This is a genomic window from Thermoplasmata archaeon (assembly GCA_035532555.1).
Classification (GTDB): Archaea; Thermoplasmatota; Thermoplasmata; order Lutacidiplasmatales; family UBA184; genus Lutacidiplasma.
Genome location: DATKQS010000019.1, coordinates 1 through 56034, shown reverse-complemented (window position 1 = coordinate 56034; position 56034 = coordinate 1). Strand labels below are relative to the sequence as shown.

Annotated in this window: 54 protein-coding genes; 33 read left to right on the top strand and 21 right to left on the bottom strand. The window is 66.8% G+C overall.

What is annotated here, in order from left to right:
* The first annotated feature begins 213 nt into the window (after positions 1–213).
* Both VMV28_05135 and VMV28_05130 read left to right on the top strand, forming a co-directional pair.
* Positions 214–1293 (top strand): GTPase, encoded by a 1080-nt coding sequence (locus VMV28_05135; protein HUZ79982.1) that lies wholly within the window; start codon positions 214–216, stop codon positions 1291–1293.
* Positions 1294–1315: 22 nt separating this feature from the next.
* On the top strand, positions 1316–1651 hold the full coding sequence (locus VMV28_05130) for a Rieske 2Fe-2S domain-containing protein (protein HUZ79981.1): 336 nt from the start codon (positions 1316–1318) through the stop codon (positions 1649–1651).
* A gap of 11 nt (positions 1652–1662) precedes the next feature.
* Here VMV28_05130 and VMV28_05125 read toward each other — a convergent pair whose 3' ends face one another.
* Positions 1663–2895, bottom strand: coding sequence for an MBL fold metallo-hydrolase (locus tag VMV28_05125; protein HUZ79980.1), 1233 nt, complete (start codon positions 2893–2895; stop codon positions 1663–1665).
* Positions 2896–3070: 175 nt separating this feature from the next.
* Here VMV28_05125 and VMV28_05120 point away from each other — a divergent pair, with 175 nt between their 5' ends.
* The 4 genes from VMV28_05120 to VMV28_05105 are packed head-to-tail and all read left to right on the top strand — an operon-like array spanning position 3071 to position 5804.
* The gene (locus tag VMV28_05120) at positions 3071–3595 is read left to right on the top strand and encodes an OsmC family protein (protein HUZ79979.1); all 525 of its coding nucleotides are present in this window, start codon (positions 3071–3073) and stop codon (positions 3593–3595) included.
* A gap of 22 nt (positions 3596–3617) precedes the next feature.
* A complete protein-coding gene (locus VMV28_05115) occupies positions 3618–4430 on the top strand; it encodes an inositol monophosphatase family protein (protein ID HUZ79978.1) in 813 nt (270 codons plus the stop codon).
* Positions 4427–5311: an NAD(+)/NADH kinase gene (locus tag VMV28_05110; GenBank protein HUZ79977.1), complete on the top strand. Its 885-nt coding sequence runs from the start codon at positions 4427–4429 to the stop codon at positions 5309–5311. The genes VMV28_05115 and VMV28_05110 overlap by 4 nt, the downstream gene beginning before the upstream one ends.
* Positions 5292–5804, top strand: a complete 513-nt coding sequence (locus tag VMV28_05105; GenBank protein ID HUZ79976.1) for a Mov34/MPN/PAD-1 family protein — start codon at positions 5292–5294, stop codon at positions 5802–5804. Before VMV28_05110 ends, VMV28_05105 begins: the two co-directional genes overlap by 20 nt.
* Positions 5805–5809: 5 nt before the next feature.
* Here the strand turns inward: VMV28_05105 and VMV28_05100 are convergent, their stop codons facing one another.
* The gene (locus VMV28_05100; GenBank protein HUZ79975.1) at positions 5810–7402 is read right to left on the bottom strand and encodes a radical SAM protein; all 1593 of its coding nucleotides are present in this window, start codon (positions 7400–7402) and stop codon (positions 5810–5812) included.
* Positions 7403–7519: 117 nt separating this feature from the next.
* Positions 7520–7780 carry a hypothetical protein gene (locus VMV28_05095; protein ID HUZ79974.1) on the bottom strand — a complete coding sequence of 87 codons (261 nt, stop codon included), beginning with the start codon at positions 7778–7780 and terminating at the stop codon, positions 7520–7522.
* Between the two features lie 53 nt (positions 7781–7833).
* On the opposite strand from VMV28_05095, the gene VMV28_05090 reads away from it, so the two are divergent.
* Positions 7834–8517, top strand: a complete 684-nt coding sequence (locus tag VMV28_05090) for a CBS domain-containing protein (GenBank protein HUZ79973.1) — start codon at positions 7834–7836, stop codon at positions 8515–8517.
* Here VMV28_05090 and VMV28_05085 read toward each other — a convergent pair.
* Complete coding sequence (locus VMV28_05085) at positions 8514–9458, bottom strand: P1 family peptidase (GenBank protein ID HUZ79972.1); 945 nt, start codon at positions 9456–9458, stop codon at positions 8514–8516. The two genes, VMV28_05090 and VMV28_05085, sit on opposite strands and share 4 nt — an antisense overlap.
* Positions 9459–9574: 116 nt before the next feature.
* On the opposite strand from VMV28_05085, the gene VMV28_05080 reads away from it, so the two are divergent.
* The 5 genes from VMV28_05080 to VMV28_05060 all read left to right on the top strand — a co-directional run bounded on the left by VMV28_05080 (position 9575) and on the right by VMV28_05060 (position 14798).
* The gene (locus VMV28_05080) at positions 9575–10156 is read left to right on the top strand and encodes a hypothetical protein (protein ID HUZ79971.1); all 582 of its coding nucleotides are present in this window, start codon (positions 9575–9577) and stop codon (positions 10154–10156) included.
* Positions 10157–10262: 106 nt separating this feature from the next.
* Positions 10263–11816: an MFS transporter gene (locus VMV28_05075; GenBank protein ID HUZ79970.1), complete on the top strand. Its 1554-nt coding sequence runs from the start codon at positions 10263–10265 to the stop codon at positions 11814–11816.
* Positions 11785–13098, top strand: coding sequence for a tRNA pseudouridine(13) synthase TruD (truD, locus tag VMV28_05070; GenBank protein ID HUZ79969.1), 1314 nt, complete (start codon positions 11785–11787; stop codon positions 13096–13098). The genes VMV28_05075 and truD overlap by 32 nt, the downstream gene beginning before the upstream one ends.
* A 70-nt stretch (positions 13099–13168) precedes the next feature.
* Positions 13169–14083, top strand: a complete 915-nt coding sequence (locus VMV28_05065) for a hypothetical protein (protein ID HUZ79968.1) — start codon at positions 13169–13171, stop codon at positions 14081–14083.
* Positions 14070–14798: an ATPase domain-containing protein gene (locus VMV28_05060; protein HUZ79967.1), complete on the top strand. Its 729-nt coding sequence runs from the start codon at positions 14070–14072 to the stop codon at positions 14796–14798. The genes VMV28_05065 and VMV28_05060 overlap by 14 nt, the downstream gene beginning before the upstream one ends.
* An 18-nt stretch (positions 14799–14816) precedes the next feature.
* Here the strand turns inward: VMV28_05060 and VMV28_05055 are convergent, their stop codons facing one another.
* Positions 14817–15371 carry a GrpB family protein gene (locus VMV28_05055; protein ID HUZ79966.1) on the bottom strand — a complete coding sequence of 185 codons (555 nt, stop codon included), beginning with the start codon at positions 15369–15371 and terminating at the stop codon, positions 14817–14819.
* 412 nt (positions 15372–15783) lie between these two features.
* Entirely contained in the window at positions 15784–16914 is a 1131-nt protein-coding gene (locus VMV28_05050) for an RNA-guided endonuclease TnpB family protein (protein HUZ79965.1), read from the bottom strand.
* A gap of 49 nt (positions 16915–16963) precedes the next feature.
* On the opposite strand from VMV28_05050, the gene tnpA reads away from it, so the two are divergent.
* The 5 genes from tnpA to infB all read left to right on the top strand — a co-directional run bounded on the left by tnpA (position 16964) and on the right by infB (position 23172).
* Positions 16964–17425: an IS200/IS605 family transposase gene (gene tnpA, locus VMV28_05045; GenBank protein HUZ79964.1), complete on the top strand. Its 462-nt coding sequence runs from the start codon at positions 16964–16966 to the stop codon at positions 17423–17425.
* A 4-nt stretch (positions 17426–17429) separates the two neighbouring features.
* The gene (locus tag VMV28_05040) at positions 17430–19061 is read left to right on the top strand and encodes a formate--tetrahydrofolate ligase (GenBank protein ID HUZ79963.1); all 1632 of its coding nucleotides are present in this window, start codon (positions 17430–17432) and stop codon (positions 19059–19061) included.
* 76 nt (positions 19062–19137) lie between these two features.
* Positions 19138–20316, top strand: coding sequence for a DNA polymerase IV (locus tag VMV28_05035; GenBank protein HUZ79962.1), 1179 nt, complete (start codon positions 19138–19140; stop codon positions 20314–20316).
* Positions 20317–20327: 11 nt separating this feature from the next.
* A complete protein-coding gene (locus tag VMV28_05030; GenBank protein HUZ79961.1) occupies positions 20328–21383 on the top strand; it encodes a DUF4931 domain-containing protein in 1056 nt (351 codons plus the stop codon).
* A gap of 25 nt (positions 21384–21408) precedes the next feature.
* Entirely contained in the window at positions 21409–23172 is a 1764-nt protein-coding gene (gene infB / locus VMV28_05025; protein ID HUZ79960.1) for a translation initiation factor IF-2, read from the top strand.
* A 4-nt stretch (positions 23173–23176) separates the two neighbouring features.
* On the opposite strand, the gene VMV28_05020 is transcribed toward infB, so the two are convergent.
* A complete protein-coding gene (locus tag VMV28_05020; GenBank protein HUZ79959.1) occupies positions 23177–23836 on the bottom strand; it encodes a hypothetical protein in 660 nt (219 codons plus the stop codon).
* Between the two features lie 56 nt (positions 23837–23892).
* A complete protein-coding gene (locus VMV28_05015) occupies positions 23893–24384 on the bottom strand; it encodes a hypothetical protein (protein HUZ79958.1) in 492 nt (163 codons plus the stop codon).
* A gap of 128 nt (positions 24385–24512) precedes the next feature.
* Here VMV28_05015 and VMV28_05010 point away from each other — a divergent pair, with 128 nt between their 5' ends.
* On the top strand, positions 24513–25430 hold the full coding sequence (locus VMV28_05010) for a hypothetical protein (GenBank protein HUZ79957.1): 918 nt from the start codon (positions 24513–24515) through the stop codon (positions 25428–25430).
* Here VMV28_05010 and VMV28_05005 read toward each other — a convergent pair.
* Entirely contained in the window at positions 25423–25650 is a 228-nt protein-coding gene (locus VMV28_05005; protein HUZ79956.1) for a transcriptional regulator, read from the bottom strand. The genes VMV28_05010 and VMV28_05005 overlap by 8 nt on opposite strands.
* 103 nt (positions 25651–25753) lie before the next feature.
* On the opposite strand from VMV28_05005, the gene VMV28_05000 reads away from it, so the two are divergent.
* Positions 25754–26470 carry a TMEM175 family protein gene (locus tag VMV28_05000; protein ID HUZ79955.1) on the top strand — a complete coding sequence of 239 codons (717 nt, stop codon included), beginning with the start codon at positions 25754–25756 and terminating at the stop codon, positions 26468–26470.
* A 25-nt stretch (positions 26471–26495) separates the two neighbouring features.
* Complete coding sequence (locus tag VMV28_04995) at positions 26496–27653, top strand: acetoin utilization protein AcuC (GenBank protein ID HUZ79954.1); 1158 nt, start codon at positions 26496–26498, stop codon at positions 27651–27653.
* Here VMV28_04995 and VMV28_04990 read toward each other — a convergent pair.
* On the bottom strand, positions 27644–28795 hold the full coding sequence (locus VMV28_04990) for a YkgJ family cysteine cluster protein (protein HUZ79953.1): 1152 nt from the start codon (positions 28793–28795) through the stop codon (positions 27644–27646). The two genes, VMV28_04995 and VMV28_04990, sit on opposite strands and share 10 nt — an antisense overlap.
* Positions 28796–28943: 148 nt before the next feature.
* On the opposite strand from VMV28_04990, the gene VMV28_04985 reads away from it, so the two are divergent.
* Together VMV28_04985 and VMV28_04980 are read left to right on the top strand one after the other, a co-directional pair.
* Entirely contained in the window at positions 28944–29810 is an 867-nt protein-coding gene (locus tag VMV28_04985; protein HUZ79952.1) for a proline iminopeptidase-family hydrolase, read from the top strand.
* 336 nt (positions 29811–30146) lie between these two features.
* A complete protein-coding gene (locus VMV28_04980; protein ID HUZ79951.1) occupies positions 30147–31520 on the top strand; it encodes a cation:proton antiporter in 1374 nt (457 codons plus the stop codon).
* A gap of 302 nt (positions 31521–31822) precedes the next feature.
* On the opposite strand, the gene VMV28_04975 is transcribed toward VMV28_04980, so the two are convergent.
* A complete protein-coding gene (locus tag VMV28_04975; GenBank protein HUZ79950.1) occupies positions 31823–32614 on the bottom strand; it encodes an enoyl-CoA hydratase/isomerase family protein in 792 nt (263 codons plus the stop codon).
* Positions 32615–32792: 178 nt separating this feature from the next.
* Between VMV28_04975 and VMV28_04970 the strand changes: the two genes are divergently transcribed.
* The 8 genes from VMV28_04970 to VMV28_04935 all read left to right on the top strand — a co-directional run bounded on the left by VMV28_04970 (position 32793) and on the right by VMV28_04935 (position 40554).
* Positions 32793–33350 (top strand): hemerythrin domain-containing protein, encoded by a 558-nt coding sequence (locus VMV28_04970; GenBank protein HUZ79949.1) that lies wholly within the window; start codon positions 32793–32795, stop codon positions 33348–33350.
* Positions 33351–33503: 153 nt separating this feature from the next.
* On the top strand, positions 33504–34580 hold the full coding sequence (locus VMV28_04965) for an enoyl-CoA hydratase-related protein (GenBank protein ID HUZ79948.1): 1077 nt from the start codon (positions 33504–33506) through the stop codon (positions 34578–34580).
* A gap of 4 nt (positions 34581–34584) precedes the next feature.
* Positions 34585–35889: a 2-hydroxyacyl-CoA dehydratase family protein gene (locus VMV28_04960; protein ID HUZ79947.1), complete on the top strand. Its 1305-nt coding sequence runs from the start codon at positions 34585–34587 to the stop codon at positions 35887–35889.
* Positions 35886–36680, top strand: a complete 795-nt coding sequence (locus VMV28_04955; GenBank protein ID HUZ79946.1) for an acyl-CoA dehydratase activase — start codon at positions 35886–35888, stop codon at positions 36678–36680. Before VMV28_04960 ends, VMV28_04955 begins: the two co-directional genes overlap by 4 nt.
* Positions 36677–37486: an acyl-CoA dehydratase activase gene (locus VMV28_04950; protein ID HUZ79945.1), complete on the top strand. Its 810-nt coding sequence runs from the start codon at positions 36677–36679 to the stop codon at positions 37484–37486. Before VMV28_04955 ends, VMV28_04950 begins: the two co-directional genes overlap by 4 nt.
* Positions 37487–37488: 2 nt before the next feature.
* Complete coding sequence (locus tag VMV28_04945) at positions 37489–38736, top strand: 2-hydroxyacyl-CoA dehydratase (GenBank protein ID HUZ79944.1); 1248 nt, start codon at positions 37489–37491, stop codon at positions 38734–38736.
* Between the two features lie 12 nt (positions 38737–38748).
* Positions 38749–39519, top strand: coding sequence for an enoyl-CoA hydratase/isomerase family protein (locus VMV28_04940; GenBank protein ID HUZ79943.1), 771 nt, complete (start codon positions 38749–38751; stop codon positions 39517–39519).
* A gap of 12 nt (positions 39520–39531) precedes the next feature.
* Positions 39532–40554, top strand: coding sequence for a zinc-binding dehydrogenase (locus VMV28_04935; protein ID HUZ79942.1), 1023 nt, complete (start codon positions 39532–39534; stop codon positions 40552–40554).
* Here the strand turns inward: VMV28_04935 and VMV28_04930 are convergent.
* The 3 genes from VMV28_04930 to VMV28_04920 form a co-directional block, all read right to left on the bottom strand.
* Entirely contained in the window at positions 40541–41308 is a 768-nt protein-coding gene (locus tag VMV28_04930) for a helix-turn-helix domain-containing protein (GenBank protein HUZ79941.1), read from the bottom strand. The two genes, VMV28_04935 and VMV28_04930, sit on opposite strands and share 14 nt — an antisense overlap.
* A 996-nt stretch (positions 41309–42304) precedes the next feature.
* Positions 42305–45901 carry a hypothetical protein gene (locus tag VMV28_04925; protein ID HUZ79940.1) on the bottom strand — a complete coding sequence of 1199 codons (3597 nt, stop codon included), beginning with the start codon at positions 45899–45901 and terminating at the stop codon, positions 42305–42307.
* A gap of 1139 nt (positions 45902–47040) precedes the next feature.
* Positions 47041–47712, bottom strand: a complete 672-nt coding sequence (locus VMV28_04920) for a hypothetical protein (protein ID HUZ79939.1) — start codon at positions 47710–47712, stop codon at positions 47041–47043.
* A 318-nt stretch (positions 47713–48030) separates the two neighbouring features.
* Here VMV28_04920 and VMV28_04915 point away from each other — a divergent pair, with 318 nt between their 5' ends.
* From VMV28_04915 to VMV28_04905, 3 genes are read left to right on the top strand one after another with little or no spacing between them, the layout of a single operon-like run.
* Positions 48031–48345, top strand: a complete 315-nt coding sequence (locus tag VMV28_04915; GenBank protein HUZ79938.1) for a hypothetical protein — start codon at positions 48031–48033, stop codon at positions 48343–48345.
* Positions 48345–48659: a hypothetical protein gene (locus VMV28_04910; GenBank protein ID HUZ79937.1), complete on the top strand. Its 315-nt coding sequence runs from the start codon at positions 48345–48347 to the stop codon at positions 48657–48659. The genes VMV28_04915 and VMV28_04910 overlap by 1 nt, the downstream gene beginning before the upstream one ends.
* Positions 48660–48716: 57 nt before the next feature.
* A complete protein-coding gene (locus VMV28_04905) occupies positions 48717–48854 on the top strand; it encodes a hypothetical protein (protein HUZ79936.1) in 138 nt (45 codons plus the stop codon).
* Positions 48855–49282: 428 nt separating this feature from the next.
* On the opposite strand, the gene VMV28_04900 is transcribed toward VMV28_04905, so the two are convergent.
* The 7 genes from VMV28_04900 to VMV28_04870 all read right to left on the bottom strand — a co-directional run bounded on the left by VMV28_04900 (position 49283) and on the right by VMV28_04870 (position 55016).
* Positions 49283–49765: a hypothetical protein gene (locus VMV28_04900; GenBank protein ID HUZ79935.1), complete on the bottom strand. Its 483-nt coding sequence runs from the start codon at positions 49763–49765 to the stop codon at positions 49283–49285.
* A 156-nt stretch (positions 49766–49921) separates the two neighbouring features.
* Positions 49922–50689, bottom strand: coding sequence for a DUF3800 domain-containing protein (locus VMV28_04895; GenBank protein ID HUZ79934.1), 768 nt, complete (start codon positions 50687–50689; stop codon positions 49922–49924).
* Positions 50690–51042: 353 nt separating this feature from the next.
* Positions 51043–51429 carry a hypothetical protein gene (locus VMV28_04890; protein HUZ79933.1) on the bottom strand — a complete coding sequence of 129 codons (387 nt, stop codon included), beginning with the start codon at positions 51427–51429 and terminating at the stop codon, positions 51043–51045.
* On the bottom strand, positions 51426–52598 hold the full coding sequence (locus tag VMV28_04885) for an IS630 family transposase (GenBank protein ID HUZ79932.1): 1173 nt from the start codon (positions 52596–52598) through the stop codon (positions 51426–51428). Before VMV28_04885 ends, VMV28_04890 begins: the two co-directional genes overlap by 4 nt.
* Before the next feature lie 618 nt (positions 52599–53216).
* On the bottom strand, positions 53217–53657 hold the full coding sequence (locus VMV28_04880) for a hypothetical protein (protein ID HUZ79931.1): 441 nt from the start codon (positions 53655–53657) through the stop codon (positions 53217–53219).
* 323 nt (positions 53658–53980) lie between these two features.
* Positions 53981–54451, bottom strand: a complete 471-nt coding sequence (locus VMV28_04875) for a hypothetical protein (protein ID HUZ79930.1) — start codon at positions 54449–54451, stop codon at positions 53981–53983.
* 67 nt (positions 54452–54518) lie between these two features.
* On the bottom strand, positions 54519–55016 hold the full coding sequence (locus VMV28_04870) for a hypothetical protein (protein HUZ79929.1): 498 nt from the start codon (positions 55014–55016) through the stop codon (positions 54519–54521).
* Positions 55017–56034 lie beyond the last annotated feature (1018 nt).

Here is a 56034-nt window from a genome sequence, read left to right as displayed (position 1 = left end):
CGTAGGCACGATAAGCGGCGCGGCGATCCTCGGGCATCTCGAGAGAGAAATCCGGCCATTTAGACCCCTCTCCCCTCCACTGGAAGCGGGTCCTCCCCCTCGAGGGAACTACTCGCTCACCGAATTATGGGACGCAGCCTGTCGGGATTCGCACCTGTCCGCTCGATAGGACAAGCCTATGCGCCCGGTCCGGTGACACGCGGAGAGGGACCCATGGCGCAAACCGCACCCGCACGGCGTCCGTCCCGCTCCGGGGCTGAACGACCCTCCCCGGCGTCGGTCGAGATTCTCGACATCGCCTTCCACCGCGCGGACCTCTCCAACCCGAAGGGGCGCACGAAGGCCGAGCGCGACCGCCACCGGGCCGAGCTCAAGGTCGTCCGGAGCGCGGCCACCGTCATCCGGCTCCTTCAGGCGGAAACGCGCCGGTTCCGGCGCCCCCCGCTGACCGACTTCGAACGGGCCCTGATCGCCCGACGGTTCGGCGAGGGGACCCTCGATCGATCGCTCACCCGAGTCGGACGTGCCGTGGACCGCATCCGCGGTCTGCAACGGGACTCCGAACGGGCCGTCCATCACGCGGCGGGGGCCGACGAGCTCGGGGTCGAAGTTCGCCGGTTCTATGGTCGCATGGCGAGCCATGTTCGCGAGATTGACGCCGACCTCGCCCGGCTCAAGCAGATCGATCGTTTCCGAGATGACCGGCCCCGGCTCGACCCGAACGCCCCCACGCTCGTCGTCGCGGGGTTCCCGAACGTCGGGAAGTCCTCTCTGGTCGCGCGCCTATCTTCGGCGCACCCGAAGGTCGCCGACTATCCGTTCACCACGCTCGCGATCGCCGTGGGGCACGCCGACCTGGGCTTCGACCGCTGGCAGGTGCTCGATACCCCGGGAGTCCTCGGCCGCTCCCACCGAGCGAACCCGGCCGAGGCGGAGGCCCGGACCGCCGTCGAGCGGGCCGCCAGCGTCGTTCTCTTCGTGCTCGATCCGACCCCCGCGGCCGATCCGCCGCTCGAGGAACAGGAAGAGCTCCTCACGCGCTGGAAGCGGGAACTGCCGGGCCGCCCGATCCTCGAGGTCGAGACGAAGGCCGACCTGTTCCGACGTCCGGGGAGCAAGCGCCTCCAAGTCTCTTCGGCCACCGGCGAGGGTCTCGACGAGCTCTGGGAGAGGATCCGAGGGATCTGGAGCTCGATGCCGCGACCCGAGCCCATCCCCGAGGAAGAGGGCGCGCTGGATGACGAGGAGCGGCCGCGCGCCATCGCCTATCGAGGGCGCCACACGGCCCATTAGCCAAAGGATCGGTGCAAGCCCCGTGGTGTGGAAGGATACGGGGATCCCCGCATCGAAGGTCCCGCCGGGGGAGATCGTCGGGGCGGACGTGGAGGGAGTCCCGATCGTGCTGGTGAACTTTGGGGAGTCGATTCGCGCCCTGCAGGGAGAGTGCCCTCATCTCGGAGCCTCGCTCGCGGACGGAACGCTCGTCGGTCGGCGACTGACGTGTATCCTGCACGAGGCTGCCTTCGACGCAGGCACCGGGGCGGTCCAGGCCGATCCGTTTGGGATCGAACCGCCCGCAGGGGGGGTCCCTGCGGCCCTCACCTATCGGGTCCGCGTCGACGACGACCGCGTCTGGGTCGATCTTCCGTAGACCCCGGGCGCTCAGATCGTGAAGGACTTCCCGTTCTCGGGGAGCACGACCTCGAACTCGGCCGCGAGGGCGTCGCGCAGCGGCTCGCGCTGATCGCCGTGCATGAGCACGACCTTGCGCGCGTGGGTCCGACGAGCGAGCTCCACTAGTTCCGAATGTCCGGCGTGAGCCGAGAAGTCGTACTTCTGGACCTCGCACACGGGCCGGATCGTCGTCTCGTCGATCGTCAAGGTCCCCTCGTCCATGAGCTGGCGGCCGTTCGATCCTTCGACCTGGAAGCCGGTGAGAAGGATCGAGGAGTTCGCGTCTCGATACAGCTCCCCGACGTAGAACAGCACCGGACCTCCGTCCATCATGCCGCCGGTCGTGACGATCACGTCGGCCTCCCGGACGGCGTGCCGCCGTTCGCCTTGGTGCTCGATGACGTGCACGGAGTCCATGGCCCGGCGGAATCGCTTCGGGTCGGACAGGTACTCCGGAGCAGCAGCGTAAATCGAGTTCACCGCGCGGGCCATCCCGTCGAGGTACACCTCAAGCCCCGTTCCTGCGAGCGTCATCAGGACCTCCTGCGCTCGTCCGACGGCGAACGCCGGCACGATGACCTTGCCGCCCCGTTCGACCGTCTCGCGGATCTTGTCGAGGAACTGGTGCTCGGTCTGCTTGCGGTCCGGGTGCTCCTTTCCGGAGTAGGTCGACTCGAGGACGAGGATGTCGCACTCGAGCGGCTCGGCCCCCTTCACGAGATGCGTGGGGATGGTCTGCACGTCGCCGGAGAACAGCACATCCTTCTCTCCTCGGTAGCGGAACATCGTCGCGCCGGGGATATGCCCGGCCGGCGTGAGCTCGACCTCGATCCCGTGGTCGCGGAACGTCTCGTGGCGGCCCATGGCGGTCGCGTGCGCATGCAGCGAGCCGATGTCCTGGGACTGGTACGGAGGCAGATATCCCTCGAGACGAGCGATCTTGAGCGCGTCGCGCGCGAGGAGGTTGGACACCGCGAGCGTGACGGGGGTCGCGATCACTCGGGCCTTGGGCAGCCGCGAGAGGATCGGAGTCATCCCCGAGTGGTCGAGGTGGGCGTGCGTGAGAAAGGCGACGTCCACGTTGTTCGGCACGCGCAGCGGATACGAGGGCGGGTCGGTCGGCGTCATCCCGTAGTCGAAGAGCAGCGTGCGGCCCGCGTCGCGGACGACGAGGCCGAGGGAGCCGACCTCCGACGCTCCCCCCAGGAATTGGAACTCCATTGGCGGCGCGAGCCGGGTCCGTGATTTAAAGTAACGTGCGCTCACGAGAGGAGGCCGATCGCGAGAGGAACCTGCGGTCCTCTCCGTGCGTAGGGTGCCCGCCCCTCCCCGCGTCCCGGCGGCCGGCTCGTAATGGTCAATACGGGATCCCAGGTACGTCGTCGATTCCCGACGCATGACGCACTACTATCGCGCGAGCGTACGTTGGACCGGGAACCGCGGGACCGGCACGAGCGCTTACCGGGCGTACGATCGCGACCATCTCATCGCCTTCGAGGGAAAGCCCGAACTCCCGGGATCCTCGGACCCGATCTTTCGCGGTGACCGTAGCCGGTACAATCCCGAAGAACTTCTGGTCGCCTCCCTGTCGGCGTGTCACATGCTCTGGTATCTGCATCTGTGCGCAGAGTCGGATATCGTCGTGGAGACGTATTCGGACGAGGCAAACGGTACGATGGAAACGGCCCCCGATGGATCGGGTCGGTTCGTCCTCGTGACCCTTCACCCGGCCGTTACGATCCGCAGCGGATCGCCCGATCGAGCGAGGGAGCTCCACACGCGGGCCGACGAGATGTGCTTCATCGCGAACTCGGTGAACTTCCCGGTCCGGTGCGAGCCTACCGTTCGTCCCCTTTCCCAAGGGGACGGGGAAGGGACGCACGCGGAGGGCCCGGAGCCCGCGGGGCCAAAGGGGTCTTGAGCCCTCCTCTCGTCCCTCCTCCGTGCCCGGCCTGACCTCGCCCGACCTCGAGATCCTCTTTCGCATCACGGCCGCTGCCCACGCGGCGGTCATCCAGGCCTCGAGCTCGCCCCACCGGGCGGACGTGGTCGCGATGGGGGCGGACGGATCCCCCACCGAGGAGCTCGACCGCGTGGCCGAGGCCGAGATCCTCTCCGTGCTCGATCGCGAGGCCGTGGACTGGGATTTCCTGAGCGAGGAGATCGGTCACCTGCGACGCGGCGGAGACCGTACGCTCGTCGTCGATCCGATCGACGGGACTACGAACGCCTTGCGTGGCCTCCCGTTCGCGGCGATCTCCCTCGCGCTCGGCCGCGACCACCTCGACGGCATCGAGACCGGGGTCGTCTACGATTTCTACCGGGGGACCACGTACTGGGCGACCCGCGGAGGCGGCGCGTTCTGCGACGGCCGGCAAATCCACGTGCGCCCCTGGAACGCGAAGACCGAGCTCCTGTTCGCGAACCTCGGTCGGTACGCGAGCGATCGAACGGTCGAGATGTCCCGGCAGGCGCGCCGGATCCGCGCGCTCGGCTGCGCGTCGCTCGAGATCGCCAAGGTCGCCCAGGGCACCGCCGACGGCTACATCTTCGAGAACGTCCCGGCGAGCCGCAACCTCCGAGCCACGGACATCGCTGCCGGTTATCGCATCCTGGTCGAGGCGGGAGGAGGCATCTCCGACTTCGAGGGCCATCCGATCGGCACCTTCCCGCTCACCGTCCAGGAACGGACGAGCGTCCTCGCCTGGGGCGATGTCGAGTTCTTGAAGGCGCGTGCGCCTCGGGGTCCCCCGTGAAGATCGCAATCACGGCGAACGCGGAGAAGCCGAGCGCTCTCGATCTCGTCCGCCGCGCGATCGATCTGATCGGGGATCGGGCGGAGGTCGTCCTCGCGGATGGGGCCCATCTCCCCATCGAAACCCCGCTCCCGCGCGCACCGCTCGCGGACCTGACGGCCGACGCGATCGTCGCCATCGGCGGCGACGGGACGTATCTATCGACCCTCCAGCGGACCAACGTCCCGCTCCTCGCCGTGAACGCCGGGACGGTCGGCGTCCTGGCCGAGGTCGACGGACGGGACGCGACCGAGTTCGAGTCCGCGATCGGGAGGCTCCTGCGGGGGTACTACTTCGTCGAGGAACGGATGAAGCTCGCCGTCCAGGCGGCCGGCGTCGCGATGCCGGATGCGACGAACGAGGTGGTCATCCATTCCGGCCGCCCGGCGAAGATGGGACGCTTCGACATCATCCTGGACGGCCGCCACATCGGCCGGCTCCAGGCGGATGGCGTCATCATCGCGACCCCCACGGGTTCGACCGGGTACTCCCTGAGCGCGCTGGGCCCGATCGTCGAGACGGGAGTCGAGGGGATCGTCATCGTCGCGATCGCTCCGTTCCGCGCGGTCGCCCGCGCCATCGTGGTCGAACCGCTCCACACGATCACGATCCGCCCCGCGAGCGGCGAGATCCATTCCCTCGCGGTCATCGACGGTCAAGTCGAGACCCGGGTCGCGCCCGGTGGCTCGGTCCTCGCGTACCGTTCGCCGCGGCGTGCTCGGTTCATCCGCTTCGGAGCGACCAACCTCTCGCGCCTGCGGGGCAAGGGGATCCTGCCGTGGGCCGAGGCCCCCGAGGAGAAGGAGGGACCGAACGGTGCCGATGTTCCGCCCCCAGCGTAAGCCCGCGCCGGGAGCCACCGCTCGTCTCGGTGACACACCCACCGTGATCACGCGCAATGCGCTCGACAGCGCGCTCGCGGCCGCCGGTTCTTCCTACCCCAACGAGTTCGGGGGGATGCTGCGCGCCGATCCTCCCGGGGTGATCTCCGAGCTCTTGCTTCTCCCGGGAACGACGGCGGGTCGCCGGCACGCGAACTTCCAGTTCTGGATGCTCCCGGTGGATCTCGCGATCGTCGGGACCGTCCACTCGCACCCCTCCGGGGCCCTGCACCCGTCGGACGCCGACCTCAACCTGTTTCGGAACTGGGGGCGCCGGCACATCATCCTCGGCTTCCCGTACGATGGCGGGTGCTGGAGAGCGTACGACAGCAACGGTCGGGAGACCAAGCTCACGGTCCAGGGCCACGACACGATCGGGATGCGGCCGCGCCCCATCAAGCCGATCCACCGGCCCGTGGCGCAGGACGACCCCGATCGGTGGCTGCCGCCCTAGCCGGCCTACTCGCGTACGGGGATCGTGGGGATCGGGAGCCGGTCCGGGTAGCGGTTCGGGTCCTCGATCGAACGGCCTGGCCGGTTCGCCGGGCTGTACAGGCCGTGCATCTTGGCGATGAGCTCGAGGAACCCGATAAACCCGCGGAACGCCGACCGATACGCCGTGGTGTGCGCCCCTTCCCAATCGAAGAACTCGGTGAGGAGGCCCTTCGATTGGCGGATGCCGTGGGTGAGCGCGCGCTTGAGCAGCTCCTCCTGGACGTCGGAGAGCATGTCGCGCTGGAACCAGTCCCGGGACTTCAGGTGGCCGAGGGGTACGAAGAACATCGGCACCAGGAGCGCCTTGAAATCCCAGAGGTCGTCGATCAGGTCGATCGTCTTCAGGACGTCGTCTTCGGTCTCCTGAGGGAGCCCGACGATGAACGTGCACGCCGGATAGACGTGGTTGTCGTTCAGCAGGCCCGCCGCTTGGACCACGAGCTCGGGCCACTGGGAGGCCTTGAACGGAGCGACTTTGCCGGGCATGGCGGCGGTGACCATATGCGGAGAGCCGGTCTCGACCCCGATCTCGACGCCCCACCACTTCTGCTTGTCGTCGATGAGCACTTCCGCGCACTTCGACAGGAGCTTCGGCTTGGTCATCAGCGAGGCGATGGCGACGTGGCTCCACCCGACCTGCTCGTAGTAGCGCTTCGCGAGCTGGAGCAGCGGGATCAGCTTCTCCTCGCGGGGCATCACGTTCGGGCTGCCGTAGAAGAAGACGTCGTCCGAGTGCAGGATCCCCTTGCGGTTGTTGACCTTCGCGTTGACCCGGAGCTCCTCCTCGATTTTGTCGAGCCCGTACCACCGAGTGGGGCGCGTGGTCACCGAGCAGAACGAGCACCCGCGGCAGCAGCCGCGCCCGATCTCGACGAGACCGTTGACGCTGGCGTACTTGATCGTGGAGATCTGCTCGACCTTCGGCGCCTCCTTCGGGGTCATGATGACGTGGGGAGGCAGGTACTCATCGGCGAGCGCCTTTCGGACGATCTCCTTGACGAAGATGTCCCCCTCGCCCTCGACGACCGAGTCGATGCCACCGAACGAGTCGACGAACTCCTGGATCCAGGGGAGCTTCATCCGCGTGGGCGGGGCGATCTGCCAGGCGCACGGACCGCCGGCGATGATCTTCATGCCCTGCTTGCGGGCCTCGACGACCGCGGGCTGGGTCATCATCCGCTTGAAGTTGACGCAGTTGAGCGGGTCGCGGTGCATGACCCCGCCGAAGGTCGACGCCGGAGGGTTCAGCCCAAAGTAGTCGTGTCCCGAGATGAGGAGCACCTTCGCCGAGCCGGGCATGTAGCGGTGAAGGTGGGAGGGGTGGACGATGCGGGCGTCGAACCCGCCGTCGATGAGCGCCGCCTCGATTTTGCGCATTCCGTACGGCGCGGCCACTGGGAAGCCGTTCTCATCGACCGGCATGTCCGGATAGAACAGGCGCTTGTACACGCGCTCCGGAAGGACGTAGGCCGGAGTGGTGGTGCCGAAGCCGAGGAACTCCTTCCCATTGTGATTGCTCATCATCGTCCAGTCGCAGGTGATGACCACTTCGGGCATTCGTACTACTCCTAACTCGCCGATCCGATGGATACCACGAAAGCGGAGGCTCTTATTGGTTGCGTCGAGCCGGGCGCGACAATTCGGGCACCTTGGGCCCCACCGAGGTCCGATTCCTCACTCGAAGGTGTTGTCCTCGTCATCGCGCGGGAGGACCCCGTCAAGCGATTCCGCCCCCTCGTCCGGGGCCTCGTCCGCCTCCCCGCCCGTCTCCCGGAAGGCGGGGTCCCCCTGGATCAGGTGGATCCGGACGCAATCGCGATGGGCGGGCCGTCCGTTCCAGGCGCTGGTCTCGGCCGGCAGGCCCAACGGCTCCCGACACAGACAGCAGATCTCCGGCGGAGCGACGATCCATTCGGTGCGGCGAGGCATCGACATCGGGCGTACCCCCAACGTCGCGCCGGTGGATGTATCTTTCCGCGCGAAGGTGGATGGCCCTCCCGTCCTCGCTTGGACGCGAGGCGTTCGCCGGGGGAGGCGCCGAAACGGGCCGAGGAAAGCCCCATAAGAGCCCGACCGTCTCCCTCTCTGTGGAATCCCTTGCCGAGATCCGTAAGCGTCGGCGCGCCCTCGGCATGCCCCTGGGGGAGCTCGCGAGAGCGGTGGGGCGCAGCGACGCCACGATCTCCCGGATCGAACGAGGTCAGATCCGGCCCTCGTACGAGCTCGTCCAGCGGATCGTCACGTACCTAGAGGCCCAGGAAGGGATCGCAACCCCCCGCCTGACCGCGCGAGACGTGATGACCCGCAACCTCGTCGTGATCGACGCTTCTTCTCCGCTGCACGCTGCGGCCCAGTTGATGGAGCAGCGTGCGATCTCCCAGATCCCCGTGGTCGAAGGGGGGAAGGTGACCGGGTCGCTGTCGGAGGCGGCTCTCCTGCGTGCGTTGGGAGAGGGAGGAAGCCCGCGCTCCCGCGTGCGCGTCCGGGACGTCCAGGAGAGCGCCTACCCTCAGGTGGACACCGACTTCCCAGCCGACATTCTCGCGACCCTCCTGACCCAGATCCCGGCCGTCCTCGTCGCGCACCGAGGCACGCTTCAGGGGATCGTGACGAAGACCGATCTGATCCGGGGGCTGCGCGGCACCACGATGCGGCGTACCCCAGCGCCCTAGGCGGTCGGGCGTACGGCCCGAGCGGCGACTTCGGAGGCCAGTTCCGCGGCGCGGACCCCGATCCGATCGACGAGCTCCCCCGCGCGGCGCTCGGAGGGCAGGCGGGTCCGTCGCTCCGTCGAGGCCGCGAACACGAGATCGCCGTCGACCGAGGTGTGGAACGGAACGATGACGCGCGCCAGCCCCGCCGAGACGTTCGCTGCGATCCGCTGGAGTCCGGAGCGTCCGATCGCGAGATCGGTGACGGCGATAGCCAGGGTGGTGTGCGAGTCGGTCCCCTCCGCTGCCCTTCCAGACCGAGGCGGGGATATCCGACCGCTGCGGGCGCGAGCTCCGGCGATCCAGGCGCCGTTGCGAGGATCGCGCACCGCCCCCACCGCGTTGACCACTACGAGGACCCCGAGGGTGCCACCGCGAGGAATCCGTACGGCCGCGCTCGCGAGGCCGCCGCGCATCGCCCGAGACCGCCCCAGGTACTTGCCCACGGTCGCTCCGGCGCCGGCGCCTACGTGGCCCGAGGCCGTCGCCGATCGGCCGGCGACCCGCGTCGCCTCGTACCCCAGCGGAAGGTAATCCGGGATCGCCTCGCTCTCCACCGGCAGGTCGAAGAGGGCGGCGCCGGCGATCGGGACCACACGGCTGGGGCTCGCGAAGGCCGGTTGGCCCTCGCCCTCCTCCAGGATCCGGGTCCGGACCCCGCGTGCCGCGTCGAGACCGTAGAGGCTTCCGCCCGAGAGGAAGATCGCCCATCGCCGTCCGAAGGTGGCATCGAGCGCGAGCGATGCGATGTCGTACGTCGCCGACGCTCCTCCCCGCACGTCGACGACCACGGGACGGGCGCGGTCGAATCGGACCACCGTCACGCCGCTCGCGCCGTCGGGCGTCGTCGCGTGGCCGAGTCGAACGCCCGGTACGCGCGCAAAGGTGAGCGGGGGCGGCATTCGATCTCCATCGGGGCTAGGATTCGAAGGTATAGGAGGGCAATCGGTCCCAGGGTGCGGCCGCTCACGAACCCGTCCGGTGGATTTTATCAGGGGAAGCGGTTCGGCTCCTGTCGATGTCTCCCTCTGCGAAGCCGGCCTCACCGCGAGGGGAACCCCCGAAGGAATTCGAGATCCGGCGGGAGCTCCCCATGGGTCGACACCCGATCCTCGGGGTCTTCCCGACCCTCGATCGACTGCCGACCGCCCGTCGGCTCGAGCCGGATGCGGACAAGCGCGCGGAGCTGTTCCGGTCCACGGAGATCGAGCTCGTCGCCGACGACATGTGGATGTACGTCGCTCCGAAGAAGAAGTTCCCGGGCGCTCCGCGCGGCTGGAAGCCGGTGGTCTCGCCGGCGTCCGACTGCATCGTCGTCGGCGCCGCCCACCTCCGGGAAAGCTCGGCGACCATGCTGTTCATGGACATCTACCACGAGCTCTGCCACGTCCGCCAACGTCGGGACGGGGCCGACCTGTACGATCGGTCCGTGGGGTATACCCAGCGATGGACGGAGGTCGAAGCGTACCGGTTCGTGGTGGAAGAGGCCCGCCGGTTCGATGTCTCGGACGAGTACCTGCGCGACTACCTCAAGGTCGACTGGATCTCCAAGGAGGAGCATCGCTCCCTCCTGCACGAGCTCGGCGTTCCCGTGGCCTAGAGGAGGCGTGCCGCGGTCCGGCGCCGCTCTGCTTCCTGAGTAACGGACGCTTTATGCCTCGGCCCCAAAATCGAAGCATTCGTCCGAAGGGCACTGGGCGGCGGTCGTGGTCGACATCACCATCCACCAACCGATCCGACCCTCGAGCAGCGATCTCTGGTTCCTCGCCTACCTCCCGCTCGCCATCTCCGACGGGATCGCAACGCCGCTGATCCCGCTGCTCGCGCTCCAGCACTTCGGAGCCTCCGCGTTCGCCGTCACGATCATCATCGGCGCGAGCAGCATGAGCCAGGTCCCGTTCACGATCCTGTGGGGGAACCTCTCCGATCGCGTCGCCCACCGGAAGTACTTCCTCGTCGGATCGTTCCTCGCCACCGGCCTCAGCATCATCGGGATCGCGTTCGCTCCGGACCTCTCCAGCTACTTCTGGCTCAACATCGTCGAAGGGCTCGCCTGCGCCGCGAGCGCGCCGATCGGCACGATGCTCCTGTTGGAAACCCGTCACAAGCGATGGTGGCCGGGGGACATCGGTCTCTTCGGTCTCATCTCGGGGATCGGCACGACGGTGGGGCTCGCCATCGGGATCGTCTGGCTGTTCGTCATCGGGGTCAACCAGTCCGCCGTCCAGGTGATGACGGGGCTCCTCGTCCTCTCCGGGATCCTCGCGGTCGTCGGCGCGATCATCGCGTGGGCCTGGATCGAAGAGCCAACGAGCCGCATCGAGCGACGTGCCGTCGCCGAGCTCGTCAATCTGCATCGCGGGGTCGTCGAACGCTATCGCCACTTCCGCTCGCGCGTGCTCAACATCGTCGACATCGCGCGGGGTCCCGTCGAGCGGTTGAAGGGACGCGAGGTCCTCTTCCTCGCGGCCCTCGGGGTGATGAGCGTCGGCTTCGACATGTTCTACGGACCATTTCCGGTCTTCCTCTGGCAGAACGCTCAGCTGTCCGACGCGTCGATCTTCATCGTCTACCTCGGGTCCAGCGCGGCGGCGACCGCACTGTTCTTCCAATCGGGCCGGGCGGTCGAGGCCCGCTCGCCGAAGTCGGTGTTCTTGGGCTCGCTCTTCGGCCGGGTCCTCTTGATGCTCCTGTTCCTGTGGGGGCCGATCTACATCCTCCTCGGACACGGCAGTCCCGCGCTCACGGGTTGGTTCACGTTGTTGAACGCCCTCCTCGGAGTCACGTGGGCGTTCATCAGCACCGCGAGCACGCTGTTCCTGATGCGGCTGGTCGGTCGATCGGCGCGCGGCCGCGCTCTCGGCCTGTACAACGCGATCGCCGGGCTTGGCGGATTGTTCGGCACGGTGGCCGGAGGGTACCTCTTCTCGACCTACGGAGTCGGTCTCACCTACTCGCTCGCGGCCGGGATCGTTCTGTTCGGGATGGCCATGCTCGCCCCGATCCCCTACCATTCCTTCCGCGTACCGTACCGGGCCGCCCCCCGTCGAAGCTGGGGCCGCGACACTCGCGGAACGACCGCTCCGCCGCGCGGGGAGCCTGCTGCCAGCGAGCCCGGTTCCTCGGATGCGCAGAGGGAAGGCGACGCGCACGTGCCCGCAAGCGCCTTACGCGGACCGCCCACCTCGGCCACGCACCCTAAAGACCCACCCCCTCGTGGCGCGGGCCGTGAGCGCGGACCTCCAGCCCCCCGAGAATGAACGGGCGGTGGGGCTCGCGTTCTACGCGACCCGCGCCCCCGGCGTGCCGGGGACCCTCAAAGCCAACCCTGAATCCTTCCGCGTACGCGAGATCTCCGCCTACCCGGTTCCGGAACCGGACGGGCGCTTCGTCGTGGTCCGGATCGAGAGCCGGAACTGGGAACAGCACGAACTCGCGAGCGCGCTCGCCCGCAGGCTCGGCCTCGCTCCGAATTCGGTCCGGTGGGCCGGGACCAAGGATCGGCGCGCCCTCACCGAACGACTGTTCTCCTACGTGGGTCCCCTGCCCGCGGCCGATCTCCATCTTGCCGATGCTACGATCCTCGAGGCGTACCGAGCTCGGGACGGACTGTCCCTGGGGCACCATTACGGGAACTCGTTCGAGATCCGCGTCTCGGACCTCCCGATGTCGTCGGAGGAGACGGTGCTGGCGTACGGCGCGGTCCGCCGAGAGCTCGAAGAGGCCGGCCGCTTTCCGGACCTCTTCGGCCTGCAGCGCTTCGGGGAGGTCCGTCCGGTGACCCACGAGGTCGGGCGCGCGCTCGTTCAGGGTCGAGTGGACGAGGCGGTGGAGATCTACCTCGCACGGATTCCTCTCGGGGACGATCCCTCCCGATCCCCCGCCCGCGCGGCCTATGCTGCGGACCACGACGCGGTGCGGGCCCTCCGCGACTTCCCCCGCGAGTACCGGTTCGAGCGCTCGATGCTCGAGCACTTGGCCCACGGCCATCCGCCCGAACGCGCCTTCCGCGCGCTCAATCGCGAACTTCGCCTGCTCTTCGTCCATGCCTACCAATCCCTCCTGTTCAATCGCTGGGTCAGCCTGCGCCGCTCACTCGGGATCCCACTGGACGTGCCCGAGGAGGGCGACTACATCCTGCGGGTGGGCCGGGACGGCACAATGCGAGGGCAGGATGCGATCCCGGTCGATCGAGACAATGTTCCGGAATGCGCCGATCTCGTCCACCGCGGACGCGCGGTCGTCGCCGGCCCGCTCATCGGGTTCGAGACGCCGCGACGCCCGGGTCGGGCGGGTGAGCTCGCCGATCGGGTGCTCGCCGACGAACGGGTCACGCCAAAGGAGTTCGAGCTTCCTCATACCCCCGACATCTCGAGCGCAGGATCGTGGCGTCCCGCGACCCTGGCTCTGCCTCCCATCGGGATCTCTCCGGACCCTTCGGCGGAGGGAGGAGACGGAGTCTGGTTCCGGTTCGCGCTCCCAAAGGGCGCCTACGCGACCGTCCTGCTCCGGGAGTTCCTGAAAATCGGCTCGAGCGGGTAGCCCGGGCGCGAGTGGAGCCGCACCTACAAATACTGAGCATCGGGGTTGGAAGCGCGCGGAGCTTAGGTTCGTGGCGCTCGAGTCCCCCCGGCCATTCCTCATGGGCCCCGGCGCCGTCCTTGCGACGCCCTCCGAGGCCGTTCGGGGACCCGCCCGAGCGCCGACCGGGGTTCCCGACCTCGATTACCTGACGGGCGGGGTCCCGGCGGGATCGGTCATTCTGCTCCTCGGAGAGCCCGGAGCGGGACACCCCGAGTTCGCATTGACCTCGGCCGTCCACCTCATGCAGCACCGCGAGGATCCCTCCCAGCACCGGATCTACCTCGGCACGGCCCCCGGCCCGTTCGTCTACCCGGACGGCATCCTCTACGTCAGCCTGACCCGATCCCAGGAGCAGATACTCGACGAGGCGCGTGCCGCGTTCGACTCGAGCTATCCGGACGCGCTCACGCGCCACCTCACCTTCCGAGATCTCTCCTCCGCGTACTTCGCCGACACCGTCGTTCCCTCCGCGTGGGCCGCCGTACCGAGTCCGCTCCTTGGAGGGGGCCCTCGGGGTGGGAGCGCCGACGCGGGACCTCTCGCCGCTCTCGCCAACGCGCTCGAACCGGGAGGGCAATCGAACCTCGTCATCGTGGATTCCCTCACCGATCTCCTCGTGCGCCGGGGCGTCGAGCCCGGGGACCTCCTGACCCTCGTGAAGGGACTGCGCCGCCGGGCGAAGGAATGGGGCGGCATCGTCTACCTCCTGCTCTCCCAAGGGGTCGCGGCGCCCGCCACGGAGGAGGCGATCATCGACTCGGTCGATGCCGTGTTCGCCTTCCGTTGGACGACCGCGCCGAATCGGACCCACCGGCAGCGCGTGCTCCTGATCGAGAAATCGATGCCCGTGCTCGCTCACCTCGCCGAGGAATACCAGGGCCGGTTCGTCGTCCGCGTCCATCACCTGACGGGGCTGGTGACCACGCAGCATGAGCGGATCTGAGCCGCCTCACCCCAAGGTCCCGACGGGGATCGCGGGTCTCGACCAGATGCTCCGGGGGGGTCTCCCCGCCGGGCACGTCGTGCTCGTGACCGGACTACCGGGGACCGGGAAGACCTGCTTCGGCCTGCAGTTCCTCATGGCCGGGGTCGCACGCGGCGAGACGGGCGTCTTCCTCTCCCTCGAGGAGGATGTCCCGCAACTCCTCGAGAGCGCCCGGCAGTTCGGCTGGCCGGTCGACGCGGCGGTGGAGCGCAAGACGCTCAATGTGATCCGGCTCGATCCTCGGGAGACGAAGCAGAGCATCCAGCGGATCCGCGGCGAGTTCGCGGGCGAGCTCGCGAAGATGAAGGCGCGGCGGATCGTGGTCGACTCGGTTTCGCTGCTGCACATGCTCAGCGATGACGAGACGGGCCGGCGCGAGACGCTCTTCGCCCTCGCCGGAGCGTGCCGGGCCTCCGGCGCGACGACGGTGTTCACCGCCGAGGCCGACCCGCGCCACCCCGGGGTGAGCCGCGACGGTCTCTCCGAGTACGTCGCCGATGGGGTCATCCTGCTCGGCTACTCCACCCCAGCGGAAGGCCGGAGGATCGATCTCTCGCTGCGGATACTGAAGATGCGGCGCACGGATCACGCCCGGTCGATCCAGCCGTACTGGATCCGCGCCGATGGGATCGAGGTCGACGCCCAGGCGATCGACTTCAGCCGCGGCGGCTAGTACTTCGGATCGCCCCGATCACGCGTCGCTCGACGGAGGCGACCAGCCCACCTTCTGAGACCACGAATGGGCCCGCACGAGCAGGCTCCAGAGCATGGGCTCCTTGGCTGCAACGTAGCCTTCCCGGTCGTTCCGGAAACGCTCCGCCAGCGTCCGCTTTTCCGAGGCGTAGAGCTGGGCGACCGCGGGTTCGGCCCTCAGGAAGTCACGGAACAGTAAGTTGAGCTGCTCGTCGAAGCTGCCCTGCGCGCGGACGTGAACGTGGGTGCGGCGGCGCCCCTCCGGTTCACGGAAGAACAGTTGGGTCCGGTCGGGGTTCGCGGGGTAGAAGACATACCCGAGGGTCTCGAGCGGTCCGCGGATGCCTCCTTCGGCCGTCCGTTGGGCGACCGAGATCTGAATGTCGATCACGTCCTTGGCCGCGAGCCCGGGTACGGCGGTCGATCCGACGTGATCGATGCGCGTCGCGACCTTCCCCAGCTCGAGCCGCAGCGCCGTCCCGATCGCGCGGAACTCCTCCGGCCACCTCGGATCATAAGGTACGATGATGATCGGATCGTCGTTCGGGGACATCGAGAGTGAACCGGGGCGAATCGCCCCACCGGTCACCGGCTCTTGAAGCGGCCGGGATAGGCGCGCACTCCGCCCGACCGCGGATCGGAGGCAGGCGCCGCGGGCCTGCCGGAGAACCTCCCGGTGGAGAGGCGGGATGCGAGCGCCGACCGCAGGGAGCGGAGCGACCCCGGTCATCCCATCTCCCGCCCGTCGAGGAGGGTCGAGCCCGCTAGACTGCGGTTTCTTAGCCTCGTTTCGCGCTACCGCCTACGAAGGCCGCATGGATCGAGGCGTACCCGGGCCCCTAGGGTGGACCAGAACGCGGAATCGCCCTCGGCTGGAAGCTGCTCCTCTGCCCGCGCGGACCGCCGTCTGTCCTATCCGCGGCCTGCACCTGCGGGGGCGGCCAAGAGGGACGACCGGAGAACCGTCAACGACCACCGATTGAAATCAGTGGCTTGCAGCTGAGGTCGGAAACATGTCCCCACACTTCCTCACTCCCCGCTACGATGGGCCGGTCGACTCCGGCCCTCGCCGCGATGTTCGTTGCGGCGATGCGGTCGGCCGGCCCAGCGAGGCCGCACGACACGCATCGGAACTCCTCCCTCGTCCGTCGGTTCTTCCGGTCGATCGTCCCGCACCGAGGGCATGTACGGGACGTGTTCCTCGGGTCCACGAGGACCACCGGAACTCCCTTCGCCGCCGCCTTGTACTCCACGAAGGCGCGGAGCTGGGCGAAGCTCCAAGAGAGGTGTCGTCGCCGCTGGGAGCGCCGAACCGTGGTCCGCGCGCGGATCCCCTCGAGGTCTTCGAGGGCGACCGCTCGCGCCGTGCCTTCGGCCCGCGCGACGATCTCCTTGGAAATGCAGTGGTTCGTCTGGCGACGGAAGTTTCCCTCTCGCCGACCCAGCGCCTTCAGGTGGCGCTTGGCGCTCCTCGTGCCGACTCGCTGGAGGTGCGCTCGAAAGCGGTCCGTCCGGGTTCGCACTCGATCCACCCCATCCGCCTTGTAGGTCGTGCCGTCGGAATCCACGGCGAGGTTGACCACCCCGAGGTCCACCCCGAGCGCTCCGACCGGCTCATACGGTCTCGGGTCCCTCGACTCGACGACCAGTGAGAGGTAGAACGCGCGGTCCCGGTAGACCAGGTCGGCTTCGCCCCGGAGCTTCCCGCGCGCCACCGCCTGTCGGCCGTACTCGGACCAGCGCACCCGGAACTCGTGCCGACCGTCGAGGGCGAGCAGGGACACCCGTTCCCTGCCCTCGCCCTTCCACGATAGGATCCTCGGGTCATAGGGAACGGCCCCACGGAGGCGAAAGGTCGGCTGGCGCGAGGGATCGCGCACGTAGGCCCCACCGACCTTCCCGATGGCGCGCACCGCCATCTGGGCCGAGAGGCCGAACCTCGCTCGGACCATGCTGTAGGTCCGGTGGTGGAGCGGTGTTCGGCGGCGGCACTTCTCCCGGAACGCCACCTCACCGACCGCATCGCAGGCGCGGTTCATCGCCTCCATGGTGCGGAGCAGGGCGTCCCGCTCCTCGGGGCTCACCTCCAGCCGCACCAGAATCGTCCGCACCGCTGGCTATATGTCCTTGAGGGGGTATTAATGTATGGTGGAGATCAAGAGCGCCAGTTCCGCCGTCTACGAACTGGCCTACCACATCGTCTGGTGTCCCAAGTACCGGAAGAATCTCCCCGAGGCGGTCCAACGCGGGTTGAGGACGTGTATCCGGTCCGTCGCCGAGGCTCGAGGTTGGGAGGTCAAGGAGTTGGAGGTCATGCCGGACCACATCCATCTGTTTATCGAGGCACCGCCCTCCGAGTCGCCGACCGGCATCGTCAAGGTGTTGAAGGGAACGACGGGTGTCGTGATGTTCCGCGAGCATCCCACGCTCAAGCTCACGTTCCCGCACGGACATCTCTGGAGCCCGAGCTACTACGTCGGGTCGGTGGGCCGCGTCTCCGAAGAGACGGTCGCCCGATACGTCCGAGACCAGAAGCTCCGAGTGCCCGGAAGACCCAAGGGGCGGGCTTCCTCCCCCCAACAAGTTGGGGGGTCTCCGCCCGCGTGAAACTATGAAGCGCCTCGAGGACGTCGCTGCCGATCTTGGCCTAACGCCGGGGGAGCTCGTCCCATACGGTCCCGGCATGGCCAAGATCCCTTCCTCGGTCGTCCGTGCGCGGACGGGTCCCGCGCGGGCCAAGTTGATCCTCGTGACGTCCATGACTCCGACGGCTCACGGAGAGGGAAAGACCGTCACCGCGATCGGGACGGCGATGGCGCTCGCGCGTCAAGGATTCCGGGCCGTCCCCTGCCTACGGCAGCCATCGTTCGGCCCGGTCTTCGGCACCAAGGGGGGCGCGACAGGCGGCGGACGCGCCACGGTCGAGCCGAGCGCGGAGATCAACCTCGGCCTGACCGGCGACCTGTACGCCATCGCCAGCGCTCAGAACCTTCTAGCGTCCATGGTCGACAATCACCTCCATTATGGCAACGATTTCGAGATCGATCCCGACCGGATCACGGTCCCTCGCGCGATCGATCTCGACGATCGGGCGCTGCGCCGCGTTCGCGTGGGGCTCGGCGGCACCGCGAGCGGTCCGGAGCGCTCGGATGGCTTTGTGATCGCGGCCGCCTCGGAGGTTGCAGCGATCCAATGCCTCTCGCGCGATCTCGACGACCTCCATGCCCGGCTCGATGGAATGCTCGTGGGCTTCTCGCGCGCGGGACGCCCCATTCGGGCCTCGGACCTGGGTGCGGGGGGCGCGATGACGGCGATCCTCCGACACGCGATGGAGCCGAACTTGGTCCAGACCGCCGAGGGGACCCCCGCGCTCGTGCACGCTGGACCGTTCGCGAATCTGGGCCCCGGCACGGCGAGCGTGAGCTCGGTCCGGCTGGCCCTTTCGCTCGCGGATTACGTCCTGGTCGAGGCCGGGTTCGCTTCCGAGCTCGGAGCGGAAAAGTTCGTCGACCTCGTCGGGCCCAGTGGCGGATTCCAACCCGTCGCCGCCGTCGTCGTGGCCACGGTCGATGCTCTCCGCCACCACGGTCGGACCCTTTCTTCGGATCCTCCGGTGACGGGCCCCGACGCGATCCGGCGCGGGCTCGCCAACCTCGATCGACATCTGGCCAACGTACGTACGCTCGGGCTCGAACCGGTCGTCGCGGTGAACGAACACCCTCACGACACGCCCGAGGAGCTCGCCGTTCTCGAAGAGCATCTCCGCTCCCAGGGGGTGCGCTGGGCGCGCTCCACCGCGTACGCGGACGGTGGGGCCGGCGCAGAGGTCCTCGCCACGGAAGTGCGAGGCGTAGCCGCTCAAGGACGGGCCGCCCGTCCGATCTTTGCGGCGGACCTACCGGTGACCGAGAAGCTTCTCACCGTCGCCCGAGCGCTCTACGGGGCCCGCGGGGTGGCCTCCCTACCCCAGGCGATGATGGATCTCGAGGCCCTCGAATCGGTGGGGCTCGGCCGAGGGCCGCTGTGCGTCGCCAAGACCCAGCTTTCGCTGTCCGATGATGCGCATCGTCTCGGCGCACCTCAGGCGTTCGACGTCCGGGTCCACTCCTGGCACCCGTGGGCCGGGGCGGGGTTCGCGCTCGCATCGCTGGGCGAGATCCTCAGCATGCCGGGCCTTCCCCAGGACCCGGCCGCGCGGCATATCGGTGTGAACGGCACCGGAGAGGTCACCGGCCTTCTCTGAGGGGCGGCGACCGCATCACGTAGCTCTCGGAGTCCGTCCCGATCGACCACGGGCGGGGGACTCCGATGGGTTCATCGTGCCCTCCGTCCCTCGCCTCTCTTCGGGGAACGCGACCATGAGATGGGTCGTCTACGTGGACATGGACGCGTTCTACGTTTCCTGTGAATTGCGGCATCGTCCCGAGCAGCGGGGCCAGCCCGTCATCGTCGGGCCTTCCCCGAAGTTAGAACGGACTCGCGGCGTCGTCCTCTCGGCCAGCTACGAGGCGCGTCGGTTCGGAGTCCACAGCGCCCAACCGGTCCTGGAAGCGGATCGGCTCTGTCCGAGCGCCGTGTGGATCCCGGCGGACCACCCCAAGTACGAGCGCGCGTCGGCGGAGGTCCGCGCGTGGCTCGCGGCCCAGTTCGATGAGGTGCGGCCCCAGAGCATCGACGAGTTCGCGATTGCCGTCGACGTGGAGAACCCGGACGCGGTCCGCCCGATTGCCGAAGGGATCCAGCGGGGACTCTACGAGAAGCTCGGGCTTCCCTCCTCGATCGGGATCGCGTCACACCGGGTGCTGGCCAAGATGGCAAGCGACCGGGCGAAGCCGGGGGGCATCGTCCTCGTACCACCCGATGCGGCGTCCATCCGGGACTTTCTCGCGCCCCTTCCGGCGCGAGCGATTCCCGGGGTCGGCCCGAAGACGGAGGGGCTCCTCCGGGCCGCGGGCGTGACCACCATCGGGGAGCTCGCGGCGTGTCGCCCCTCCGAGCTGGCCGGCCGGGTGGGTCCGTTCGCCCACGAACTGGTCGCGATCGCGCGCGGCCGGGGACGCGACCCGGTCGAAAGGGAAAGCGGCCCCCGTTCGCGTTCGACCGATCGCACGTTCCCTCAGGACGTCGACCGGTGGGAGGAGGTGGAGCCAGCGGTCCACGAGCTCGCGCGTGATCTGGCCGGAAGTCTAGAGAAGGAAGGGCTCCGCTACACGACGGTCGCGGTCGCGTTCCGGTGGAGCGACTTTTCTCGCTCGCAGCGAAGCCGATCGCTGGGGGCCGCCCACGAGGGGCCCGACTCTCTCTCGCTCGCGGCGACCCGGCTCGCGCGGGAGCTCTGGGACACCGAGCGATCGGGGCGCGGACGGTCGATTCGGACCCTCTCCGTGAAAACCGAGCGCCTCTCGGAACGGCGGCACAAGCAGGTGTCGCTCGATGCGTTCGTCCAGTCCTCGCCCCTGACCGGGCCGCCGCCGGGAGGGCCTAGGACTCCTCAATAGGACCTGACCCCATGCCGGGGCCACGCATGTCCGAGTTCCGCAGGGACCCGATTACCGGGCGATGGCGCATCGTCGCGGAAGGCCGTTCGGCCCGGCCGGACGAGTACCGGGCGCCTTCGTCGTCTCGGTCCGCGGATGCCGAGGATTGCCCGTTCTGCGAAGGGCGCGAGGGCCGGACCCCTCCGGAAATTGCGGCCGTCCGACCGAGCGGAAGCGTGGCGGACGCACCGGGCTGGACCGTGCGATCGATACCGAACCGTTTCCCCACTGTCGATGGGGTTGGGACCGAGGGCGCGACGGCCGGCTCGGACCTGTTCCAGCGTGCTGCGGGCGCCGGTCTCCATGAAGTGATCGTCACGAGCCCCGCCCACGCTCCCGGGCTGCCGCACTTCCCCCCATCGCACCTCCGAGAGCTCTTTCGATTCTTCCGTGAACGCGTCCGAGACCTCGCGGCCCGGCCGTCGATCCACTCCGTCCTGCTCCTCGAGAATGCGGGCCCGGAGTCCGGCGGGACCCTGCTGCACCCCCACGTTCAGCTCGTCGCGACCGAGACGGTCCCGTTCCGGCTGATCGAGGAGCTCGAGGGGCTCCGTCGCATAGCGGACTCCGGGCCTGGGGATTGCGGGCTCGAATCGGTCGTAGCGGCAGAGGCGCGTGCGGGGGAACGGATCGTAGCGAACGATGAGCACTTCGCCGTCCTAGCCCCGTTCGCCTCCGAGCATCCGTACGAGATCTGGATCGTACCCCATCGGCATGTGTCCACCTTTGCAGCCGCGTCCGATGGGGAGGTCGACCGGCTCGCCGAACTGCTCCCCGCGGTCCTCCGGGCGCTTGACGGGGTCCGGCCCGGCGCGTCGTACAACTGGTACATCCACGGATTGGAACCGCCTCCGGGAACGGGGAGCGGCTTCCACTGGCACGTCGAGGTCGCCCCCCGTCTGCTGCGCGTGGACGGGTACGAGCTCGGGGCCGGGACTCCCGTGAACCCGGTTCCGCCGGAGCGCGCGGCCGCCGAGCTTCGAGCACAGCTCGAAAAGGAGCGGAGCTCGGCGCCCCAGAAACGCTAATGGTGAAGGCCCGGTCGCGAGAAACGTGACCGGACTGCGAGAGCCCATCGTCTCCGTGCTCGGCCACGTGGACCATGGCAAAACGACGCTGCTCGATCGGATCTCCGGATCCGCGCGCGTCTCGCAGGAGGCCGGCGGCATCACCCAGCACATCGGCGCGATCGAGGTCCCGGGTGAGGTCGTCCGCCGCCTGTGCGAAGGCGTCCTCCGCTCCGAGCAGATGCGCGTTCCCGGACTCCTGTTCATCGACACCCCCGGCCACCGCTCCTTCGAGACGATGCGGCGACGCGGAGGCGCGCTCGCGGACCTCGCGATCCTCGTCGTCGATGTGCGCGAGGGGCTCATGCCCCAGACCCGAGAGTCGATCCAGATCCTGCGGCACGAGAAGACGCCGTTCGTCATCGCGCTCACCAAGATCGATCTCCTGGCCGGCTGGCGCAAGCCGGCCGGCCGCGTACCGCTGCTCGATCAGATTGCGAAGGGAGGGCCCGAGTTTGGCCGCACCCTCGATCAGCACCTGTACGAGGTCGCCCAGCAGCTCGACCAGATGGGATTCTCCACCGAGCGCTACGATCGCGTGAGCGATTTCACGCGGAACGTGGGCATCGTACCGATCTCCGCGAAGTCCGGCGCGGGGATCCCGGAACTCCTCGCTCTCCTCGTGGGGCTCTCCCAACGCTTCCTTGGGGAGGAGCTGGTCCTCGTCGAGGAGGGAGGCGAAGGCACCGTCCTCGAGAGGAGCGACCAGAAGGGCGTCGGACCGGTCGGGGACGTCATCGTCTACCGCGGTCGCATCGCCGTCGGCGATGAGATCGTGGTCACCGGTCGGGACGAGCCGTTCACGACACGCATCCGCGGCATCTACCGTCCGGCCGTGTCGCGCACGGGGAAGGCGCCCAAGGTGCCCAAGCTCGACTCTCTTTCGTTCGTAGAGGCGGCGGCCGGAGTGTACCTCGCCGCCACCGGCATCGAAGGCGCCATGCCCGGAGGACTGCTCAAGGTCGTCCACACGCCGGAGGAGGCCGCGCAGGTCCGTTCGGATCTCGCGCGCGAGAGCCATCCCGTGGCGGAGAATGCCGAAAGCGGCGTGGCGATCGCCGCCGACACCCTTGGCGGGCTTGAGGCGTTGGCATTCGAGTGCCGGGAGGCGAAGATCCCGATCCACGAAGCGTCGGTCGGACCGATCGGTCGGCCGACGGTCATCCGCGTCGCCACGGTGAAGGACCCGACCCACCGGGCCGTGCTCGCGTTCAACGTCCCCGTCCTCCCGGATGCCCAACCCGAGGGCGAGGCCGGGCCGGTTCGGATCTTCCGCAGCGAGGTGATGTACCGGGTGATCGAGGAGTACGGGAAGTGGCGGGAGGAGCGTCAGCGCGCGCTCCAGATCCAGCGCCGCCTCGAGCTCGTCCACCCGGCCAAGCTCCAGATACTTCCGGGGAACGTCTTCCGCGCGTCGAAACCCGCGATCGTCGGGGTCCGGGTGATCGGAGGAACTCTGCGCGCGGGCGTCCGCCTGATGCGTCTCGATGGCACCGAGATCGGTATGCTCCGCAGTCTCCAACGGGAGGGGACCTCGGTCGCCCAGGCGGAAGAGGGCTCCGAGCTCGCCGCGGCGATCGAAGGGGCGATCGTCGGCCGCAACGTCCAGGAAGGGGATCTCCTTCTGGTCGCCGTGCCCGAGTCCGCCGCACGGATCCTGCGCAAGCAGCCGCTCACCCCCTCCGAGACGGCGATCCTCGAAGAGGTCGTTCGGATCCATCGACCCGAAAGCCCGTTCTGGGGGCAGTGAAGGCTCAGCGATCGGGCTCGTCGTCGGAGGCCGGGTCGTCCGCTAGGTCGGGTTCCTCGTCCAGTTCTTCGAGGTATCGATCGTCTTCCGCGATGGAATCCGGGACCGTCGACGAGGGACGCGAGTAGATCCCCGCGCGCAGGAAAAGCCCGAGGAAGATCGCGACCGCCCCGATCCCGAGGAGCACGAGCGCCCCCGTGACGAGCGCGACCAACGACCACGTCGGAAGGTACGGGGTCGATGGGACGTAGGTCGCCACGATCGTACCGCTCACCGTGGCCGGAGTGCTCCCGTTGTTCGTCAGCACGACGTAGACCGGAAGATCGATCCCACCGGAGCTGGTCCAATTCCCGGAGGCATTCCGGACCCAGGAGACGAGCGGGGCCGTCGGGGTGCAGCTCGGGTGTTGCGGCACGCACGGGAGCCGATCGTAGAGCGATACCGCGATCGGGTAATCCGACACCCAAGAGAAGTAGATGTTCGCCGAGGGAGCGCTCGCGGGATTGATCTTGCTGGTCGCTGTCGAGTTGTCCAGGATGTAGGGAACATCGAGCGTTGCCGCCGAGATCTGGCTCGGAGGCGGCGGAAGGCTGATGATCGTGGCGATGAAGGTCGCCCCGACGATGGCGACCCCGATTCCCACGATGAGGAGTCCCTTGCGCACGTCTCACTCCATCGACGGGGAGGAGATACCCTTTGGCGGCGCCGAACGACCGGACCTCAGCGCGCCGGCGCGCGACGGGGGTGTCCCAACGCCTGGTGGAGCTGGCGTGTCAGTCGCGTCCACGTCGCGGAATCTTCTATCTGGAGCTGCCGAGCGTACCGGGCAAGTCGCACCCCCTGCGGGGCCCGGGCTCCTTCCTCCATCTGCAGGCCGGTGAACGTGAACCGCGAGCGGCGGCGCCCCATCGGTTCGATCCGATACACGAACTGCGAGCGGTTCGAAGGGTCCCCGATGTACGTGCAGATCCAGGCGTGGTCCTTCGGGTAGAGGTGGACGAGCTTCGCCTTCTGGACCTTGCGGCCGTTGCGGCGGAGGTGGTCGATCAATAGGTAGACGTCCGGGGTTAGTTGAACCACCTCGCGGATGCCCTCTGAGCCCATCCGCTTCAGGTCATCGGCGTCGAAATCCGTCAGCCATGCATACGCCTCCTCGGCCGAGACCCGGAAGTTCTTTCGGAAACGGTAGCGTGCAGTCGACCGTGCGACCATTCTTGTCCACCTTCTCCTCACTAGGTTGGACGATGGACTAAATAGACCTACGTCCACTATTGTCCCTTGTGACCGGCGAAGGCGGTCCCCGCTTGGCCCCGTCGACCGATGCCCCGGCGACTTGCCCGATGTGCCACAGCACCCACCGGATCGTCGACCCCGTCCGATCGGAGGTTCACTGCTCGGAGTGCGGGCTCGTCTTCGAAACCGGCGAGCTCATCACCAGCGCCCCCACTCCGTCCTCCGAAAACTCCTCCCTCGGAAGCGGTCGGGGGATCGGCCCCTTCACGCCGAGCGGGAGCTCCCGACGCGCTCTGGGCTCGACCCTGTCGCTCACCCGCGACGGCCAGGGACGCCGCCTCGATTGGCACCGACGCTACGAGTTTCAGCATCTCAAGCGCGTGATGCAACGCCAGACCTCCCGCGTGACGGGCGGGGCGTCCGACCGCTCCTCCGCCCACGGCGAGCTGGCGCTCGTGGGGGACCGGCTCGCATTGCCTTCGGTCGTGATGACCGAGGCCGAACGGATCTTCCAGGTCGCCAAGTCGAAGGGGCTTTCCCGGGGCCGCAGCTTGGGCGCGAGCGTGGGGGCGGCGATCTACGCCGCCTGCCGGCGCTTCGCCATCCCCCGGACGCTGAGCGAGATCTCGGAAGCCGCGGGCGCGTCGCGCCCCGACGTCGGCCGGGCGTTCAAGATGATCCAGCGCGAAGCCGAGCTCGCGATCCCCTCGGTCGGGATGAAGTCGTTCCTCGTGCGGTACGCCGAGGAGCTCGCCCTCTCCTCCCATGTGCGCTCGACCGTCGAGGCGATGATGGAGGAAGCGCAGAAGGAGCCCGAGCTCTCCGGGCTCAGCCCGCACGGACTGGTGGCGGCGATGATCTACCTCGCCGCGGAGCGCGAGGGCGAACGCAGATCCCGCGCTCAGGTCGCCCGGGTCAGCGCGGTGACCGAGGTCACGCTGCGGTCGACCAGCCGGGTGCTCGAGCGCGTGATGGGGCCGGCGCGGGGACACCGCCCGGCGGACCCGTCGGATCGCGCTACGTGAGCACGAGATAGTAGCCCGCGCTCTTCTCGCGGACCTTGCGGCGAACGAGCCCCTTCGTCTGGAGCTCCTGCAGCGCGTTCAGGGCCATGTTCTTCGGCAGCTTGGAAGTCTGGGTGATCCGCTCGGCGGTCCCCATCTTCTCCTCGCTCGAGTAGTTCAGGTCCTTCATGGCCCGATAGACCTTGATCGCGTTGGGCGAGAGCGTATCCTCGATCGACATGGTGCGTTCCGCGCGGGCCCCGACCCCGCTGGTGGGATAACGGTGTCCGTCCTCGCCCCCGCGCTCGACTGTATTAAGCCGTCCTCGCCCGTGGGCTCGCCGGATGGCGACGTTCTCGCACATCAGCCCCTCGCGCATCGAGGCGCTCAGCGACATGATCTTCGGCCTCGCGCTCTCGATCACCGCGATCCAGCTCGCGTTCGCCCCTCCGAACAACCAGGTCGAGGTGGTCGGATACATCGCCGAGTTCGTCGTGAGCTTCGGTCTGCTCGTCTGGATCTGGATGTCCTACACCCGCATCACCGAGCGGATTACGGTGGAGCGGGAGAAGCTCCTGCTGCTCAACGCCTCGCTCCTGCTGCTCGTATCGCTGGAACCATACTTGCTGTTCATCGTGTGGTCGGGGATCTTCCTCGGCCGGGACCAGACGCTGCTCGATCTTTCGTCGATCGCTTGGTCGCTGGACGTCGCGCTGATGTTCCTGATCCTCGGCCTGATGACGCGTCAGGGGATCCTGCACCCCGAACACGACATCCCGCCGGCCATCTCGCGCGAGATCCAGAACCTGGTCAACTGGCGGTACGTGAGCGCGGCCCTGATCGCGCTCGCGATCCTACCGATGCTCTGGTCGTGGACGTTCACGACCTCCCAGATGAACGATGCCTCTCCACCGAAGCTGATCGTCCTCCATGCGCGCTACTTCTACTGGGTCGTGGCGCTCGGGGCGGCCGCCATAGGTGCAGGTTGGATCGCTCGGAAGGGAGAACGGGCGATGGAGCAGTTCGGCGACGTTCGGTCCCCCGCCGCGGACGAGGCCTGAGCGGGGTTCGTTCGGGGTTCCTACGATGACCGCGCGCCGTCTGACCGTGATCTGGGACGAGCGGTTCCGGAAGTACGACTTCGGTGCGGGCCACCCGTTTCAGATGTCGAGCCGGGCGCTCGCCGCCCGCCTGCTCGAAGCGACCCTGGCACCCGAATCCGGGGTGGAATGGATCCGAGAGATCGATCCGGCGTCGACGGCCGAGCTGTCCACGTTTCACACGCAGGAGTACCTCGGACTCGTCGAGCGGTCCAGCTCGGGGGCGCGCCCGGTCTTCCTCGATACGGGAGATACGCCGGCCTTTCCCGGATGCTGGGAGGCCTCCGGCCGCGTGGCCTCCGCCACCATGCGCGCGGTCGCTCTGACCCGCGAGCGCGACGCGCCGGTGTTCCAGCCGTCCGGTGGCCTGCACCATGCCCACCCGGACCGGGCGAGCGGCTTCTGCATCTTCAACGACGTAGCGCTCGCCGTCCGCCGCGGACTGGACGGGGGCGACCGGGTCGCGTATCTCGACATCGACGCCCACCACGGAGACGGTGTGATGTACGGGTTCTTTGACTCCGGACGCGTCCTCGACATCGATTTCCACCAGGACGGGAGGACCCTCTTTCCCGGCACCGGGTTCCCGAGCGAGACCGGGCAAGGCGACGGGGAGGGCTTCAAGGTCAACCTTCCACTGCCGCCGGGGGCGGGGGACGAGGCGCTCATCCCGCTCTTCCGGCGCGTGGTCCCGCCGCTGGTGCGAGAGTTTCGCCCGGATCTCATCGTCCTGCAGCACGGGATGGACGGCCACGCGGGGGATCGGCTCGCGGGACTCCAGTACACTCCCGAGGGGTACGCGACGGTGCTGGACGAGCTTCTGGACCTCTCTCGCGAGCTGTGTCGGTCCCGCCTCCTGGTCACGGGCGGAGGAGGATACACCCCGGAGAACGTCGCGAGAGGGCTCGCTCGAGCCGGCCACCGCCTGGCGGGCTCGGCTTCGGGGCCGGGCCGGGATGACCCGTTGCCGATCGCCTGGCGGGCGGAGTTCCAGCGCGAGACGGGAGAGGCGGCCCCGCTCGATTGGTCGATCCCATCGCAGCGGCTCCCGTCGCCGTGGAATGCGGCGGCCGAGGAGCAGCTGGTCGGCGATCTCGAATCGGCCCTCGGGCGGCGGTTCCCGCGGCCCCGTACTCAGAGCTGAACGGTCCAGCCGGCGCGATCGAGCAAATCGGCGTCCGAGGCCCGGATGCCTCGTTCGATGTCGGACTCGGCGAGCGATGGTGAGGTCCCTCCCCGACCGCTCGCTCGGACCCGGGCCCTCGCGACGACCGTCGCTCCGATCCAGCGCAGTTCTCGGGTGACGCGGACGAGGACATCCTCCACGGAGGGCTCCTCGATCATCGCCATATGGACGAACCCGAACAGGGCATCGCGCTCCAGCCAGTAAGCGAGATAGTCGCGCAGGGCACGCTCGGCGGCAACTTCGAGTCGCGGCATCCGCGTGGGAGGGGGCCAAACTCCCAACCACGCACGAATACCTCCCTCCTCCTGGAGCTCGACCAGCTGCCAGCCGCCGGCGTGCCCGGCGATCGCGACGGGGCCTAGTCGGTCATCGAAGAAGAGCGGCAAGACCTCCTCCCCCTCCTCAAGTTCGGGAGGATCGTCGACGGGAAAGTCCGACGAATCCGGCAGGGGAATCCGTCCGCGCAACGACTCGCGGACCTGGAGCGGCGGTACCCAGAGACCCTCCCGTTCGAGGATCCGCTCGACCCGCTGCCCGTCCCGTCGCGCGGCCGCCAGGGCTCGCCTTCCATCGTCGGAACGGCATCGAGCTTCGGCGCGGCCGAGCTCCGTGTCGAGACCACGGGGCGGCGGGAGTGCTCGGGAGCTCCCCGGATCTGCGCGACCCGGGATCGAGACGCCGGGGCAGGACACCACCGCCGATGCCTGGAAGCGAGTTCCGGCATGGACGATGACGGGGAAAACGGCGCATGGGAACGGTCTCGCCGCATGCACCCTGCAGCGGTTCTGGGAGAGGAACTGGCACGCCCCGCCCTGGGGCCGGGCGGCGATGTAGGCCTCGCCGCGTGCGTCGGAAACGAACGTGCTCTCCGGCGCGATATGCAGAAGCTCGGCCCGTTCGGCTCGATCCACCGCGGGGGTCGCGTAGCAGCAGAGGCCGCAGTCCGGGCGACAGGCAAACTCGAGCCCTTCCAACAGCGCGGTATCGATCCGGGGGTCGATGGGGGCCGAGGTGTTCACGGAGGGCCCCAGTTCGATCTCCGTTTTGGGCGTTGCTATCCGAACCTGCACACGGGCCGGGGAGAACGCAGGATTCGGCATCGTCGTTCCCGACCGGGGCAGCCCTGCGACCGGCGCGCATCGGTCGATCGACGGAGCCGTGGGTCGAGCGGATCGGCGCTGGGCATCAGAAAGAAATATCCTCCGCCGCGCCTCCCCGCCGCCGATGACCGAAGGGTGGCCCGCACCGATGAGCGAGGGGCATGTCCACGTCCTCGGACACAAGATGTTCTACCGTATCTGCGGCCCGGAGGATGCCCGCGAGACCGTGCTGTGCGTCCACGGCGGTCCGGGAGCGACGCACGACTACCTCCAGCCGTTGGCCGACCTCAGCCGGCACGGATACCGAGTGGTCTTCATGGACCAACTCGGATGCGGCCGCTCCGAGCGCACCACCGATACCTCGCTCTTCACGGTCGAGCACAATGTGGAGGAGGTGGAGGGTGTCCGGCGCGCCCTCGCCCTCGGCCGCATCCACATCATCGGGTCGAGCTACGGTGGGGCCCTGGTGCTCGCGTACGCGCTGCGCTACCAGGAGCATCTGAAGAGCCTCACCACGGTCGGCGGGCTCGCCAGCATCCCCCTCGCCGTCCGCGAGATGTGGAAGCTCGTGGACGGGATGGCGAAGGAGGATCGCGATGCGATCTACCAGTACGACAAGCTTCACGAGTACGAGCACCCGGAGTATCTCCGAGCGGTCGAGCACTTCTATCGGCAGTTCGTTTGCCGCTTGCCCGAATGGCCCCCCCTCGTGACCTATTCGTTCGCCGAGATCAGCAAGCCGGTGTACAACTACATGAACGGCCCCAACGAGTTCACGATCACGGGCACGATCCGGGACTGGGACATCTCTCAGCGACTCGGCGAGATCCGGCTCCCCACGCTCGTGACGGGCGGGAAGTACGATGAGGTCACTCCCGCGTGCGCGCGCGAGATCGCCGAGGGAGTTCCCGGCGCGGTCCGCATCGAGTTCCAGAACAGCTCGCACACCCCGTTCTGGGAGGAGCGAGCCGCGTACCTCGACGCCGTACGGAGCTTCCTCGATTCGATCGCTTGAGCTCGGCGTCGGCTCGCTGATGCTCGATGGAGCACACTCCTCTATGCGTGCGCGAATGGGCCGGACTCCTCACGGTGGAAGGCGCCACGGCTTTGCGGGAAATCGAGACGTCGCCTCCGCGGCACGCCCAGGTCCGGTCTACGAGTCGAGCGGCCTCGCCGGAGCGGGCCGGCGGGCCGATCCCCCGGGCATGGTTCCCCTCGCTGGTCCGACGCAGTCTGCGAATGGGAGCGACAAAGATAATGGCGCGGGCGGTGACGGGACCTCCGGTGAGGGCTTGAGCGGAGCGAGGCCCTTGAGGCACAGGCTCGGCCGGGGCGACCCGATTCTGGAGATATCATCCTGAGCGCCCTCGTCCCTTCGACAGCCACCGTCGCCATCCTTCTCGTCGGGGCCACGGTCCTTCTCGCATTCGCGAGCGACGCGTTCGCCCAGCGCTTCCGGATCCCCGACGTCCTGTGGTTGATCCTGTTCGGTCTCCTCGCCGGGCCGTTATTCCATATCGTGCAGCCGGGCCAGGTCTTGGGACTCGGCGCGATCCTCGGCACGATCGCGTTGATCATCATCCTGTACGACGCCGGGATCGACTTCAATCCGAGGCAGGCCCGCGAGGTGGGCTCGGCCGGCCTCCTCCTCGCGATCGGCAGCTACACGATCGCGGTCGGAGTCCTCTTCGCGATCGGTTGGTACGCGTTCGCGGGAGGCGACGTGCTGGTCGCCATCCTCTTCGCTCTCTGCCTGGGGGGCGTCTCGGGAGCGGTCGTCCTTCCCATCTCTCGGCGACTCCGCTTCGCGCCCGTGGTGCGCGACACACTGCACCTCGATATGGCGGTCGAGGACACCATCTCGGTTCTCGCGGTCACCGTGCTGCTCGCCGTCGTCGCCTCACCGAACGGGGGATGGACGTCGGTGGTGCCCCAGGTCTTTCTCCCGCTCCCCGTGGCCATCGCCTTCGGAGTCCTCGGCGGGTTCGTCGCGATCGAGTTCCTATCCCGCTGGCAACGGCGCGTCTATGCCGGCCTCGCGACGATGGGCATTCTCTTCCTGGTCTATGGAGCAACGCAGAGCCTCGGCGGTTCCGGCATCATGGCCGCCTTGATCATGGGGGTCGTGCTCGGAAACGACGCCTTCTTCCGCCGTTGGCTTCCGCGCTCCACGGGGCGAGATTTCGCCTTCGATCCTTCGGTCCGCCAGGTCCACAACGAGATCGCGTTCGTTCTGCGGGCGATCTTCCTCGTCATCCTGGGAGTCCTCGTTCCGTTCCAGCCTCTCGGGATCATTGCGGCGGTGGCCGTCATCGCGGTTCCGTTCGTTCTCCTATTGTCACGTCGGTGGTTCCTGGGACGCCTAGAGGGCCACAGGCTTATGGAGGCGGGAAACGCACGCCGTCTCTCCGGCCTCTATGGCCGGGGATTGACGAACGCAGTTCTCCTCATCCTAGTGATCGCGGTCCTCCCCTCGGCGCAGTCGATCCTCCTTCCCGCATTCCTGATCATCATCGGAACGGACATCATCATGACGGTTCTTGTCTTCCTCGAGCCGGTGTCCGAGGACTCGGCGCCCGCTGCGGGAGGAGGCTTGAGCGATCCTCTCGACCCGTTCCGAGCGGCCGCCTATCCGCCCGAGGAGGCGCAATCCGACACGGCCCCAGCTCTTCCCTCCCCGCGACCGACCCAAGAGCTGCCCGAGTCTCCTCCTGAGCCAGGGTGATCGACCGTGGTGGCGCCTTCCGTCCGCCGAGGGGCCCATCGGTGCCCCGTTCCTTCGCAGTTCATCGAGGCCATTCGGGAGCTGTTGCGCCGGTCCGAGAGCAGCACGGCGGCGGATGGAATGCTTACCAGGACGACCGACCGAGACTGATCGATCTCCCTTGGATCTCGATGCAGGGCCCGCAACCTTGCCGGCCGAACACGAATCGTCTTCTCCCACATTCCAGGAGGATTCGCGACCCGAGGCGATTCCAGTCCGGCAGAGAAGGCTCCTTTCGAACTGCCCGGTCGGGTCCGGGAGGTTCAGCCGACGGTCCACCGGGGCGGGCGTTTCTCTCGGAACGCCTCCCGGGCCTCGCGGTTGTCCGGGCTGTCGCGCAAGGGGTCGGCAAGCTCCTGCTCGAGCCGTAGGCCTTCGGAGAGCGGGAGGGCGAGGCCCCCGCGCACCGCGGCGAGGGCGGCTCGAACGGCGCGGGGAGGGTGCGCGGCGATCACCTCCGCCATCGTCTGGGCTTCCTCCCGAAGGCGGGAGAGCGGGTACACCTGGTTGACCAGACCTATGGCCGCGGCTCGCGCGGCATCGATCGGGTGGGCGGTGAGGATCATCTCGAGCGCTACGGCAGGGGGCACGGCTCGTGGGAGCCGCTGCGTTCCGCCTTGTCCGGGGATGATCGCCCACCGGACCTCGGGCAGGCCGAAGCTGGCGTTCGCGCTCGCGAGGCGGATGTCGCAGGCCAGGGCCAGCTCGAGTCCACCCCCGAGACAGAGTCCGTTGACCGCGGCGATGACGGGCTTTCCAACCTCGAGATTCCGGGTGATTCCGCCGATCCCCGGCTCGCGGTTCCAGACCTCTACTCGCTGCCCGGCCGGGACGTTCCCATAGAAGTCTCCTATCCGTTTGATGTCGACCCCGGCGCAGAAGGCTTTCGTCCCGGCCCCGGTGAGCACGGCCACGCGGAGACCGTCCTCATCGCGGAAGCGCTTCCAGGCGGCCACCAGGGCGGCATGGGACTCGGGATCGATGGCGTTCAGCGCCTCCGGACGATCCAGAGTGATCCAAGCGACGTGCCCGTCGGTCTTGAAACGGACGGGCATGAGCCCGGCACCCCGCCCTGCTTCTTGGAGTTAACGGCGGGTGAGTTCCGAAGCGATAAGCACGTTCGCGGCCCTTCGGGCACCGCATGTCCGCTGGACCCGCTCGCTTGATGGGCGGCCCCCGCCGCCGGTGGGAGCCGGCGGAGGGTACCGCATCCGACCTTGTGGGATGCGACTGATGGCGACCGACTACGACCCCATCGCGGTCTTGATGGAGGAACACCAGAGCTTCCTCCGGCGCCTCGGGGAGGTCCGGACCGATCTTCAACGACTCTTTCAGGAAGGGCGGGGACGCAGGGGCGTGGCGACCTCGATGTCCACATTCGCCGATTTCCTCGCGAAGGATGTGGACGGATTCCACGGGCGAAAGGAAGAGGAGGGACTCTTCCCGATCCTCGTCCGCCACATCGGGAGCGAGGGCGGCCCGGTGGGGGTGATGCTCGAGGAGCACGAACTCCTACGCCGCCATCAGAAGACCATCGCGCGCAACGTTCCCAAGCTCGAGACCGACCTCGAGGCCGTGGAAGCATGGACCGCGGTCTCCGCCGCCACCGACTCGGTCGACCACCTCTTGGCGCTTCACATCGAGAAGGAGGATCAGGTCCTCTTCCCGATGGCCCGGGCCGTTCTCTCTCCGGCCGAGATGTCCGAAGTAGCCCAGATCTGCCAGGAGATCGAAGTTCAGCTCGGGGTCGGCCCCGGGAAAGGGCGGCCCGCGCCCAGGGATCTCCGCTGACGGAATGCGTCCGGGTGCGGCCCGGGTCGGGATCCATCCATCTCAACGTGCGACCCCCTAACCGGTACGGGATAACGCGCATCACCCACGAGCGGTCTTCCGTGGATCGGATACCGTGGGATGATGAAGGCACGCCCGAAGCAGTCCGAATCCGTGAGCGAACCCGACGTCCTCGCGCCGATGGCACCGGAGGAAATCGACTTCCGGGACCTGCTCTACGAGAAGCGCGATGGGATCGCACGCATCACGCTCAATCGCCCCCACGCCTACAACGCCTACGCGACCGGCACGCTTCGCGAGCTTTGCCGCGCGGTCGAAGACGCATCGGTCGATGATGCGATCGGCGTGATCGTTCTCACGGGCGTGGGATCCGCGGCCTTCTGCACCGGCGGCGACGTCCGCGAGTATGCCGAACGGTACACCCAACGCCCCCGGGACTACTGGAAGTACATGGGCCTCTTCGAGGGGGCGGTCGAGGCCCTGCTGCGGTGCGGGAAGCCGACGATCGCAAGGCTCAACGGGATCACCGTGGGCGGCGGAAACGAGCTCCATCTCGCCTGCGACCTGTCGGTCGCAGCGTCCCACGTGTATCTCGGGCAGGTGGGCGTGGGCGTCGGCTCGGTGGCCTGCGGTGGCGCTACTCAGTGGCTCCCTCTCGTGGTGGGGGACCGCCGGGCGCGCACCATGCTGTTTCTCAATGAACGGATCCCGGCCCGCAAAGCCCTGGACTGGGGCCTCGTTAGCGAGGTCGCCCCATCGGTACGACGAGGAACGGAACTCGTCGAAGAACCCACGAATGAGCAGATCGACCTCGCGCGCAAGGGGTTGGAAGGCTACCAGATCGACCTCGCGCCGCTGGACGCGTCGGTCGATCGACTCTGCCATCGCCTGCTGGGAATGTTCCCGGAATGCCTTCGGTACACCAAACAACAGGTGAACTTCTGGAAGGAGCTGTCCTGGCACAGCACGGTCGGTCACGGCCGCGAATGGCTCTCCCTCCACTTCACCGATCGGGAACCCCACGAGGGAATGAATGCGTTCGTCGAGAAACGGCCTCCCGACGTGGCGGGACTTCGTCGTCGTCTCGCAGAAGGAAAGGGGGCCGAGTTCCTCTTCGGTCGCCCCGTGCGACGCTGCCCGGCCTGCGGGGCCAAAGGACTCCCCGAGGACTTCGAATTCTGCGGACGGTGCGGATCCGCCATCCTCTCGCCGACCGCGCCCGGGGAGTGATCCGGTGTCGGAAGTCGTCTCGGCACCGGCGGTTCCCGGGGGAGTCTCGCGCTCCTTCCTTCGCGATGCCCGCGGCCTCCAGCGCAAGCTCGTGGAGGAGTACTACGGCGAGCTCGCGTCGGTCGACCAACCACGTCGACCCGTGGCGTACATGCTGGTCGGCGGGAACCTCACAGAGATCCTCCGTTCGTTCGGCTACGACGTCGTCTTTCCGGAGATCGTCGCGCTCAACTGCGCGATCAAGCACCAGTCGCTCGAGAACATCCTGCACGCTGAGTCGCTCGGGTACGGGCTCGATGTCTGCGGCTACGTGAAGAACGACCTCGGGCTCCAAGACCTCGGTGGGAAGACCTCGTTCGGCCAGATCCCACGCCCCGACCTGCTGGTCTGCAGCTTCTCGGGCTGCTATGTGTACGTGAAGTGGTGGGAGGCGCTCGCAGAGTCGTACGGCGCCCCGCTGTTCATGTTCGACGTGCCGTACATGCGGGAGGAGAAGCCCCGCAAGGAGGACATCGCCTACCTGGTGAGCCAGCTTTGGGAGCTCGTCCACCTCCTGGAGAAACGCACCGGGCGTGCGTTCGACATGGACGAGCTCAAGCGGGTTCTGGCCGAATCCCGCCGTGCCGAGGATGGGTGGGTAGAATTCCTCCGCGCCGGCCGGCTCCGCCCGTCTCCGATTGAGGCCTATTTCGAGTCGATCTTCTACATGTTCCCGATCAATGTGCTCCGGGGAACGCCCGGGGCCGCGGACTTCTACGACGTGGTGAACGAGGAGGTTCGAGCCCGGGTGCGGGACAGGAACTATCCTCTGCCGGAGGAGAAGGTCCGCGTCCTCGTCGAGGGAGTTCCACCGTACACCAACTATCGGACGTTCTGGGACTTCTTCCGGAAGTGGGGCGCGGTATCGGTCGTCGCGACCTACCCGAAGGTCGGGGGGCTCTTCGACCGCGGCTTCCGGCACGACCCGTCCCGGCCGTTCGAGAGCATCGCGGAGTACAGCCTCGGCGCCTACGTGAATCAATCCTGGCCGTTGCGCCGGAAGATCATCGCCGACTACGTGAAGGAGTACCAGGCGGACGCCGTCATCATCCACGGTATCAAGTCGTGCCGTTCGTTCACGGCCGGCCAGGGCGACCTGAGGGACTGGTTGATCCACGACCAGGGGGTGCCCACCCTCTACATCGAGTCCGACCACCAGGACCCCCGATACTTCGCGCCCGCCCAGATCAAGAACCGCATGGACGCCTTCTTCGAATCCCTCGAGCAGCGCCGGGCCGTGGCGGCCGCGGCGGGGGCCGCCCCCGGATGAGCGCGGTCGTCGCGGGGGTCGACATCGGCTCGACGACGGCGAAGTGCGTGGTCCTCGGAGAGGATTCTCGGATCCTCGGCAAGTCGCTGAGCGTCGTCGGCGTCGATATCGTGAAGGACGCGGAACGCGCCCTCGAAGCCGCCCTCGCCGACGCCCACCTCTCCCGGTCCGAAGTGTCGTTCATCACCGGCACCGGATACGGCCGGTACAAGGTCTACTTCGGCCAACTCGTCGTCACCGAGATCTCCTGCCACGCGCGAGGGGCCAACTTCCTGTTCCCCGGGACACGCCTCGTGGTCGATATCGGCGGCCAGGACACGAAGGCGATCCGGATCGACGAGAAGGGCGAGGTCGTCGACTTCGCGATGAACGACAAGTGCGCAGCCGGCACCGGGCGATTCCTAGACGTGTGTGCCAACGCGCTGGGGTACGATGTCGGCGAGATCGGGCCGCTCTCCCTCCAGGCCCGGCGCGCGGTGAAGGTCACGAGCACCTGCACGGTCTTCGCGGAATCGGAGGTCACGTCGTACGTATCGCGCGGCAAGGACCCAAAGGACATCCTCGCGGGGCTGCATGCGAGCATCGCGAACCGGACACTTTCCCTGATGCAGCGGGTCGGCGTAGAACCCGAGATCACGTTCACGGGCGGCGTCTCCCAGAACGAGGGCATGGTCCACGCTCTCCACCGCCGGCTCGGGGTCCCCGTCAACGTGAGCCCGCTCTCGCAGTACCTCGGAGCTTTGGGGGCGGCGCTCCACGGCCGCGAACGGCTCTCGGGAGGTGCGGCGTGATCACCGGCGGCCTCGACCTCGGCGCGGGAGTCATCAAGGGTGTGCTGCTCGAAGACGGTCGACGCATCCTCGCGACCGCCTCGGCTCCGTCGCGGGGGATCCCGGTGCAGACCGCGCACCAAGTGCTGGACGCGTTGGGGGAGACGGCGAACATCGCTCCGGACGACATCGACTACCTCTGCACGACCGGCTTCGGCCGGTACTCGATCCCCGAGCGGAACCTGCAGGTCAGCGACTTCACCTCCTCGGCGCGCGGCGCCATCTTCCTCTTTCCCAAGACCCGGATGGTGGTCGATGTTGGAACGCAGGCCTCCCGGACCATGTCCATCTCCGAGACGGGAAAGGTCCTCAAGTTCAAGATGAACGAGAAGTGCGCCGCGGGAGCGGGCCGCTTCGTCGAGCGCTGCTCGAAGTATCTCCAGGTCCCTCTCGAGGAGATGGGCCCGAAGGCGCTCGCATCGGAACGCCCGAAGCTCATCTCGAGCGTCTGCGCGGTCCTCGCCGAGACGGAGATCATCAACAACGTCGCGGAAGGCGTGCCGCTCTCCGACATCCTGATGGGCGTCTTCCTCTCCCTCGCCCAGCGCGCGCACTCCCTCATGCGGTACGTGGGGATCCAGCCGGAGGTCACGCTCGTCGGAGGCCTCGTTCGCAACGTCGGGATGGTGAAGGCCCTCCACGACACGGTCGGAATGGACCTGAACGTGGCGCCCGATGCGTACTATGCCGCCGCTCTCGGCAGCGCGGTCCTCGGGCACTCCCGGCTCCGGAAGCTCGCCACGGCACCGCAGGGAGCGCGAGGATAGGCATGCCCGAACTGCTCAAGATCGGGTCCTGGGCCGGGGACCTCCCGGACGGCGAGGCTCCCCCCGGGATCGATATCTCGCCGGATTTCCGGGAGTTCACGGAGGCGGAGTCCGTCGAAAAGATCGTCCACCTCGCCCAGGAGGTCCTCGCCGATCCGACGTTCCCTACCGTCCGGGCCTGGCGGACAGCGGGCGGCAAAGCCGTCGGGTGCTTTCCCGTCTACACGCCGCAGGAGCTCGTCCACTCCTTCGCGATGATGCCGGTCGCGATCCAGGGCGGCGGAGAAAACCTCGAGATCAGCCGCGCGGACGCAGCGCTCGGCTCCTTCCTCTGCTCGATCTCAAAATCGACGCTCGAGATGGCCCTCACCGGTCTCCTGGACCCGTTCGATGCGTTCGTCTTTCCGTACATTTGCGACGTCAGTCGCAACCTGGACGGGATCTTCACCCGAGTTCTCCCGCAGCGACCCTCGCACATGCTTCACCTGCCACAGAACTTCACCTCCCCGGCCACGATCCCGTTCCTGGTAGCGGAGTACCGCAGTCTCATCGAGAAGCTCGAACGCGTCGCCGGCCGCCCCTTCTCCCAAGAGGACCTGCGCGCGTCCCTTGAGGTATTCAACGAGCAACGCGCGCTCGTGGATCGACTCGTCGTGCTGAAGCGAGACGCGCCGTGGAAGGTCACCCTGGTCGAATACTACCTTCTGCTCCGGCTGGGAGGCCTTCTCCCCCGGGAGGTCCACATCCCGCTGCTCCGCCGGGCGATCGCCGAGCTCGAAGGAAGGGAGCGAAAGAACAAGGATGCGATCCGGGTGATCGTCCTCGGTCCGTTCTGCGAACAGCCGACCCTCGAGCTCCTGCAGCTCATCGAGGACGTCGGTTGCTACGTGGTCGGGGAAGAGCTCCAGATGCTGCACCGCTGGTGCCCGCGCATCGAGCCGGGAACCGATCCTCTCGAGAGCCTCGCTACGTCGTACGTCCGGACGCCCGTCGACATCGGGGTCCGGAGCACCCCGACCACCAAGGCGGCCGCCATCCTCGCACGGGTCGATGCTGCGAAGGCGCAGGGCGTGCTCTTCCTCACCGCCAAATTCTGCGAGCCCGCGCTCGAGGACGTGGTGCTCTACCGAAGGGCCCTCGAAGGGCGGGGCATCCCTTACCTGCACATGGAGTTCGAAGAGAAGTCGACCACCTACGAGCAAGCGCGTCTACAGCTTGAGACGTTCGCCGAGTCGATCCTCTTCGAGTGACCGAGGACTACGGTGAGCGCGAAACCTCCGGGCACCGTCTCCGTCGCGCGCGTCGATGGACGTGCGACGATCACCTGGGAGCGGGGACCGGCGAACGTGTTCGACACCCGACTCCTGGAGGAGCTCAACCGCGTGCTGCACCGCGAGGAGGTTACCACCGCCCATGTTGTCGTGCTGCGCGGCGGAGGCAAATCCTGGAGCGGTGGCCTCAGCGTCGAGGACCACCTCAAGCCCCGGGTCTCCGCCATGTTCGAAGCGTTCCGCACGACCCTCACGACCCTGTGGAACCTGCCCTCCCCGACGATCGCCCAGGTCCACGGAAGGTGCCTCGGTGGTGGCATGGAGCTGCTGATGGCCTGCGACCTCGCGATCGCCTCCGAGGGGGCGACGTTCGGCCAGCCCGAGATCCGGTTGGGGGTCTTTGCACCGTTCGGAGCCGCCACCTACTTTCATCTCCTTGGTTCTCGGTCCGCCGCCGAGCTCCTGTTCTTGGGAACGCCGTTCGATGCCCCGCGGGCGGCGGCCGCCGGGATCGTCAACCGCGTGGTTTCCGAGGAGGAGCTCGATGCCTCGGTGGCATTGACCGCCCAGACGCTCTGTAGCTACCGTCGCGAAGCTCTGCACCTGCTCAAACGGGTCCTCCGAAGGTCGGAGGTGGATCCGTGGCCCCGTCTGGCGTACGCCGAGCGCGCCTACCTCGACGAGCTCATGAGAACGGAGGGAGCGGAGGAAGGACTCCAAGCGTTCCTCGAAAAACGAGCCCCCGTTTGGAAGGACGGTTGAGACCGCGGATCCATGCGAGCGGCTGTCTTTCATGGCTCGGGACGTCCCCTCGTCGTCGGCGAAGTGCCTCGCCCGGTCCCGGGGCCGGACGACGCCCTCGTGAAGGTGGCGGCGTGCGGCTTCTGCCATACGGATCTCCATTACCTCGACCACGCCGTCCCGACGGCGAAGAGTCCTCCCCTCATTCTGGGACACGAGATCTCGGGCGTGGTCGAGGAACTGGGAACCGGGAGCTCCGTACGGTCCATCGGGGACCGGGTGCTGGTCCCTTCGGTCCTTCCATGCCGGAACTGTGAGTATTGTAGATCGGGGCGCGGGAACATCTGTCCGTACCTCCAGATGCCGGGTAACCACATCGACGGAGGGTTCGCGGAGTACGTACGAGTCCCAGCACGCGACCTCGTACCGTTGCCCTCCGACCTCAACCTCGCGTCGAGTGCGGTGATCGCCGATGCCCTGACGACGCCGTACCATGCGGTCGTCCGACGAGCGCGAGTGCAAAGTGGGGATTGGGTCGTGGTGGTCGGATGCGGCGGCGTCGGGATCAACGCTGTCCAGTTCGCGGCAGCGGTCGGTGCGAGCGTGATCGCCGTGGACCTTCGCGCGGAGAAGCGCGAAGCGGCTCTGCGCCTCGGGGCGTGCGAAGCGCTGGATCCCCGGGAGTACCCCGACCTCGGGCGCGAGGTGCGGAAGCGGTCCGGGGGGGGCGCGGACGTGGCGCTCGAGGTGGTCGGTACGCCCGAGACCGTAAGTCTGGCACTCTCCACGCTCCGGCGGGGAGGGCGGCTCTGTGTCGTGGGGTACAGCGATTCGGTCGTTCCGATCCCGCTCAACCGTCTGATGTTCTTCGAGTACGAGATCGTCGGCTCCCTCGGGTGCCGGCCCGTGGACTATCCGCGCGTCATCGAAATGGTGCGGAAGGGGATGGTGAGCCTCGACGCGGTCGTCACCGCTACCCTCCCGCTCGATCGGATCGGGGAGGCCGCCGAGGACCTCCGGGCCGGGAAAGGGTTGCGGACCCTCATCGTTCCCTGAGCACGGCGTGCGTCTCCTCGCCGTCGCGCTGATCCGACGCGCTCCGGGGACGGTCGCTGGGCGTGGGGCGGCTTCGGACGATCCCCACCTCGGATCGACGCTGGGAGGCGAGCTTGCGCATGCCACGACGCAGGTTCTCCATGGCCGTCGCGCGGCTGACGCCGAGAGACTTTGCGACATCCTTCAGCTGGGCCCGGCGCGGATAGTCGTAGTATCCTAGCACGAGGGCCGTTCCGACGGCCACTTCCTGGCGAGGCGTCAGATCGAGGGACCCTCGGAAGGAACCGATGCGGACCAGCGAGGCCGGCGAGCTGCCCGGCGTGGTGAACGAGGCGAGGAGGGGATGGGCGTCCCGAACCCGATGAACGAGCACCCGCCACTCCCCCTCGCGTACCTCCCCTTCCTGGACGCCGGCCGAAGGCAGGAAGGGACAGCTCATGCAGATGGCCCCCATCTCGAAGACGGTGTGGCAGAGGGCCGGCAGCGGTCCGACAAGACGGACGAGGAGTCGTTGCGATCCGAGCTGCGTGAGCGAGATTTCTTCGGGGCCGGCCCGTTGGCGAAGGAAGGCCGTGATCTCCGGGAGGGTGGCGGGGGTCGCGTTGATCTCGAGAAGCTGCAGGAGGCGACGAGGTGAGGCATCGGCGTGCCGGCAGACGTGGAGACGGACTCCGGCTCCCCAGCGCGTGCCCAGGTCCTGCATCCAGTGAGGCACGGGGCCGCCCCGGATCCGGAGCTCCACGAGAGCCGGCACGCTGCGGGGCCTCCGTGGGCTTCCTCGATGGGAGCGGCGGGTGGATGGGTCGAGGATGGTCACGCGGTCTTTCGCGGCTCCGGTTCCACGATGGGTGCGCGGGCGGGGAGAAGCGGGGGAGACCTGCGAATGCCGGTCCGCCCGCCTTCGGCGAACCCCGCGCGAAGGACCTCCTCCACCAAGGTCGGATCGAGTCCGTTCTGATTGGGCATCCGTCTTGCCCTCGTGAGGACCCACCCCTCCAGATCCTAGACTTTCAACGGTACTCCGATGGTTCGCTCGTAGGCCCAGAGCCGTTGAACGAGCGCGAGGCGTCCGACGAGCCCGTCGACGAGCGCGCGGTACACGCGCTGAGGATCTGCCCGCATTGCCCAAGTGACCTCATCCCCTATTGGGACCGGGTGCCGAACGGTCGTTTCTCCCGAGACTTCCGCCAGAGAAAAGGATGGCTGCCTACTAGGAGGCGGCCGGGCTCACCTCGTGCCCGCAGGCGGAGATTCCGGAGTCGGATCACTTCCCGCAGAGTACCCCGTACTCGACCAGCGAAGGGCCCCTTGCGCAGCCGAGTGCTTCTGGAGGGATAGCCAGCCCTAGAGCGTACCGTTCGAGACTCCCAATCATCGGGGCACGATCCGATCGGGACAGACCGGTTCGCGATACCTTGGCGTAACGACGCGAGTAAGCATCGTTCGGTGCGGAGGTGAGAACCTTCTCCTTCCAGGGAGAGTCGGACGTCGGAGGGCGCACCACTCGTTCCAGCGTACCAGGCGATAGCCTTGGGCTGATTCGCTCCAAGTAAGGGGTGAATTTCGGTCATCACGAGCCCGGCTTTGCCCGTCGCATCCTGCGAGTGGGGGCCGCATTTGGTATGGAATCCCCTCGGGGATCTAGGTAATCCAGGACGTTGCGCGACGGATCGGCTCTCGTGGATCGAGCGGCACGCGGAGGTCCGCGCCTGTGCAGAGAAGCACCCTTTCCGTCCCCGGGGATCGTTCCTCAGGCCGCCGGGGGCCTTCGCCGCAGCACGAGGGCTACGGCGATGGCGACGACCACTACAATCACGCTCGCGATGACTACCCAGATCCACCACGTCACCGAGGAACTCCCCCCTCCCCCGCTAGCGGCAGTGAATGTGATCGCCTGGCCGACCGAGCCTCCCACGACGGTCAGGGGGCCCGATCCGGGCGTCGCGCTGTAGCTCGGTACCGCACCGGTCGTGAACGTGTATGTCCCGTTCGCCTCGTTGAACGCGATGGCGGCTGACGTAGAGCTCTTCGTCGTCCCGTTGAACGTCACCGACCAGCTTGTCCCGGTCGGCAGCCCACTCTCCGTGAACGTCACCGCGTACATCTTCGCCGTTGGGGTGAAGGCGATGCCAATGTTCACGGGGGCCCCGGCGATGACGATCTTCCCGCTCGCCGGGTTCGCCGTGTATCCGGTGGCCGGATTCACGGTGTAGTTGTAGGTGCCGTTAGCGAGGGTGGTCGCCAGCGAGGCATCGTCGCCGCCCCAGAAGCAAACGAGGACCCCCTCGATCCAGATGCAAACGACCCACAAGCCCGTGGCGAGCGAGGCGCTCGATAGCCCCGCCTCCGTGAAAGTCACCAGGTATGTGCTCGGGGGAGCCACCGTGAACGCGATCGCTTGGCTCACGGCCGCGCCGTTCACCGTAATCGTGCCCGACGACGGCCCCGCCGTGTAGCCAGTGAGCGAACCCACGCTGAACGTGTAACTCCCGTTCACTAGCCCCCCGAATGGGATCGAACTCCCCGATCCAGACAGCGGTACCCCATTCAGGGTGACCGACCAGCTCGCCTCAATCGCGAGCCCTTTCTCCGTGAACGTGAGAGTGTAGGTCGACGGCCTCGATAGGGTGAATGTGACAGGAACCGACACCGCGCTCCCGCTGACCAGAGCCGCCCCGGGCCCGGGTCCGATGTAACCGGGCACCGACACGAACGTGTAGTTGAACGTCCCGTTCGGAACTTGGACCGTGATCGCGTCGGCCACCGAGCTCCCGACTTCCGTCGTCACGTTCTGCCCGTTGAACATGCCCTCGACGTCCACCTGCCAAGTCGTCCCGGTCGCGAGGCCGGTCTCTGCGAACGTGAGCGCATAGGTCACCAGGGTAAAGGTCACCGCGACTGCGACGCCACCGTTCAGTCGAGCCCACCCGCTGGCCGATGCCGGTTGCCCGTTAACACTGATCTTTTCCGTGATGCCCGCGAGGGGTGGGATCGGCAGCACCGAATACGGATAGGTCGCCTCGGTTAGGTTCTCCACGACGATCGCGTTCCCATTCGTACAAATCGTCCAGCCGACGCTTACGCACCAGCCCCAGTCCTCCGAAACATTGGTCGCCGCGAACGTCATCGCGTACGTCGTCCCCTGCACGAATGCGATTGCCTCCGTGACATTCTTTCCGCTGACCGTGAGGTTCCCGATGGGCGAGATTCCCGTGACTAGATACCCGGCCGGGCCACTGACCAGGTACGGGAGGGTCCCATTCGGCACCTGGATCGTAATGGTCGCTGCGGGCGCATTCACAACGGACCCGTACGGCGACCCGGGGTACGTCACGGCGGCAGTCCAGCTGTCACCGCTAGGAAGCCCTGTTTCCACAAACGTCACCGAGTTCACTGGCGTCAACGTGACGTTCACCGTCACGTCGCCACCGTCAACGATCACGGTACCCCTCCAAGTCGCGGTGTATCCAGGAATCGGCGTAATGTTGAAGCCGTAGGTCCCGTTTGGAATGCGTTCCCCCGCCACGAGCCCCCAAGGGAGGGCAAACGATGACGCATTCATCGTGACCGAATGGCCGACACCACCTACCGTCGCTTGGAAAACGGAGCTTTGTGGGAACCCGGTCACATTGAGGGTGATGGTGTACGGCGTACGCTGGAACCCGAGCACGACCAACTGGCCCGATCCGTTGACGGTAGCACTCCCATATCCCTGCCCCTCCCATACCGTCGAATAGCCGGGGATCGAACCGATCGAGAAGTTGTAGGCGCCGTCAGGCTCCAGGAAGGTGAGGTTGTCCACGAACCCGTCCGTCGTGACCGACATCGGAACACCATCCACGGTCGCGGTGAAGGTCTCGTTAGACGGCAGCCCGGTTTCGACGAAGACAAGCGGGTAGGCAGCGGAGGTGGCGCTGGGCGTACGGGCGCCGCTCCCCGCGGCCTGGGTCAGCACCCTCTGGCCAGCGCATCGACCCACCGTCTGCGGACATTGGTTCTGGTCGCCGACGGCAGATGGCACTCCGGGGCCGGGGGGATCAACGATGAGGACGTTGAACTCGGTGGCTGTGAGCTGGATGGTAACGAGGCTGATGGGGAGGCCGAGTGTGACATAGAATTGACAGATCGTGCTCAGCGGGCTGGTAACTGGGTGATCGAGGCTGAAGTTGGTCGGCGGGATGAAATCCTCCACCGGCGCGCTTATGGTGCCGGGCGATGGCGAGCTCACCGATGGCGAGCCATAGGGGTAGCCGTTCGCAGTGTTCGAGTAACTATCCGCGTAGCCGGAGGCATACAAGCTACCCCTCCCCCCGCACTCTGGATGCGATTTGTCGCTCGCGTTCGTTGCGTTCAGGTCGGCCGGCGTACTCCACTTAGCCGGTAGCTCCTCGTACGCAGATGCTATCCTCTCTAAGACCGGGGTGATCACAACCATCCCCGCGCCAGGATACACGTCCAACTGGTTGGAGGGCCAGCTCCAAGAATAGGGACTGTGAGCGGGATTGCCGCCGGTGAGGGCGGGGGTACAACTGGGTGTATCAACGTTGCAAACGACCGCCGTGGCAGCTATCGGGAGCGCAACAAACAGTGAGTCTTGGTACCAGAACGTACCACTAAAGTGATCCCATAGTCCGGACCACGTGACCCCCAGCTCAAGGCCCACGGCCGCGCACGCGACCAGCCACGGAATGCCGGTCGGCTGGGTAGATGGGAGGTAACCGGTTGTTGAGAATCCGTCTGCGTACAACAGCGGCTGAATGGTCAGCCCGTCGACGACATAGTTGCTCCCGCAACTGCCAGGACCCGTCCATTGGCAATGGGTTCCGCTTCCGTCCGGAGCGCAATTGCCGGCAGATTGGTCGGTTACCACCCCACTGGTATCGTCGGAGAGCCCGGCGTATATGCTGACCTGTCCGAACAGGAAGGCGTAGCCTCCCAGCTCCGCGAGGCCGTCCAACAGGTCCACCGCCATGGACACATAGAGGCCGACTCGGCCCACCAAGGATCCACCAAGGGAAGTGACAGTAAACTGGTCGCTGTGGGTAGCGGTGGATGTCGAGGTCCACCCCGAGCCGGGAACGAAGGTCTGTGTTTGGGTGTCTTGAGCGCCCGGGGGTGAACCTGCCGCCGGGGAATCCAGTCCCCATGAAGCGGCGGATCCGGCGGTCAAAGTGACGCTGTACTCTAGGGCCAAGGAGAGGGAAACGTCGAGCGTCAAGATCGGGAAGCCGTAAATGGTTAGCAGCGGAATCGTGTCGTTCAAGAGATCTATGGCAATGTAAGGATCCCCAAAATCGTTCAGGTTGAAGTTCCCACCGGCGACGGTCGCGCTGGCTCCCAAATGCATGCCATACTCTTCCGTGAACCAAATCTTTTGCAGATTGACGCTGATTGTCAATACACCAAAGGGGTGCGCCCAAGTCGCATGAGTCCAATGCAAATGGACGCTCATGTCGGCGCAAGCTTGGACGGAAATCCAGAAAGAGGCATTCGCGCTAAGCGTGAGCGCAGCACTACCCTGCGTGAAAGTTGTTGACGCGGAGCCGGAGACGGGGGATGTTGATGAGCCGAGGGCGAAAAGCGTGAGGCAGGGGTCATAGACGTTGGTGGACCCGGCGCTAGAGCCCTGCACCTCCGCCAAATCGGTCCTCGTGACCGGGCCACACCCGCTGGCTGAGCATGGCAACTCCATCGAAACGTTTCCATCGGCCGGGCCGCACCCGCCGGCCGAGCACGGGGATGTCACGGGGCCGGGACTACCTCCGGAAGGGGTAATGCCGGAGGAGGATTGAGCTACCACCGGGCTCGACGCAGTTAGAGCAGGAGTAGAAGGGGAGGCGGAGGTGGGGTGGATGGAGGAGGCGGGGATTACCATCAGCGCGGCAATGACGACTGCGACTCCCACACTCCAGACCTGCGGCCTAATCATCTGATGTACTCGGCCTGCGCGTGGACGCAGGCCAGACCGACGTGAGGGATGGCCGCACCGAGGATAAGGGGTCCTTACCCACCTTCGGCTATCCGTTTCTTACCATTTCTGTAGCATGAACCGTTCGTTGCTAGGCATAGCCCCGGGCGGATTCGAAGGATGTTACACACTCGAGGGATACGTCTGCGAGGCGATGTAAATAGGCCGAGCGGGCCGCCACGCTCAGTCCGGCCCCATTGGGGGAAGGCGCATGACTCCCGAGATCGATTCGTTCCCGGCGGGACTGCGCGGTATAAGTACTGGGGTCCGCCATGCAATCTTGTGGCGGCGAAGATTCTGATAGCCGACACCCGATGTCCCGACACCGGGTACGGCTCACGTGACATGTGTAATCGGCTCTCGATGCCATGCACGGTGAACGGGACGACCTTCGGAAGCGGAATGCATAGGTGCCCGGTGCGTCACAGACCCTTCTTCCCACCGATGATCCCAGTCAGCCAAACGTGAAGGGACCTACGTGAAGGTTAACAAAACGCGCTCGACTAACCTCACCGCATCTATCTCATAGAAGAGACGTAGGTGAGGCGGGCGAGCTCCACCTCAACGCTGGCCGCCGCGAGAAGGTCTGAATATGCGACGCCGCGTGGAATCACGGGCTCAGTAACTGTCCAGCGTGCGCCGGAGGGTCCCGCGAGTGACGGGCTGGTTCCTTGCTCCCCTTTCCTCGCCACCCGCATCCGCACCGACTGGTGGGCTACCAGGTCGCCACGTTTGCGGACTTGGTCAGCGTCCAGGAAGAGAGCGTGAGTGAGGCCAGCACCATCCAAGCGATTCAACATGGCAAACAGGCCGTCAGGGCTTGCATTCGCGCGTACCGACCATGAGCCGTCCGATCGCGGTTGCTTGTACAAGTAAATGTAAGCCGAAGCCTCGACAACTGCCCGGGACATGATTACTGCGGCAAGCGAGGTGCTTTTGTCAAACGCGTAACACCCCTGTGCAAGCAGGAGGGAGGGCATCGCGAACAGCGCGTACACCTCTTCGCTCATGGCACCGATCTTGTTGATTGCGTCGAGCCAGACTTTGAAAGCACGATTCGACTCTGGCGGGGGAGCGCCATCTTGGAGGACGGTGGCCATGTTCGATTTGACCGTCCTCCCCTCGACCTCGGACCTCGCCTGGAACGCGAAGGTCCTGATGTCTGACCCGAAGTCTCGCTGGTCTGTCATGAAGAGCCGACCATCGGCTCGACTAAAGCCGGCACGGGGTTAAGGACCTCACGGTTACCCGGCCGCCTCAACGCCCCGCGCCCACCCGTGGACCAAAAGTAGTAGTAGGGGGCCGCCGTCACTCATTCGTGGTCGGTTCGCGCAAACCGAGGCGGAAGGTTCGCTGTCCCAAGTGCGGGTACTCCTGGGTACGACGCCCGGGGAGCCTCGCGAAGGCGACGTGCCCGAACTGCTCCGCCACGTTTCTATCGGCGAAAACGGCCGCCACTCACGGTTCATCCTCTCGCCACTCGCGCACGAGGAGGGACGGCCCACGGCATGAGCGCCGCCGACGCCGTGGTCGCGCGAATGCGCGCAAGGGAGGCTGAGGTGGTCCCGACATCACGAGTCACAGGATCTGAGAACATGAGCGCGAGAGCATTGGAGAGGGAAACCGGCTTTAGAACCGCGAAAGAAATCTTGGACGACGAGCACGGGGGCGCGGTGGTGGTCCCGGACGCGGCCACGATCCACGTACGCGTGTCCGGCCTGACGCAGGACCAGATCGACGTCCTGCGCCGCACGATCTGCAGCGAACTCACCGACGACGAACTCCTCCTCGGACCGGAGCCCGGGTTTCCGGAGGCATGCTGATGGCGACCCGAACGGAGAAGGTCGAGACGGCGGGTGCGGAACGCGCCCGGATCGTCAAGGTGGCGCTGGCGGACTACAAACGGATCGCCACGAAGGCGTGGGAGGAATGCGACCGGATCGCCACGAAGGCGTGGGAGGAATGCGACCGGATCGTCGAGACGGCGAGGGCGGAACGCGCCCGGATCGTCGAGACGGCGAGGGCGGACTACGACCGGATCGTCGGGACGGCGCGGTACGAACCGTACGTCGCTTTTCAGGAGAGACCGGACGACGATCCGGATCTCGACATCCTCTCGCCCTGGGCGACGAGGTGAACGAAGGAACCGAAAGTGAGAGTAGAGGCGAGGGCGTACTGGGAAGGAGCCGAAGACATGGGCGCGGTCGTGCGTGAGCGAATCGCCGCACTTGGAGCGACGCCGAAGGTCCTGCGTGATGTGGACGACCTCCTGGAGCGGGCGCGATCCCACACCCAGGGGGAACTCAAGGAAGCCCTCGGGCTCCCCAGCTGAGAGCGCTCCATCGCCATGGCCGAGGCGGAGTCCGTCAGCACAGGCCTCGCCACCCTGCTCTAGGCGTTCGGGCTGCTTCCGCTCGCAGGCATCGGACACGGCTTGGTGCTGGCGGGGGTGCACGTCTCGCGGCCTATAGCGCTCGCCGCCGTGGCCTTCGTGTTCGTCGCCGGGACCTGAATCAGCGCCCGGGGGGTCTTCGCAGGTGAGGACGACCCATGGGCGGGTGACGCCGACGAAGGCCACGATGGAGCATCGCGGCGCTCCGCGAGTCCCCCCCTCGCCGTCGTCCGGGTTGACGTTCGGAGGGCCATCGTGATTCGCGGAGGACCAGGAGTCGGGCATGCTGAAGGGATGGTACCGGTGAAGGCTCCGAGCCCGTTCCCTCGGCACCCGGTCCATAGGGCGGCTCTCCCTTACATTGCCGGCTACAGGACCGACCAGACAAACAGGAGGGCCAGCAGCCCCACAAACAGGAAAACCGGTGCGTCCAGTAAGCACCAGCTCCGTCCTTTGCGCGCCGCTTCGACGACGGACCTAGCCATTCGGCCTTGGAGGCTCTCTGCGACTCCCGCGAAGCCAGGCGAGGGTCGATGGGCGACTAGGGTTCCTCCCGTGGGAGCCGCGGCCATGACCCTAGCGTTCACCACCGTGGCAATCTGTGCGAACGCTTCTGCGCCCGCGAATGCGCCCCATGCTGCAATCACCCCCGCCAAGAGAGTCGCGGTGACGAGGATCCACTTCCCGAGGTCGTCTGTAGTCGCGTGCGCCAGGGCGGAAAGCTGGACCTCGCCGAGGAACGCCGTGGCGCCCATCACTATGAATGCTAGAAAGCGAGCGTTGTCAAACCCGAGCGAGGGGCGGAAGCTTCCGAACTCGATCTCGCGGTCTCTGGCGTTCGAATCGGTCACGGCCGTTCGAGGTCTCTATCACGCCTCAAAGCTTAGAGTGGCCTGTTACCACCGAGAGCAGGGTTTATCTCCCCGACTAGCCTACTCAGGGTTGGCGGGGAGCGGCCCCTAACGGGTGTCCGCTCCCTTCCGTCTAATTCTCAAGCGGTAGCGCCGTCACCGATTCTTGGGGAGCACGCTCGGCTCCACGAACCCCGGATGTCGTCGCCATAGCCGAGAAATCTGCAGGTATCGGCGGCTCTTCCGCCGTTCGAAATGCGACCACGTTGCGTAAGCAACGAAGTCGGCTAGTTGCACCCCCGCGCAGTCGTGGCTGCGAACGAACCTGACGTTCCGTATGCGGGTCAACCTGGAGTTGATCCACTTCTCGCTCGCGGGCCTGCTCATCCGCGTCCCGTTCTGGCGAATCTCTTCGATGAGCAACCGGAGACCCGAATCATGCTGGAACCCCGCGCTGTCCATTTCCACAGTGCCGTAGCAATCAGCCTCGGCGAGGTGGACGTCAAACCGCCCCACTGTAGCCCGCATCGCGTACGACTGGGGGGAGTCCGCCTCGTTTCCTCGCTCCGCCTGCCCGCCTCGGTGGGCTGCCTTGTGGATGACCGTGCCCATTAGGAGAGGGTTCAGCCTATCGATGAACTCGAAGACGGCGTTCGAAACCCTCAGCCGGTCTTGCTCCGGCATCGCCTCATAGGGCGTCCCTTTACGATGGTTGATCAGGTCGCCATAGTGGATTTCTTCAGGACGAGGTCCAATCGGGAACGCGCGCTCGATGATCTCCGGAATGGCCTCCGTCGCCCAGGCGATCTGCTCTGGGTCAAGCACGACCCCCGCGAGTACATAGTACAGGTCGGGGTTCTTGCCCCAGGGCTTGGGCCAAGGCCTTCCGCCCGACTCGTCGAGGAATAGGGTAAGGTCTGGCACGACGCGCTGAGGCGACCTCGAGTAGATAGAACCCGCGTCGGGAGGGCGGCCTTACGGGGCCGCCCAGTGCGTGCGTCGTGACTCAATCGCTATGGCGGTAGCGTTGCCTGGTGGAGGGCGGAGCGGTCGATTGTCCGCCAGGGCTTCTCGACCATCGCGAAGGCGGGCCGCCCCCCGTCTCCTCTTGCCACGATCTTGTACGCCCGGTGGTTCGAATAGAGGGGGTGGCGATCGTCGGAGTACACGGCGGGGTTCTTCGGGCACCAGATGAGCAGACGCTCCGCCCTTAGCTCACTACACACGTGCTCCGATCCATCAGTCACGCCCGACAGCCCCCCTTGATTCGAGATCGACTAGTCCAGCCTGCCGTTAATTCCTGATGGGTTGGCCATCGGTCGATACATCGCGAGGTAGGCGAACGCCGCAGCGGCGAAGCAGTCCTCGGCGGTGCCGGTCCAGTTCCCGCTGTAGGTGATGTTCCGTTCGTACTTCCGGCGGGTGTAGCGATAGAACCAGAAGCTCCATTCGTCCGATCGGCCGAGCCAGTCGAGCCGACACAGGTGGGTTGGCTCGCCCTCTTCCCCGACCCGATGAGCATCGATGTAGAGGGAGTGGCCTCGGACTCGAAAGACCAGCTCCCGACAGACGTCACCGTACTGTTCCCGAGCGATCTGTCGGAGCCTCTCCGCGACCTGTTGGACTACGAGATCCGGAACGTGGGGTCGATGCGGGTATCTCACGCCGAGGTCGAGGCGTGCTCCAACCTAATCCCTTCGCCCGCCCATCGTTCCATCAGCTGGTCCAAGTCTTCTCGGTCGAATGTCCAGTGGATAGGTCGGGGCGGTCGGTTGCGCCATCGTTCGAAGCCGCGGATCCGTTCCCGGAGGGCCTCCGGACTCGGGAAATCGTTCGGGGTCAGCGCCTTGCGGGTGAGGGAAGAGAAGTAGTTCTCGATGACGTTGAGCCAGCTCGAGTGGGTCGGCGTGTAGACCGGAGTGGCGTTCGGATACCGGCGGGTCATCCAGTACCCGAAGGTCGCCGGATGGTGCGAGTGGCCGTGGTCGAGGATCCAGAAGACTCGAGCGGCGGAGCGATACGGCTCCCGCGCCATCACTCGGTCGACGAACCGATAGAAGGTCACCTTCGTGTTCGCCTCGGGGAGGTCTCCGAAGACCTTCCCACCCCCGACATCGACGGCAGCGAGGTAGATGACCGGTTCTCCCCGTGCATATTCGTGCTCGACTCGGATCGAGTGGTGGGGCGAAGGGGGCACCGTCGGGTGGGTTCGTTGGAGCACTTGGATGCAGGTCTTCTCGTCCGCCGAGAGCACATACTCGTTCGGACCGAGGGGACGGCCTTCCCATCGGCGGTGATAGAGGTCGATCACCGGCTCGGCCCGTTCCCGGAAGCTCGGGTCGCGCGGGAACTTCCAGTAGCGATATTGCCACGGCCGCAAGGAATCCGCGCGCAACCATCGGGCGATGGTGGTGCGGCTCGGAGCAGGGCGGATCTCCCGCGCGACTTCCCGTGCGATATCGGCGTGAGAGAAGCGACTCAGCGGCAGGCCCCGATGAGCGGGGAGTTCGCAGGCGATGGCGATGACGGTAGCCCGATCGAGATCGGTATAGCGGCGGGGTCTGCCCGTGCGCGGCCGATCCTCCAGGCCATGGTCGGGATCCTCGACGAACCTACGACGCCAGAGCCGGACGGTGTTGACGGCGAGGTGCAGGTGGCGGGCGATGGCGGCATTGCGCCATCTGCGAGAGGCGAGGAGAACGATCTGGGCCCGTTCCACTTCACGCTGAGGGGCGGTTCGACAACGGATGAGGTCGGTCCACGTCCGCCGTTGGGAGACAGAGAGGTGGACTTCGGCATCGGGAGGAGGACCGGGGGTGGCGCTCTGCGGCATCCCCACACGGGATGGTTCTGCCAATAAGTTCCACAGGTTGCACTGGAAGACCGGCCAATCAACCGCTCAAGGATTAACGGTAGGCTGGACTAGCGGGTCTTTGGGGCGCCCTCTGAAGGGGTGTTACAATTCGGGCTGTGAGGGGCTAGTGGATTATCGCCGCCGCGATTAGGGCCGCCGTCAGGCAGGCAAGTAGGAGGGTTAGGACGACTAGCCACCGGGATAGCCTGACTAGAGCGGCAGAGTGGCGCTCAATCGCTTGAGTCGCTTCGGTGAGTTCCCACGTTCCCCTGTCGGCTTGATGCCTCGCAATCGCCCTATCTGATGGCTCCATGCCCTCCGTGAAGTCCCAGTAATAGTCCTCAGCGGTGGGGCCCTCGGGCATCTTCGCTCCCGCCATCTGGCGGGGAGGAGTACGCGGGTCGTATCAAGCATGCTGGGACCCGAGCGCCGCGCGCTTAATCGCGGGCTGCTCAGAACGCCGGACGAGAGGCGATCCCGGGTGATAGTCTCAGCCTTCTCACGAACTCAGGTATCGCGGCTCCGATCAGCGACAAGACGGCGCCCGCGACGAGAAAGCCGACACGCATCTGCATTGCTCCGGTCGGTCGGAACTCCTTACGCGGAGCGGACCATCTCGACTGTCACCGAGACGCTAAACTGCGCGCTCGAGGTCCAGGCGATCTCCACGATGCCGGGCCCGGTACCGAGGTAACCGCCGGTCCACATCCACGAGTCCGATGGTGCGCCGAGAGAGCGCTGGCAGCAGAAGGCGCCCGTGACCACCATCGAGAAGGGAACCGACGCGCTCGATGCGGTCACCATGACCCCGATCGCGCCGTTCGTCACGGGAACATCCAAGGAGCGCTGCGATGACCCCGGCGTTCCGGCGGGAACGAACATGGATCCCGCGCCTCCTGTCACGGGCCCGTTGGTCGAGTTCGCCCACCAGCGGAACGTGACGAGCGACGCGCCTCCGCTCGGGATGTAGGCCGCGAAGAAATCCAAGTCGTTGATGTTGGTTTGAATCGTGATCGAACCCTCGGTGAGATTCGTCACTTTCGTCCCTCCAGTCGCCGTGCACCCTCCATAGTCGATGGGGCTTCCCAGGAATCCGGTTGTAGCCGCGCAGAAATCGCCCCTGATGGGCGACTCGAACGCTATCGCGAGGGAGTCGAAGGCATCAACCGTGTATATCGCAATGCCCGTGTAGTTACTCGACGGAGCCGGCGCGCTCCCATTCAGCACGAGCGTCTGATTAAACCACGAAGGCGGCGAGCTGCCGGGCGCCTGCTGAGTTCCGATATGGTACGCCGAGACCGCGCCGATCGGAATGCCGGCTGCCAAGACGGCGACTATGACAACGACCCATTTTGACGCGATCACAGCTTCGCCCCGCAGCTCGCGCACTTTCCCGCGACTTCATCGGTGAGATTCCCGCAATAACGGCACCGGACCTTGACGACCTGGCGCTCCACCGTGTGAGTCTCGTGCGTGACCGACTCCCCGGCCTTGTGCGCCACCGTAGGCTCGGCGAACGCGTCGGCCCGGGCCTTCACGATGTCGCTGTGCCACAATGCTGCCTGCTGGACCCGGAACGTTGCGCTCCCGGCGGCGGTCTCGATCCTGAGCACCGGAGGTCCGATGAACGGCTTGGCGGTAGTCACGTTGTGCAGGTCAACCAGCATGACAGAGAGGATTGTGGAGACCTCATGTCGGTGAAGGATTCCCCCCGTCTTCGGGCCTTCGAAAATGAGGCGGTAGGTCGTGAGGAACAGCTCGCCGTGGCGTCCATCTCCCGATACGGCCGGAAACTTTCGGTGGATCACTTCGCCGGTGCCGAGCAGTGGCATCGTCAGCGCCCCCCATCGCGACCCGTCGGCGCGCCCGAGGAATGCTCTCCCTTACGCCGCTCGAGCGTCACAGCTTCGCTCCGCAACTCGAGCACTTTCCGATGGACTCATCGGCCAGGCTTCCACAATACCGGCAGCGGACTTTGACCGTCTGCCGCTCGATGACTTGGGAGGGGGCCTGCTGAATCAGGACGGTCAGGGGGGTGGCCGGATCCCGCGTCGATGCCGGGTTGGCCGCAGAAGGCGCGGAACGGACCGACAATATCTCCTTCGCCCACGATGGAGCTGAGTCGGCGATAAACACACGGTCGGCGCCTGCCGCGTGAACCACGAGCTGAGGCGCTCTCAGCGCGCGACGGACCACTCCCGCATCCGTTACTTGGTCGAGGCGTATGTTGATGGCATCGACACGGCCGCGCTTGTCCGCTCGCGCAAACCTCAATCTTCGGTTCGTGAGCGCGAGCGTGCCATCGCCATCCTCGGTTCTCGCCGGGCCGTGCTTGATGACGAACTCCCCTTGCTCGAGCCAGGATTTCTGGCGCGGCTTCCGGTGAAACAGGCTCATCGGCGAGCCTCGACAGGGATAGTCCGCAGCGAGGGAGCCTCCCTCCGCGCACGCGCTCCGATGTGATCGACCGGAATCCAGGCGGCGCGGTCGGCAACGATTACGACAATCCACTTCGCCCCGATTGCGCTCATCTAACGTCCCCTTGGCGGCGAAATGCCGAGCGGGTGCTCACGGTTCCAGCGCTCAATCTTCTCCCGGGTGGCCTGCCTGGCGAAATCGGTCATGAGGGAGGGATATGGGCCGCTTACTACAACTCTTGCAAAGGAGATTCGCCCGTATGGGGCACACCCGGGCGGTCGGATTCGGGGTCGATACGACGCTTTCCAACGTGCCCATGCCGACCAAGCCCTAGCCCTGCCCGCCCCGCCCTCCCAGTCCGGGCTGGTCGGTCGCAACCGGGACCGGGCGTGGATAGCGACTGAAGGGTTCGGCGTGCGCGCCGCCGGACGGCCGGTCCTGCGCTGAGAGTATCGACTTCTTGACCGGCTCACCAGAGGGAGCGGAACCCGGCGGGGGAACGGTCAGTCGAGCTCGCCGCCGCGCAGATAGGCGACACCGTGAAGGTCGCCCTAGAAGGCGTGGCCGTGCGACCCCCAACGAGCTCCGAGAGGTCGCGAGGCCCAACCCATCCTGCGGCCGGTCACCCGCCGCCGAATCCACAAGGCACCCTCGCGCCCCAAACCCCTGCGCGGAAACGGCAGGGGGTGTCCGAACCCGTCTCGGCCCGTGCCAGTATTGACAGGCTAACCAATCGGGCCGCTCGGACGGCCAGGGATGCCTTGCTCGCTCGGCCCATGCCGGGCGACGGCGGGATACCGCGCGCGAACCGCTTTGATCGGGCCGAGGCGGTGTCTAGCGATGCGTCCGATCGGGGCGCGTGGGCTGTCATCGTCGCGCAAGGCGAAGGTGCCGTAGGGGGCCTCTTCTCGCCCACCCGCCCACCCGGGGGGCCCCTACGCACGGCTACGTCGAGCGACGCTGCTCCACCGGGAGATATGGGCGGTCCGCTCAAACT

Excerpts from the sequence above, each read along its gene's own strand:
- VMV28_04970 (HUZ79949.1), top strand. The coding sequence starts at position 32,793 with ATGGCGACCGACTACGACCCCATCGCGGTCTTGATGGAGGAACACCAG.
- VMV28_04915 (HUZ79938.1), top strand. The coding sequence starts at position 48,031 with ATGAGCGCCGCCGACGCCGTGGTCGCGCGAATGCGCGCAAGGGAGGCT.
- VMV28_04990 (HUZ79953.1), bottom strand. The coding sequence starts at position 28,795 with ATGCCGAATCCTGCGTTCTCCCCGGCCCGTGTGCAGGTTCGGATAGCA.
- VMV28_05030 (HUZ79961.1), top strand. The coding sequence starts at position 20,328 with ATGCCGGGGCCACGCATGTCCGAGTTCCGCAGGGACCCGATTACCGGG.
- VMV28_05090 (HUZ79973.1), top strand. The coding sequence starts at position 7,834 with ATGGCCCTCCCGTCCTCGCTTGGACGCGAGGCGTTCGCCGGGGGAGGC.
- VMV28_04975 (HUZ79950.1), bottom strand. The coding sequence starts at position 32,614 with ATGCCCGTCCGTTTCAAGACCGACGGGCACGTCGCTTGGATCACTCTG.
- VMV28_05010 (HUZ79957.1), top strand. The coding sequence starts at position 24,513 with ATGTGCCACAGCACCCACCGGATCGTCGACCCCGTCCGATCGGAGGTT.
- VMV28_04910 (HUZ79937.1), top strand. The coding sequence starts at position 48,345 with ATGGCGACCCGAACGGAGAAGGTCGAGACGGCGGGTGCGGAACGCGCC.
- VMV28_04955 (HUZ79946.1), top strand. The coding sequence starts at position 35,886 with ATGAGCGCGGTCGTCGCGGGGGTCGACATCGGCTCGACGACGGCGAAG.
- VMV28_05120 (HUZ79979.1), top strand. The coding sequence starts at position 3,071 with ATGACGCACTACTATCGCGCGAGCGTACGTTGGACCGGGAACCGCGGG.
- VMV28_05060 (HUZ79967.1), top strand. The coding sequence starts at position 14,070 with ATGAGCGGATCTGAGCCGCCTCACCCCAAGGTCCCGACGGGGATCGCG.
- VMV28_05055 (HUZ79966.1), bottom strand. The coding sequence starts at position 15,371 with ATGTCCCCGAACGACGATCCGATCATCATCGTACCTTATGATCCGAGG.
- VMV28_05125 (HUZ79980.1), bottom strand. The coding sequence starts at position 2,895 with ATGGAGTTCCAATTCCTGGGGGGAGCGTCGGAGGTCGGCTCCCTCGGC.
- VMV28_05015 (HUZ79958.1), bottom strand. The coding sequence starts at position 24,384 with ATGGTCGCACGGTCGACTGCACGCTACCGTTTCCGAAAGAACTTCCGG.
- VMV28_05040 (HUZ79963.1), top strand. The coding sequence starts at position 17,430 with ATGAAGCGCCTCGAGGACGTCGCTGCCGATCTTGGCCTAACGCCGGGG.
- VMV28_04905 (HUZ79936.1), top strand. The coding sequence starts at position 48,717 with ATGGGCGCGGTCGTGCGTGAGCGAATCGCCGCACTTGGAGCGACGCCG.
- VMV28_04870 (HUZ79929.1), bottom strand. The coding sequence starts at position 55,016 with ATGAGCCTGTTTCACCGGAAGCCGCGCCAGAAATCCTGGCTCGAGCAA.
- VMV28_04920 (HUZ79939.1), bottom strand. The coding sequence starts at position 47,712 with ATGACAGACCAGCGAGACTTCGGGTCAGACATCAGGACCTTCGCGTTC.
- VMV28_05005 (HUZ79956.1), bottom strand. The coding sequence starts at position 25,650 with ATGTCGATCGAGGATACGCTCTCGCCCAACGCGATCAAGGTCTATCGG.
- VMV28_04985 (HUZ79952.1), top strand. The coding sequence starts at position 28,944 with ATGAGCGAGGGGCATGTCCACGTCCTCGGACACAAGATGTTCTACCGT.
- VMV28_04875 (HUZ79930.1), bottom strand. The coding sequence starts at position 54,451 with ATGCCACTGCTCGGCACCGGCGAAGTGATCCACCGAAAGTTTCCGGCC.
- VMV28_05135 (HUZ79982.1), top strand. The coding sequence starts at position 214 with ATGGCGCAAACCGCACCCGCACGGCGTCCGTCCCGCTCCGGGGCTGAA.
- VMV28_05080 (HUZ79971.1), top strand. The coding sequence starts at position 9,575 with ATGTCTCCCTCTGCGAAGCCGGCCTCACCGCGAGGGGAACCCCCGAAG.
- VMV28_05085 (HUZ79972.1), bottom strand. The coding sequence starts at position 9,458 with ATGCCGCCCCCGCTCACCTTTGCGCGCGTACCGGGCGTTCGACTCGGC.
- VMV28_05105 (HUZ79976.1), top strand. The coding sequence starts at position 5,292 with ATGTTCCGCCCCCAGCGTAAGCCCGCGCCGGGAGCCACCGCTCGTCTC.
- VMV28_04935 (HUZ79942.1), top strand. The coding sequence starts at position 39,532 with ATGCGAGCGGCTGTCTTTCATGGCTCGGGACGTCCCCTCGTCGTCGGC.
- VMV28_05000 (HUZ79955.1), top strand. The coding sequence starts at position 25,754 with ATGGCGACGTTCTCGCACATCAGCCCCTCGCGCATCGAGGCGCTCAGC.
- VMV28_05095 (HUZ79974.1), bottom strand. The coding sequence starts at position 7,780 with ATGTCGATGCCTCGCCGCACCGAATGGATCGTCGCTCCGCCGGAGATC.
- VMV28_05100 (HUZ79975.1), bottom strand. The coding sequence starts at position 7,402 with ATGCCCGAAGTGGTCATCACCTGCGACTGGACGATGATGAGCAATCAC.
- VMV28_04995 (HUZ79954.1), top strand. The coding sequence starts at position 26,496 with ATGACCGCGCGCCGTCTGACCGTGATCTGGGACGAGCGGTTCCGGAAG.
- tnpA (HUZ79964.1), top strand. The coding sequence starts at position 16,964 with ATGGTGGAGATCAAGAGCGCCAGTTCCGCCGTCTACGAACTGGCCTAC.
- VMV28_04925 (HUZ79940.1), bottom strand. The coding sequence starts at position 45,901 with ATGCATTTGGGAGCCAGCGCGACCGTCGCCGGTGGGAACTTCAACCTG.
- VMV28_04945 (HUZ79944.1), top strand. The coding sequence starts at position 37,489 with ATGCCCGAACTGCTCAAGATCGGGTCCTGGGCCGGGGACCTCCCGGAC.
- VMV28_04885 (HUZ79932.1), bottom strand. The coding sequence starts at position 52,598 with ATGCCGCAGAGCGCCACCCCCGGTCCTCCTCCCGATGCCGAAGTCCAC.